The following is a 57,671-nucleotide window of genomic DNA, read 5'->3' as shown; positions in this document are numbered from 1 at the left end:
TAACGCTTTTGAATGATATCGATGGTAATCGAGTAATTGGAATCGGTGTGGGACTCCCTGGGATTGTAGACAATGATGCGGGAATTGTTGTCTTCTCTGTTCAACTTGGCTGGAAGAACGTACGTTTAGCTGAACGATTGAAGGAAATCACTGGTTATGATGTGGTTGTAGACAACGAACTCAAAGTGAAAGCGCTTGCGGAATATCTGAAGGGCGCTACTAAGGGCTCTAGTCGGACTGCGCTGCTCGGCTTTGGTAATGGGGTAGGTTCTGCATTCATCTTTGAAGGCGAAATTTACCGAGGTAAAACGAATAGCGCAGGTGAAATCGGCCATACAACGGTAGATCCTAACGGGATGATGTGTGATTGTGGTAAAGCAGGTTGTCTGCAAACCTACATTAATATCAGCTCTCTATTATCGGAAGCGAACAAAATTCGGCCGATTCGCACCATTGAGGAACTATTTGAAGCAAGGCGTGCCGGAGAAGGCTGGGCGTGTTATTTGATCGAACGTGCTTTGATGTACATCGCCATTACAGTCAATAACGTCGTTTGCATGTACAACCCTGATAGTGTGATATTGAGCGTGGAGTTGGCAGACAAGTACCCAGAAGTTTACGAGGAGATTGAAAAACTCTGTATGTCGCGATTTGTTTGGGAGCCTCTGCGTGATTCGTTTAGCATTTTTCGTTCGGAGCTACAGGAACAAGGTGTCATGATTGGCTCGGGATTGTTATCTCAACTCAAGTTATTCGAATTAGAGTAAAGACGTAATAATGTAAGGTTCGCATAGGGAGGTAATAATGATGGGATTCACAACATTGGTAAATGAATATCGTGGCGGCGTTTTAGAAAATGTACATTACGGAGCCATCAGTGTGGTAGACGAAAAGGGTACTATACTTTACTCAGCGGGGGATCCGAAGCATATGACATTCCTGCGGTCAGCTGCGAAACCATTCCAAGCCATTCCGGTCATGAAAAGAAAGATTGACAAGATCTACGGACTGACTGGCCAAGAAACTGCGCTGTTTGCGGCTTCTCACCGTGGAGAGGCCTTCCACATTGATGCACTGGAATCTATTTTACACAAAACAGGAATCCAGGAGGAAGAACTTCACTGCTGCGCCACTTACCCGCTTAACGAAGACGCCAAGGCGGAGCGCCATCGGGCACATGAATCCAAGCGAAGAATATTCCACAACTGTTCAGGTAAGCATTCTGGATTAATCGCGCTTTGCAAACATATGGGGTGGGATGAGCATAGCTACTATGCTCCTGAACATCCCGTGCAGCAAGAAATTGTGGAGACACTAGCTTACTTGGCCGAGATCCCCACAAACTCTATTCCACAAGGGATAGATGGCTGCGGTTTGCCAATCTTCGCACTTCCATTAAATAAAATTGCTTATTCCTTTTTGAAGCTGGCATGTCCTGATCTCATCGAAGACACAGATACTCGGGATGCAGCAACCCGAATAGCCGGACTGATGAATGAGTATCCTGACATGATAGCTGATACGAAATTCGTGTGCTCGGCACTGCTTAAGGATGCCAATCTGGTGGCGAAGGGCGGGGCGAAAGGTGTATATGGGATTGGGTTGAGAAAAGAAAGAATCGCTATTTCACTTAAAGTTTCCGACGGCTCTGAGCAAGTATGGCCTAGTATCATTGCCTCCATATTGGAGCGTATTGGGTATAGCAACCGAGACACGATCAACCGACTATTAGAGCTAGTTCCGAACTCCATCGTCAATGACGGCGGAACGGAAGTGGGAGAACGACGTGCAGTATTTGAACTTAAAGCTTAACAACAGGAATAACCTCCAAGCCTGATAATTAAGTTAACAGGACGATGAGAGATTCTAATAAACACTATTTAGGGGGAGCGAATTAACATGAAAGCTAAAAGTAAAACATGGTCGATGCTCATGCTGCTGCTGCTGATTGTAGCCGTTGTAACTGCAGGTTGCGGAGGAAATGCTGAGAAAACGAATGAAGGAAAAGGTGAAGACGCCAAGGCGGTTTCTAAGAACAATAAGGATGTCGTTATTGCGATCAATGCCAACTTTATTACGCTTGACCCACATAACTCAAGCGATACCCATTCAATTACTGGTGCAAGAACGATGTATGAAGGTCTGATGGGCTTTGATGAGAACATGAATGTAGTGCCTGTTCTCGCAGCCTCCCATAAAATCAGCGAAGATGGACTTGTTTACACATTTACGCTGCAAGAAAAAATCAAATTTCACGATGGCACAGACTTCAATGCTGAAGCGGTAAAAATTAATCTGGATCGCCTCCGCGATGAGAAAAATAATTTGAGATTGCGTAAAAGTTTTTCGAAAGTTACTAACGTAACAGCACCTGATGCTAAGACGGTCGTCATTACACTTAGCGAACCGTATAATGCATTATTGAACAAAATGGCTATGGCTCTTATGATCAGCCCTAAAGCGTTGGCTGAGCAAGGCGCCAATATTTCCAAGAACCCGGTAGGAACAGGTCCATACAAGTTCAAGGAATGGGTCCAAGGTGATCGTCTGACTGTCGTAAAGAACCCTGATTACTGGCAGCAAGGGATTCCGAAAGTAGACAGTATTACATTTAAGCCTGTTCCTGAGAACGGTTCACGGATTGCTATGCTGAAGACAGGTGAGGCTGACTTTATTTATCCGATGCCTACCGAGCAAGTAGCCGAAGTTGAAGGACAGAAGGATATTGTTATAGACAAGATCGATTCCACAATCGTGCGCTATATTACTTTGAATACAATGAAAAAACCGTACGATGATGTTAAAGTACGTCAAGCAATCAACTATGCAATCAATAAAGAGGCTTATATTAAAGTTGTAAAATCCGGTTTGGGTTCGAAGCTTAACTCTTCGATGTCTTCAAAAACTCAGTATTATTCCAAGCAAACGGGTTATGATTATGATCCGGAAAAAGCAAAGAAGCTGCTTGCTGAAGCAGGCCTTCCAACAGGTTTCACTGCTGAAATCTGGGGTGAGAACGACTCGGAAACCATGAAAGGCATGCAGTTTATCCAACAACAGTTAGCACTTGTTGGCATCAAGCTGGAAGTGAAATCGATGGAAGGCGGTACGTTGTCTGAACAGATTAACTCCGCAAAAACACCGGAAGAAGCTAAGATTCAAATGTGGTATGTGAGTTGGTCACCATCTTCAGGTGATGCAGATGGTGCGACAAGAGGTCTGTTCAGCAGTGAAATGTTCCCTCCTGCTGGAGCGAATACAGCTTATTACAAGAATACTAATGTAGACAAATGGATTGCTGAAGCGAATAAGGCTATCGATCCGGCACAGGCTAAAACGATCTATGCTGATATTCAGAAAACAATATGGGCGGATGCTCCATGGGCATTCCTAGGTGTCGATCAAGTTATTTCTGGTAAAAGATCATATATTAGCGGCGTTAAAGTAATGCCTGATGGCTCCATTACCGTCCGCAACGCAGAAGTGAAGTAATAAAGCAAACGGGGCCGTTTCTTATTCTGCTGAGAAACGGCCTCTATTATTTATAGTGTTGAAACTTAAGGGAGGCTCACGAGTTGGGAAAATATGCTTTGCAAAGACTCCTCGGGGTTATTCCGTTGTTGTTCGTCGTATCGGTGCTGGTCTTCATGTTCATCCACTTAATTCCCGGCGATCCAGCTCGGCTTGTCGCCGGCAAAGACGCTACACTTGAAGAGATTAACGGCATTCGCGAGCAGCTCGGACTCAACCTGCCGCTGTGGCAGCAATATATCAACTATATGGGCAAACTGTTACAAGGTAATCTGGGTCATTCACTGAGGTCTGGTCTACCGGTGTCTGATATGCTGAAAAGCAGATTTATGCCTACTATTATATTAACCTTTGTAAGTATGGGATGGGCGCTTGTTATGGGCCTGCTGGTTGGCATCATCACTGCGGTGAATAGAAATAAATGGCAGGATCGTGTAGGTATGCTAACTGCTATATCAGGTATTTCCGTTCCCGGGTTTTGGCTAGGTTTGGTGCTGATCCAAATATTTGCCGTCGAGCTGGGTTGGTTTCCAACTGGTGGGGTGGATTCCTGGAGATCCTACGTGCTTCCTTCTATTACACTTGGAGCCGGTATCATGTCTATGCTTGCCAGGTACTCCCGCTCATCCATGCTAGAGACGATGCGGGAAGATTACATCCGTACTGGACGAGCTAAGGGGCTTCATGAATTCGTTGTTGTCGGTCGTCACGCACTAAGGAATTCACTCATCCAAGTCGTAACCGTTGCGGGCCTGCAGTTCGGATTTCTGTTGGGCGGATCTGTTATGGTGGAAACGGTATTCAGTATACCAGGCCTCGGGAGATTGCTAGTTGATTCCATCGCATTCCGGGACTACACAGTCATTCAGGCGCTGCTGCTGATGTTTGCCACTCAATTTATACTCATTAATTTAATCGTCGATATGCTGTACGGAGTACTTAATCCGAAAATCCGGTATGCGTCGAAGTAGCCCATGCTTACGAAGATTGCTTTCTTACGGAAAGCTCAGTATACGCTTACGATGCAAGATTTGCTAAAGCAAATCTCTTAGGAGGAGATATTATGAACGACAAATCGGTGATAACTGGGAGTGGTTCTGCCGTTCCTGGAGGGACATTTGCTTCTAGTAGAAAAAAAAGCCCCGCAGCTGCTTTTTTTAGCAAGTTTTGTAAACAGAGAGTATCGTTTGCCTCTGGTATATTCATTGTAATACTAATCATCATTGCGCTATTTGGTCCGTATCTAACACCGTATGACTCAAACGAGCCAGATTATGATGTGTTGATGGCTGGTCCTTCTCTGGCCCATTGGGCGGGGACAGATGAATATGGCAGAGATATTCTAAGCCGCCTTATCGAGGGGACCAGACTGACCTTGGCTGTAAGCCTAAGCGCAGTTGGGATTGCGGCTGTTCTTGGAACCATTCTTGGCTTGTTAAGCGGATATTACGGCGGATGGCTGGATCGCCTTATTATGCGGAGCAGCGACGTACTATTTTCCTTTCCTGATCTCTTGCTTGCGATTGGTATCGTTGCAATTCTAGGTCCTGGCTTGATGAATGTGGTGATTGCGGTTGCCGTATTCGGCACTCCATCGTTTGCTAGGATTATCCGGAGCGTGACGTTGTCTGCAAAGGAGACGTTATTCGTCGAAGCAGCCCACTCGATGGGTGCAAAGAACAGTCGAGTTATCTGGAAGCATATCTTTCCAGAAACGGTGCCAAGCGTGATCGTGAACCTGACTATGAAAATTGGCGGTGCAATCCTGGCCGCTGCATCATTAAGCTTTCTCGGTATGGGTGCTACGCCAACCGATCCCGACTGGGGAGCTATGCTGAGCATGGGACGCGATTATTTGAGTATCGCACCCCATATTGTGTATTTTCCTGGTGCGGCTATTTTTTTGACTGTACTTGCTTTTAACCTTTTTGGGGACGGACTGCGCGATGCTCTTGATCCCAAGACGAAAAACTAAAGGGGGGATAGATTGTGACGTCAAGATTGCTTGAAGTACAAGGATTGAAAACGGAGTTTAAACGCGAAGGCGGTAACGTAATGGCGGTTGCTGGCGTTGACTTTTATATAAATAAAGGTGAAGTGCTGGGCCTAGTCGGTGAATCTGGCTGCGGCAAAAGCGTGACCTCCCTATCGATTATGAGGCTGCTCAAGGATACTCCGGGGCGGATTGCAGGCGGAGCAGTCCTCTTCGAAGGCACCGACCTGACGAAGATCAAGGAGAAGGAAATGCGTCAGTTTCGCGGCAATGAATTGGCCATGATTTTTCAAGAGCCGATGACGTCACTCAACCCGGTGCTGCGAATCGGACGGCAGTTGGAAGAGCCGATTATGCTGCATATGGGTTATGGACGTAAGCGTGCGAGAGAGCACGCAATTCATACGTTGACCCTTGTAGGTATTCCACGAGCAGATGAATTAGTATACGATTTTCCTCACCAGCTATCCGGTGGCATGAGGCAGCGGGTTATGATCGCAATGGCGATGGCGTGCAGTCCGAAACTTCTGATAGCTGATGAACCGACGACTGCACTCGATGTGACGATCCAAGCGCAAATTCTCGACTTGATGAAGCGATTGAAAGACGAGCAAGGGATGGGCATGCTGCTCATTACACATGATCTTGGTGTCGTAGCGGAGATGTGTGATCGGGTTGTTGTTATGTATGCAGGACGGGTTGTAGAAGAGGCATCTGTAAAAGATTTGTTCGCGACGCCTCAGCACCCGTATACGAAAGGGCTCATTCAATCGGTTCCGAAGCTGCGGCAGAAGGTGCGACGTCTGGATTCGATTCCAGGAAACGTACCTGATTTGACAGCTATGCCGCAAGGCTGTAAGTTTGCGCCTCGCTGCCGGGATGTTATGGAACGATGCCTGACACAAGAACCGGAGCTTCTTACGATAGAAGGACAATCCGAACGTAAAAGCCGCTGTTGGTTAACGCAGCCAGAGAAGCCGTAAGGCTATGCTTACTATGTCAGCTTTCCTTCGGAAAGCTAAGGTAATGCTTACGATGCCAGCTTTCCTTCGGAAAGCTATTAGGAGGAGAACATGCATGAAGGAGATTCAGACTCCACTGGTAGAAGTAAAAAAGTTACAAAAATCTTTTTCCATCCAAAAAGGCTGGTTCGGCGCCACTAAATATTTGAAAGCGGTCGATGGCATTTCATTTGCTATTCTTAAAGGTGAAACGTTCAGCCTTGTTGGCGAAAGCGGCTGCGGCAAGTCGACGACTGGACGCTTGGTGACTCGACTACTGAAGCCCACTGATGGAGAAGTATGGTTTAACGGACAAAATATTAGCGGACTGAGTGCCGACCAGATGCGACCGATTCGTAAAGATATGCAGATGGTGTTTCAGGACCCTTATGCTTCACTTAATCCTAGGATGAAAGTAAAGGACCTTGTTGCTGAACCACTGCTAATTCATTCGAAGATGAGTATGAAGGAACGCGACAAGCTGGCTCATGAATTGCTGGAGACAGTAGGTCTAAGCAGCTTACACGCGGAACGTTTTGCCCATGAGTTCAGCGGTGGACAGCGGCAGCGTATCGGTATTGCACGGGCTCTGTCTGTTCGGCCAAGCTTGATCGTGGCGGACGAGCCGGTGTCCGCACTGGACGTATCCATCCAGTCACAGGTGCTCAACCTGCTGCAGGATCTTCAAGAGCAGTACGGTCTGACCTACCTTTTTATATCTCACGATCTAAGCGTTGTCGAGCACATAAGCGATCGTATTGGTGTTATGTATTTAGGTACACTGGTGGAAACTGCGGATAAAGACACACTTTATGACAATCCACTTCATCCTTACACTCAGGCACTACTATCATCCGTGCCTGTCCCGGATCCGAGTCAGAAGAAGGCGCGAATTATTCTGAAGGGAGATCTGCCCAGTCCTGTAGATCCTCCAACAGGCTGCCGCTTCCATACACGCTGCCCTTCCTGTATGGAAATATGCAAGCAGCATGAACCGGTATTCCGGGAAGTCGAGCCGGGGCATCAAGTTGCATGCCATTTATATGACGAAGAAATGATGAAATTGGCCAGATAAAAGTCACTTGAAATATGCAGAGTATCACAATACTATTTGTCAAAGAAGGGATCCCCATGCGAATTACAATCGATACCGTCGAACCGGTACAGGTTCTCATTTACCCGGTGTATCACGGCGAGTCCTTTCCACATCGCTTGAGCGAAGGCCACAAGCTGGCTGGCAACGTGACATGGCTGTACGGCAGGTCTGAAGGTGAAGCCGACGTATTAGCGGCAGGACTTGGCGAGCGTAAGAAGCTGACTCTTGAGAAGGTACGTCGGGCAGGCGGGGCCTCCGCCCGTACAATGCTGCGAGAAATTCGGAGCAGTGCAACGCTCATACTTCATGCAGGAGCTGCAGGAGCCGATAGTAAGGCGGCAGCAGCCGAATGGCTGCAGGCCTGGGTAGAAGGCTGGCTGCTCGGTTTATACCGCTTCGATAAATACAGAAGTGCCACTAAAACCAGTGGTGAAGTGAATTTAAACCTGCGTCTGGAAGATTGGATGGAGTTGTCACAGGCTGAGCTGGAGGCGGTGATCGACTCCGCACGCAATCGCGCGGAGGGAACCATGTTAGCGAGGGATTGGGTCAATGAGTCTCCCGAAACCTTGAATCCGGATACCTTCGTAGATTGGCTCATTGACCATTTTAAGGACAAACCTGTAGGTGTTCATGTATATCGCGGGCAAGAATTGGTGGACCGCGGTATGAATGGCTTGATTGCAGTGGGAGCAGGCAGCAAGCATGCCCCCGCACTCGTAGAGCTCCGGTACGAAGGTCATACCGATCTACCGCTGTTAGCCTTGGTGGGTAAAGCGGTCACCTTCGACATGGGCGGCATGAATGTCAAGACAGGCAGGGACATTAGCGATGCACGTATGGATATGGGCGGCGCGGCGGCAGTCATTGGCGGGCTGGATATTCTGGTCCGGCAGCGCGCTCAAGTTCGTGTAACCGCGCTGATTGCTGTAGCTGATAATTTACCAGATGCCCGTGCGATGCTGCCATCCTCTGTTATTCGTTATCCGAACGGACTGACCGTTCAAGTCGCGAATACGGATGGGGAAGGTCGACTTCTATTAGCTGATGCGTTAATCCATGCGGCGAAGCTAGGTGCTGTTCAAACGATTGACATTGCCACGCTAACTGGCAATGTTGGTACTGCGCTTGGTCTGGGCATCGCAGGGATATGGGGCGACGAGGATATGACGCGCAGCTTGGTCGAAATCGGCGAACGGAATGGGGAGCGGCTGTGGCCGATGCCTCTGATGGAGGAGTATGAAGCAGAGCTGAGAAGCGATTATGCTGATCTGCGAAACGTGGGTACCTCTACACTGGCGGGCGCGATTACTGCAGCGCTCTTTATACGACGTTTTGTAGCTGCGCCGATGGGCTGGGTACACATTGATATGGCCGGGACCGTGCAATTCAAACAGGATACAGGTTACTCAGAAGCAGGTGCCACGGGTTACGGAGCGCGGCTGCTTGCAGACTATGCGGTACAATACGCGCGGAAGCACGAAGGTGGAGAGCAGGAGGTTTCGTTATGATTTTGGAGGTTATCGCTACGTGTATGGATGATGCCCTAAGAGCTGAAGAGAACGGGGCCGACCGACTCGAATTGATAACGGCCATTACTGAAGGCGGATTAACGCCTGGCATCGGTATGATTGAACAGGTGGCGAAATCGGTGAAAATACCGGTTCATGTGATGGTCAGGCCGCACAGTCGGTCTTTTGTCTACGATAAGCATGATCTGGAGACGATGACGGCTGAGATCAAGGCTATAACCACTACGGGTGCAGCTGGCATCGTTGTCGGTGCTTTGACAGAGGAAGGAAAGATTGACGAGAAAACGTTGGAGTCTATGCTAACTTGGGCAGGTGGACTGAACGTAACTTTTCATCGGGCTTTCGATGAACTGGAGGATCAGATTGCCGGACTGCGGATTCTCACTCGTTATTCGCAAATATCCCGCGTACTGACTTCTGGCGGACTACATCCAGCGCCTGAAGCTATACCTACCATTCGGAGGCTGGTCGAAGAATCATATGGCAGCTCGCTGCAAATTCTGGCCGGTAACGGTCTGACACCGGAAGTCATTAAGTCCTTCATTGAACAGACCGGGGTGAAGGAAGTGCACTTTGGCTCTGCAGTTCGTTACGGCAGGTCAGGACTTGCGCCAATTGATCCCATACAGCTTCGGGCTTTAGCTGACAGTCTTCATTAAAGGCTAATTATAGATTTGAAAAAAAGGTGAATGATGTTGAAAAATCTTGAAAAATATGTAGTTGGAATCGATCTGGGAGGAACGAAGATCGCAGCGGCGCTCTTCGATTCAAAGGGAACGTTATTGAAACGCGAACGCATGGAAACCGCTGGAGCGCACACTGCGAAAGAGGTTGTGCAGCGTATGCTCGCTATGATTCATACCGTCTCCGAAGGTTACCCGTTATCCGGTGTAGGACTTGCTTCCCCTGGTGCGGTTAACAGCCGGGACGGGATCGTTCTTCATGGGACTAACCTCCCAGAGTGGGAGAATGTCCCCTTGAAGAAATGGATGGAAGAAGATCTCCGAGCAGAGGTTCAGGTAGTTAACGATGCCAATGCGGCAGCATGGGGCGAGTATGTTAGAGGAGCTGGCAAAGGCTCGGAGAATATGGTCTATGTCACTTTCAGTACAGGTATCGGAGCTGGCATTGTGTTGGATGGAAAGCTGCTGCTCGGCACCTCCTCATTCGCCGGCGAGCTTGGACACAATATTATCGATCCTAATGGACCCGAATGCATCTGCGGCAATCGCGGCTGTTGGGAAGTGTTTGCTTCGGGGACTGCTATCAGGGACACGGCACTACAATTCATGCAGAACCGACCATCTATGATTTCAGATCTGATCGAATCAGATACAGAAGCCATATCGGCTAAACATGTGTTTGAGGCGGCAAAGCAAGGAGATCCTGTAGCTGTTGAGGTTATTGACAGAACCATTCATTACATGGCATTAGGTATTGCGAACGCAGTTCATACCTTCAATCCAGACCGGATTGTGATTGGAGGGGGCGTGAGTAAAGTCGGTAACGAACTCTTCGATGCTCTGCGAGCGCGGACGGAGGAACTTGTCATGAAGCCTTACCGGGGCACCTTCGACATTGTATCTGCTGAATTAAAGGACGATGTGGGTCTGATCGGCGCTGCCGCGCTGTTTCACACTTTCTGAATAGGACAACGAGTCGGCTCTAGTTGTATGGAGTACAGGTACAATGGCCGTAATTCATATATCGATAGGGGAATTGTCGAATGAGTACGAGAGAGGAAAGAACCCGTTGGTTTTTGCAGGATCGGTTTGGAATGTTCATTCATTGGGGATTGTATTCGATTCCCGCACGGGGGGAATGGATTCGTGGTAATGAGAGAATGAGCTACGAGCACTATAAAACGTATTTTGATGAATTCGATGCATCTCGTTATCAACCTAGAGAATGGGCTAAAACGGCCAAGGCTGCTGGGCAGAAGTACGCTGTATTGACGACCAAGCATCATGACGGTTTCTGCTTGTTCGACAGCAAGCTGACGGACTTTAAGGCAACCAACACACCGGCTGGTCGCGATCTTGTCCAGGAATACGTGGATGCGTTCCGTGAGGAAGGGATTAGCGTAGGCTTGTACTACTCCATCATCGACTGGCATCATGATGATTATCCTGGTTATGGGGATAAGGCTCATCCGGATCGTGACAACGAATCGGCTAAGGACAAGCCCATTGATTTTGACCGGTATTTGACCTATATGCATGGTCAAGTTAAGGAGCTTCTGACGAACTACGGTAAGATCGACATCATGTGGTTTGATTTCTCCTATGACGATATGACTGGCGAGAAGTGGAAAGCAACAGAGCTTATCCGAATGATTCGTTCCATTCAACCGGACATTATCATCGACAATCGTCTCGGTGGGAATATCCGTGCAGCAGAGCCTGAAGAATACGCAGGCGATTTCTTCTCACCAGAGCAAATTATACCGCCTGGCGGTATTCTTGATGTAAAAGGTGCACCGGTTCCCTGGGAAGCTTGCATCACGCTAAACGATAACTGGGGCTATCATTCCACAGATAAAAATTATAAGTCTGCTAAGCAGGTCATTCGCACACTGGTTGAGTGTGTCAGTAAAAACGGCAATTTACTGTTAAATGTTGCCCCCGATGCCAAAGGTGAAATCAACCGGGAATCGCTGGACGTGCTGCGTGACGTAGGTGAATGGCTGCGGTTGAACGGTGAGAGCATATACGGCTGTGGAGGCGCCATTTTACCGAAGCCAGAGTGGGGCCGTTATACGCAGAGTGGCAACAAATTGTACGCACACGTGTATGATCGTGGAATTGGACCGATTTATTTCGAGGGGCTGAAGGGCAAGATCATGAAAGCCAGACTGTTGCGGGATGGAACTGAGCTGAAGGTGGAAGCTCCTTGGATGGCCCAAGAATACTCCGACATTGAAGGCGGTGCATTCATTACATTTTCAGGTGCCATGCTGCCGGACGAGATAGATACGGTAGTTGAACTGCAGCTTTGGTGAAATCAAGATTCGGCTGTCCGTTGTCAAAGAAGTGGGGCTGCCATGGGATGAGGAAAATTCCGTGGCAGCTTAGCTACTCCACCTCTACGTTCTTTCCGCACATACGCGATTAACCTTCATCAATCAATGATTTTCGTTTTCTTGGCATTTTCCATCGATTTCTTGATAATACCACTGAGCGGACGCTTCAGAACCAGAGCCACGAACAGGCTGAGACCAATAATAACGATCAGACAAACGATATCCTTGAGCGCCGTTGCCCATAGAATCCCGCCAACCCCTTCTCGCAGCAGGCTGATCGCATAAGTGAAGGGCATGAATGGATTCAGAGCCTGGAAAAAAGGCGTCGTCATACTGATGGGAAACGTTCCGCCCGAGCTGGAGAATTGGAATACCATGAAGATGATCGCAATGCCTTTCCCTACATTGCCAAAGACGGACAAGAGTGTAAAGGTTATCGTCACAAATACGGTGCTGACCAGCATAGCGAACAGAACGAACCAAATTTTATCTGCCACATAGGCGTGTAGAATAAAGAAATCGCCGAGTGTGATACATAACGCCTGGAACAGCCCAATCGTCACGAAGGTTGCCAATCGGCCCAAATATAGTTGGTAGGGCTTAAAGCGCCCTTCCGGATTACTGGCTTCCGACTTCAATAATGAAATCAACAAAGTCGCACCCACCCATAAGGATAATACACAATAAAAGGGTGACATCGCCGATCCATAGTTCGGTATCGGGTATTTCCGATTCTCTTTGATCTGTACGGGACTGGCCAGGAACTCACTTTCCTTCTTGATGTCCCCACGCAGCAGCTTGGCCAGATCAGCGAAGTGATTGTTAGCTTCGACCTCTCTAAGCTTGTCCGCTGCTTGACTGATTGCACGCTCAAGTTGAGGCAGATCATCACGAACCAAGCCCGCGACTTTATGGATGCCGGACTCCACCTCGGGCAGCTTGTTACGCACAAAATCGGCCAGCTTGACGAGCTCCTCCTCCGTCTGAGGCAGATCGTTATTGATGAAAGCTGCTGCCTTGTCCAGCTTCTCCCCGATTTCAGGGAGCTTATCCTGAACAAACGGTGCGGCGATATTAATCGCCTTCTCAAAAGCTTCTGCCTTGCTCTGCAGCGCTTGCGCCATTTCATGAACCTTCGCGCGGATCTGAGGCAGCTGCTCCTGGATCTTAATCAATTCTGCCTGCCCGAATTCAAGTCCACTCTTCACGTCCTCAAGAATTGCCTTAATATCGGGGAGCTTGCCTTTGGCCGTCTGAAGAATATCGGAGGCCGTAACGTTAACGGTTTTCAGTATTTCGATCCCCTTGGTCAGGTTGGGAACAATCTCGCTATCGTACTTGGAGAGAATAATCCCTAATGCAGCACTCGTATTTTGGGATAGCTCGTTCAAGCGTTTAACCGCATCCTTAAGGGGAGTTTTCCCATTCACCAGATCGGTTGCAATCGCGCCCAAAATTGCGATTTGCAGATTCATATTATTCTCAATTGTTTGCAGCCGTACTATATGATCATTCAATGGCTGACCCGGAATATAGCTATTGATTCGGCTAAGCAACGACGAGGTATGTCCCAGCAATCGTACAACTGTAGAGAGCCTGTCCTTCACCGCTGTTACCTCCGCTGCAGTAGGCATCAAAGCCGGATTAATATTCAACAATCTCTCTGTGAGCAGCGAGGTTGCATCCGCAGCTTGCTGTGCCAACGTTAAATTCTGCTTAACCAGCGGAGCAATCAGCTTGAACGTCTCCTCGTTTGCTGTCAGGAACTTGTTCAATTCATTGGCGATTGCGGTGCCTTCATCAGCGATTTCAGCAATTCGCGGCAATGCATTCTGGGCAGCCGTCACGATTTCGATAGCCTTACTCGCTTTATCTGAGGCAAGAGCAATCGTATTGGCTACCTTGTCAAAGTTATCATCCAGCTCCTGAATTCGGGCGACGGCCTGTTTGATCTCAGGTAGTTTATTCTGAATGACTACAATTTCCGAGAGCGCCTCATTGATTTTCGGCCAATTTTGCTGGATTTTTAGAACATATTGAGCGGCTTGATTGATCTCGGGAATTTTTTGCTCCACTTCAAGAACGATTTGTGCCTTGTCATGAATTTCGGGCAGCTTCTGTTCCAGCTCCAGCACCTTTTGTCCTGCAGCCTGAATCTCGGGCAGCTTGCCTTCCAGTTCAAAGATGCCGGTCTCGATCTTACGAATTGTGGGCAGTTGCTCCTCGATCTGAATGCCGATCTCTGTAAGCTTCGTAAGTAAAGCTTCACTGACGGCTTCCGTGAAGTTCTCGTTAATCTGCTTGGTAATCGCTGAAACACCTGATGAAGTGATCTTGGGTGCGACTGCATTCACTTTTTCGTTAACGCTATAGATCACTTCAGGCCGCTCCAGATTGCCGTTGACAATCCCCGTGATTTTGGAGGAAAAGTCGGATGGTATCAAGATGCTGGCATAATAGGTGCCACGATCCAGACCTTTCTCCGCCTCTTCCTTGGTGACGAAGGTCCAGCCAAGCTTCTTGTTATTGTGTAAGCTGTCCAGCAGCTCCTTACCGATATTAATGCTCTTCCCGGCAACAGTTGTTCCGAGGTCCTCGCTCGTGACCGCTACTTTGACCCCTTCCGTGTTGGCGTACGGATCCCAAACCGATTTAATATTTACCCAATCATATAAGCATGGAAGCAAAATAATGGCTATGATCAGAAAAATCCCGGTAGGCACCTTGAAAATATTTAACCAATCTGTTTTGTATATTTGCCATATGGAACGCATGTATGGACCACCTGTACTGTTGGAATGAAATAAATTGCTAATCGATCTCAACACTTAAGTGACATCTTATCATGAAAGGAAATGATTGAGAAGAAACCCTATGAGTTATAGATTGGCTTTATTCGTCGTAAATTACCCGCTCTAGCACGAAATTAACAAATTTAAAAGCCTCTAGACTTTGACCCAATCTGTAACCGTGTAATGATCAGCATCAACTATCCAACAGATCGTAGGTGTGACGCGTTCCTTACAGCGCATAAAAAGCCAAGAGCTATGAGCTCAAGGCTTTTAAAGAACGATCATAATGGAAATATCAGCGGCGGTTGTATTCAGGTATGGCTTATCCTTATACGCTGCTTGCTAACTCGTTTTTCAAACGGTCCTTCTGTCTTAAATGGTGACGGTAGTGCATCTCGACGAGCATAAACCATTCCTTGGCATTTAACATACCGAAACGTGGATGGGCGACGGTGTGCTGCATGGATTCCTGTTCAAGCATCGGCCCAATCTCTTTCATTCGACGCAAGACCGCTTGCAGCCCTTGAACAAGCTGCTCCTTACTATCGGGCTGTCCTGGTGTGTATTGCGGTGAAGCAGGAACCTGAATACGGATTGGCGGCAAGCTTCCTTGGTTAAATATCGCTTCTCCTGTTTCTGTTTTTCCTTCTGTAGAAATAATCGCATCTTCGCTTCGCGTCATGCAATCATCCGCATTGCGGAGCTGCATATACAGAGCAGAATTAATCAGATGCACATACATTTGTCCCAGCGACCATTCGCTCTCACTCGGTTGTCTTCTTAGCTGCTCCATAGTAAATTCATTTAATTCCTGAATATAATGTTCGGTGATTTCTCCAAAATGCTGTAAGGTTTCGGTTGTATGCATAGCTTGAAACAGCTCCTTCTTCTTGATCTGCTCTTACTATACAACAAGGCTACTGACACCATTATGTCAGTAGCCTTTCAGCATCTTTGCAGCTTCTTCACGGACCCGATTTCGCAGCGATTCTGGCTCAAGCACCACGACATCTGCCCCCCAGCCCAGCACCCAATGCAGCAGCTCCTCAGGCTGACGAACGTGAAAGGTCGCCATTAAACCTTCCTCATGATCCTCCATTTGTGTCATGAAAAAGCTGCCTGCCCCCTTAACTTTATCCGCAATATCTGGATGTACTTGAACACGCACAAGGACACGCCGGTCATCTGCAGGCTTGTGGTCCTGCAAATTAAAGTCAGTTGGAAACGTGAATGAGTCTTCCAATAAGGTCAAATCACTCATTCGAGATAAGCGAAAATGGCGAAGCTCCTGACGTAAATCACAATACGCTACCAATATCCATGAACCTTGAGCAAACACAAGTCCATATGGGGCAACATCACGAACACTATGACGATTTCCATCCGCTCCAGGTATGTTCTTCGAATAATGAAATCTTACCTTGCGCTTGTCCAGTATGGCCCGGCGCAAAGCTTCCAAGCCTTCTTTTTCTCGTCCACTATTATAGGTTTCACCCGTAACGAGCAATCTGATCGTCGTTCGAACCCGGTTTGTCTCCTGGCTTACACTTTCCGGTAAGATCGCTTCGATTTTTTCGCGAGCGCTTTGTGCCTTTGTACGGTAATCCGAATCAAATTTATGCTCGACAAAGTCCGTACCAATCATTAGCGCCACGGCTTCTCCCGCTGTAAAGCTCACCGGAGGTAAAAAATACCCTTCCATCAAGGAATATCCTAATCCCGGAGCACCGACAATCGGAACGCCTGCCTCACTAAGCGCTTGAATATCACGATATATGGTCCTTGTACTTGTTTCAAACTTGGCCGCCATATCCTCTGCTCTTAAAACACCCTTGCGCTGCAGCTCGAGTACGATGGCTAACAGACGGTCTGTTTTGTTCATACCGATGTATCCCCTCCGGAATATACAACCCTACTATCTTCATTTGTAAAGCTTACCATAAAAATCGATACGCAGCGCGCTCTGAAGGCAAAAGGGAACCGTCGGGCTGCTCTTCGCCGTTATTAGCCTTGACCCCCCAGGCGCTGCTTCAATTTTGCCACATTCGAATAGTCAGATATATCAAACAACATGATATAATAATCGTATATACAATCCATACTCCATAAACAACGTAGCCATGAATTCAACAGGATATGGGCAAACTAGCGTTATCTCATTCAGGGTATGGGGCTTGGAAATTAGGAATTCAATATATCCAAAAGGATCGTGTTAAACATGATGGTTGCTATCATCTTTGGGTCGGTTATTTCTTTGATTATCGTTTTGGGTTTAACTTTTTGGATTACCAAGAAAGCTTACTCACGTAAATGGGAAGAAGACGAATAACATCTTCACGGCAAAAAAGCTATCCATGACCGCTCAGGCGGAAGGGTAGCTTTTTTTATTGTTAACAATTCGCCATAATAGTCGAAAGCAGCAATTTAGTATCAAAAAACTCTTTTTCCCCATTTGTCGTGCAAGCGATGCGAGTTTCGGAAGCTGGTGAATGAATTCTCAATTTTATGTATATACCATTAACATTGAAACTTGGGTTCGAGTGGAATTTGTCGATGGAGGTCACTATGCATATTGTTGAAGTTATCAATTTGACGAAGGTATTTGGACAAGACCCCAAAAAGGCCCTCTTGCTTCTGGATAAGGGATGGTCCAAAAAGAAAATATACGAAGAAACCAAGCATACCATTGGCGTCAACAAAGTCAATTTGACCATACAGGCTGGTGAAATCTTTGTCATTATGGGCTTGTCCGGAAGCGGAAAGTCGACTCTGATCCGTCTATTGAATCGTCTTATTGAACCGACCGCAGGAACAATTCTCATTAATGGAGAGAACATCGTAACGATGAACCAAGAACAGCTTCGTCAAGTCAGGCGCAGCAAGATCAGTATGGTTTTTCAAAAGTTCGCCTTGTTTCCACATAAAACAGTCATTGAGAATGTCGAGTTTGGCTTGGAGATTCAAGGCGGCTCCAAGCAGGCCAATCGGCAGAAAGCGCTGGAGTCCTTGGAGCTTGTCGGTTTGCATGGACTCGGGGACAGTAATCCCGACCAGCTAAGTGGTGGCATGCAGCAGCGGGTTGGACTGGCTCGCGCTTTAGCGAATGATCCGGACGTTCTCCTCATGGATGAGGCATTCAGCGCTTTGGACCCTTTAATTCGTAAAGATATGCAGGACGAGCTGCTGGAGCTTCAGGATAAAATGAAAAAAACGATTATTTTCATCACGCATGACTTGGATGAAGCACTGCGAATCGGCGATAAGATCGCTCTTATGCGGGACGGCTCCATTGTCCAGATTGGGACACCTGAGGAAATATTAATGAATCCGGCGAACAAATATGTGGAACGTTTCGTGGAGGATGTCGATCTGTCCAAAGTATTAACAGCTGCCTACGTAATGCGTAGACCGGAAACCATTACTATGGAACGCGGACCCCGAGTCGCTCTGCAGCTGATGCAGGAAAGCGGGATTTCGAACCTGTATGTCGTGGACAGAGCCAAGAGGCTGATAGGCGCCATTACGGCAGAAGACGCAGCGATGGCTGTACAAGCTCGTCAAACCATTGAGGATATCGTCATTCGGGATGTGCCTACGGTTCCACCTGACATCCATCTGAATGAGTGCTTTGAGCTGATTAGCAGTGCCAAAATTCCGGTTACAGTGGTCGATGAAAAAGGACGTCTATTAGGTATTATCGTCCGCGGCGCAGTTCTGGCTGCCATTGCAGGCGCCCCTGAACCTACTGACAAGAAGGTGAACCCCTGATGCTCCCAAAAATTCCTTTGGACCGCTGGGTAGAATCCGTCATCACCTGGCTAAATACGAATCTGGCATTTCTGTTTCATTTTTTCTCTTCGATTATTGGCGGGATTGTAGGTGGATTTACATTCCTTTTCCATGCTTTCCCCGCTCTTGTCGTTATCGTAATCCTGACGCTTCTTGCCTACTACTTCGGTAAATGGCGGCTGGCGTTGTTTGCAGTACTCGGATTGCTGCTTATTCTTAATCTCGGTTATTGGGAACCCACCATGGACACTTTGGCGCTGGTATTAACCTCCGCTCTTATTTCCATTATTCTTGGTCTGCCTCTCGGGATCTGGTGCGCCAGAAACCGCTCGGTGAGGAGTACGCTGACCCCGATACTGGACTTTATGCAGACGATGCCAGCGTTTGTGTACCTGATCCCTGCGGTTACCTTTTTTGGTCTTGGCGTCGTTCCAGGTGTTATCGCCTCGGTTATTTTCTCAATCCCGCCAACTATTCGTTTAACGAATCTCGGCATTTTACAGGTACCAGATGATTTAGTGGAGGCTGCGGATTCATTCGGGTCGACTCCGGCTCAGAAGCTTTTTAAAGTTCAGTTTCCACTTGCGCTGCCAACTATATTAGCCGGGGTCAATCAGACCATTATGCTGTCTTTGTCGATGGTAGTTATTGCTTCCATGATCGGAGCGCAGGGTGTCGGAGCCGATGTATACCGGGCGGTCACCCAATTGAAAACAGGACAGGGGTTTGAGGCAGGCCTTGCCGTTGTTGTATTGGCTATCTTACTGGACCGACTGACACAGAGCGTAATCGGTAAGAAAAGAACAGCGAAACCGTCTTTCGCCTTAAAAAAGCCTTTGATCATCGCGGCTGTAGTCGCTTTCTGCATCGCTGCTATCTTTATCGGAATAAGGAACAAGGCTCCTGTTGCGACAGGTTCTTCTGTGGGAGATCAGGTGGGCTACAGCATAATTGGTATTGATCCCGGTTCAGGCCTCATGAATGCTGCGGACAAAGCACTTAAAGCCTATGACCTTACCTCTTGGAAGCTCATCGAAGGGTCCAGTACGGCTATGACCATAGCCCTGGACAGAGCCTACAAGGAAAGCAAGCCCATTATCGTGACTGGCTGGACACCGCACTGGATGTTTGCCAAGTACGAGCTCAAATATTTGGCCGATCCGAAAAACGTATTCGGTGGTGATGAGGAGATTCACACGATTGTACGTCTGCATTTGCAAGCGGATCAGCCTGCCGCTTACCAATTCCTAGATCGTTTTCAGTGGAAGCCTGCCGATATGGAGCAGGTGATGGCCAACATTCAGGAGGGGTACAAACCGGAAGAAGCGGCTTCACAGTGGGTGGAGGCTAACCCAGATAAAGTGAATGCCTGGATTAGCGGGATTCCCAAAGTGGGAGGAAAGAAGATAAAGCTTGCCTATGTAGCTTGGGATTCTGAAATCTCCAGTACGAACGTTGTTAAATACGTGCTGGAAAGCAAATTAGGCTACCAAGTGGATATGCTGCAGGTGGAAGCCGGACCGATGTGGGCAGGGATCGCTAGCGGAGATGCTGACGCCATGGTGGCAGGCTGGCTGCCCACAACACATCAAGACTATTATGAGAAATTTCAAGGTAAATTCGAAGACCTCGGACCCAACCTGGTTGGAACCAAGCTCGGACTGGTCGTTCCTGCCTATATGAGCGTTACCTCTATTGAAGACTTGGCTGTCAAATAGCTGCAAGCTTATCTAAAATAAAGGCTTCAACGACCTTGGCAACGCCATCGTTCATATTGGTATCCGTAACAAAATCGGCAATTTGTTTAATATCGTCATGGGCGTTGCCCATCGCCACGCCCAGTCCTGCAAATGTAATCATGGCAAGGTCGTTGTAACTGTCTCCGATGGCGATGACCTCTTCTTGTTGAATGCCAAGCTGCTGAATAAGATGATGCAAGCTTGTCCCTTTATCTACGCCAGCTTCCGTGAACTCCAGGAAAAACGGCTTCGAGCGCATTACACTCAGCTTGCCTTTGAGCTGCTCTTGAAGTTTCTTTTCGACCATTACCAGCTTTTCAGGGTCTTCCATCATTAATACCTTTACAACGGGTTGTTGGATCGCATCGACAAAGCTATCTACCTTGACGATTTTCATTCCCGTAATAACGGATTCGATATCGGTATACTCATTATGGGCTTCCGTTACGATCTCATCACCTGTATAGGTGTGAATCCATGCTTTCTCTTGTTTACTTATGTGGTATAGCTCATGTACAGTTTCTGGCGTTAAGGTACTGCTGAATATCGGTTCGTTGGTTGCGCAGTTAACAATTGTGGCACCGTTGAAGGATAATATATAACTTCCGTATTTTTCGAGCTCCAGCTCCTTGGCAATATGGGTCATCGCAAACGTAGGACGGCCGGAAGCAAGTACTACCTTAACCCCTGCTTCCTGTGCGTTGATTAATGCTTTCAGGGTACGCGGAGAGATGGTATGGTCATCACGAAGCAGCGTGTCATCTAAATCAAGTACGATCATTTTGTAGTTCATCCTATTACGCCCTTTCCAGTCTGCTCTTTCGTATGAAGAATCTGCTTTTCATTGTCCCAGAACTCTTTTATGAAAGCAAGAGATTGATGACTTTACCAAAGAAAAGGACCATGGCTCTGCAACGGCAGAACACACAGTCCTTGATCCCACACTCGAACACGAGCGAGATAGCTATTTATATCCACATTTTCATGTGTGATGTTTACGAAACTGTGCGCTGCAGCTTGCGGTATCTCAGCAGCATGGCAGCCCGCCAAGGTACGAGCATGCCAAAAGCGAGTAGAAAGAAAAGCGCTCCTGTTTGCGGGATCGATATATATTGTTCGATGTAGCTATGAAGCGCTACCCTTAGTGCCAACAGACCGAGCATGACGAAAGCAAATGACTTGGATCGCTTGACGAACACTTGACCATCATGCAGCTCCAATTGCGAGCTTCGGATTAATGGATAAGAAAATAACAGCAGTCCCACCAAAAAAGCAAGCAAACCCCACATCCCTGGCACCCGGAAGGCAGGCGCGACAAACATCAAAAAACCAGTGCTCATACCGATCGGTGGCATGATGATTTTTACGGTTGAGATCGGTTTGTTGGTTCCTCTCATACGGACGAAGATGGCTAGCAGTGCCATCGCCACCATTCCAATGCTCGAAACAACTTGCATATGAACTGCACCGAATTGGACCATAACTGTATCCCTCCTATATTAGGCTTCCCATCATAATCTCAGAAAAATCATTGTTCAATCCTATAAGAAAGTACACAGTCCAAGACTGACATTCAATTAGTCATTCGTGACTAATATAATTATGATTATATATCGTTAATCTGTAGTAGTCAACCGTGACTATTACCCATATGTCGTAAATATCTCCGGTCTCACTGTTTGCCTAGATTGCCATGAATACACAAAAAAGCGAATTCTGCGCTGCAACGCATAACACGCTTTCTTTAATCCGTATACATACCGGTCTGACCCCCAATATGATGAAAAAGATGGAATGCTTTACAGCTTATCTTAATATCCGCAGTTCCCTCGCCCGTTTAATAGCCTGCGCCCGCCTTTTCACACTAAGCTTGCTGTACAGATTGTACAAATGGTTTTTGACGGTACCTTCCGTTAATAAAAATCGATCGGCTATTTCCTTATTGGATAAGCCTTCTGCCAGAGCCAGTAATATTTCCGTTTCACGGTTCGTCAAGGGATCCACAAGGACCTGTAAGGCATCCCCGGTATCCTTCGCAAGATGAAACTCCATATGTTCAGGGCTGTTCATCAGCTGATTTGCATCATTCAATTTCTGGTATCCAGGCTTATTCGTCAAATCCCCGCCCTCTATCCAATCAGGCCAATTCTCCATCAAGTCGGTGCGCAGCTCCTGCTGGGCCAAGTTAGTTCTCTCAAAATCATACTTCGTTTCTACAGGCCCCGCGGCAAGGGTAACCGACCTGCGATCCATCTGAGTCCCCTCATTCGATTGCTCGGTAAGTGCTCTCTGAATCGTTCGAAGAAGTCGATCCTGTGTAAGCGGCTTGACGATATAATCGTACGCATAGACGTCGAATGCCGATAGTGCATATTCCTTATGTGAAGTCACAAACACAATTTTCATATGTTCGCCACGCTCTCTTAATCTTTGCGCAAATTCAATCCCGCTTTCTCTTGGCATACTAATATCGACCAGCACCAGATCGACTTCATGGTTCTCCACAAACGAATACGCCGACATCGTCTCCAGAAAACTGCCTACAACTTCGACTTCCTCGATCTTGCCAAGCATTCGTCTCATGATCAAATGCATAGCCTTTTCGTCATCGACAATGACGATCTTCATATCATCCCCCCTCCCTTTAGTCCGGTAATTACTCAAGCTTCCTCGTGAAGCGTAGGAATGGAAAAGTAAAAGATGCTCCCTTGATCAAGCTTACTATCGAACCAGATATCTCCACCGTTCATTCGAACAAACTCTCTGCATAAAGTGAGCCCCAGCCCCACACCCCGCTCGCCAGCCGTTCCCACTGAAGAAACCGGATTATCGTCCTGAAATAAGGTACTGGCCTGATCCGGCGTTATACCAGACCCGGTATCTTTGATCGATACAATAATTTCATTATCTACCTGATGGGCTTCAATTTGAATGCTTCCTTCGTTATCTGTAAATTTAATCGCATTAGACAGGAGGTTGCGAATGACCAGATCCAACATTTCTTTGTCAGCATATATCCGGGTCCCTTTTGGTATCAGAGACGTTATTTGTATGCGCTTGCCTTTACTTCGCACCTGCAGCGGCCGGATATTAGCCTGAACAGTGTGGGACAGATCAGCGATAACCGGGTTAAACACCATTCCACCTTTTTGGCTGCGAAACCATTCCAGCAAACTTTCCACCAACATAAAGGTATTCTGGATTTGCTGTCCCATTTCGTTGACTACCTCATCATGTTCCCCATCACAAGACTGCATTTCCTCCTCCATGAGCTCCATCAAACTGACAAGCACCGCAAGCGGGTCGCGAATATCGTGAGCGATAACATTGAACAGCTTGTCCTTGAACGAATTGAGCTCGCCAAGCTGCCTGGTACTCGTTAACAACTTCTCCTGATTATGTACATCCTCTGTAACATCGCTTAACAGCAGCATAATACCCAGCGCAACCTGTTTGTTGTCACTGACCTGTGAGATATGGACATTATAAAATTTGGAGGTTTCTGCCTCTGTAATCATCAGCCTGCTATCCTTGAAGGGCTCCTGTCTGATCCTGTCTATTAGCTCCGGATACACAGAGAAGACATCGGCAGCCAGCATACCATTCGCTTTTTTATGATTCAAGCCTGCCATCACCCGTCTGGCTGACTGATTGAAGCTGGTGACCCTATAGTCCAGATCTAATACAATAACTGCGTCCCGCATCGATTCAAACACTTTTTGTAAAGCCAGAGGAGCCAACTTCAGCAGGTTAAATTGATAGATTCCCCACATATAAAAAATTCCCGAAAAAACAAATCCGAAAGGGGAAAAATCAACGGAAGTAGGGATAATACCGCTCAAATATACAGCCGTCACGCCGTAAGGCCCGCAGGACCCAATCACCACAAAAATAATTTGCTTCCTGACCGTAGTGGCCGCATCCCGATACATATGAAACAGTAGACCCATGCCGATAATGCAAAAGAAATAGGCATACCCCACATGAACCTTGTATAAAGGGCCCGTGACCATGGAAGCTAGTGGAAATCCCTCAGAATCGTCAATCGTTATACTTTTGTAAAACAAATGATGCCAGTCGTTCGTATAATGTGCTACGAACGTAACAACAGGAACGACCATCAGCAAAGCGATTCTCCCTCTGTTCAGAAAAGCTTGGTGACCCGTAAACTGCAGCACCATCATAAACCAGAGTACCGTGCCAAAAGGAATTCCGATATATTCAAACCTCAACCAGAAGCGGATTTGCTCAAGGTTGGAGCTGACAATTTCAAAGGCATATCCGAAGGAATAAAAGGAACCCGCCAGCAAGCCCAAGCCCAAGCTGACCGCGATCGGCAGCTCCCTCCTTTTCCAGCAAAGGTAGGTCATGAACAAGGAGCAGCAAGTAGCGGCCATCAGCAGTGCAGAAAAGTACAGTACATAGCTCATAATCGGCTGCTATCCTCCAGGTAGAATTTGATCCAAACCTATCGTAAAAATTGTATGAAAGAAAGGATCTCGCTTCTGCGGATCCATTCAGATTGATAAATTTACAGTTTTGTGTAAAATTCAGCTGTTCCTTCACCTATCCAAGCTGCTGCATCTAATTAGCTATCCGGATTTTATTATAGCTTATCTACCCATGGTTAGGGATTATTTTTTAATGAATTCGTTGAAGTCAGGGATACACCGTCACAATGACTCCATCCATGTTGTTGCCTGATATTTCATAGCGGCGGTTGGCGGGTACTTTAATCGTCGTGTTATTGGAAACCGGGTAATAAGAAATCTCATACTTCTCACCATCAACCTGAAACGTAACGCTCTTTTCTTTTTTAACGTAATCCAAATATTGCTCCAAAACCAAATGCTGTTTTTGCATAATGGCGCTGTGAGGCAAACCAACATAACGATAATGCCATGGCTCATATTGAATGCCTGTGATCGCTGTCTGGTCCTTCGGGTAGCGTAAAATAAAACCGTATTTCCACGCATTTTGATTAAGCCACTTTCCTTCAGGCGCTTGATTCATCTCCATCAAAGTGGATCCAATATCCAGAGATAAACCTAGATTGTGTTCGCTATACCCCGCGGGCAATGCATAGTCCGAGCCCATTTCTTCATACAGCTTCTCTTGCTCCTTCAGGCCCCGATAGCCGCTTGTTATGGAAAAGTTGCGTACTTTATCTTTATCAGCAGCACCAACCAGCTTCTGGAATGCTTGAACTACACTTTTGGATAGTTGGATATTGTTATCGTACAAGCCATAGCCCTTAACCAATTCCTTATGCTGAGACAGCTTGATCACATCGGATTTCACACCTTGTTGATGAAGGGGATATACCTTATTGACCAATATCAGATTCCCTTGGTAGACCTGATCCTTTGCCACCTTTATCGTTTGGTTCTTCACCTGAGAAGACACCTCTTGTGCTTGATTGGGTTTGTTACTTGGATACAGCAGTGAGACCTCCGCCTTTTGTTGAAAGACTCCATAACCGAGCAGTAAAAGAACAACAAACAAAAAAAACCACTTCTTCATCCTCAATTCCCTCCTGTCCTTCACACCTTCAGGATAGGGGAAAATCTTTAAAAAGAAGTGGGGTAAATATAAAGTTTTTCTTAAATTATGGGAGCACGGAAACTTGGGATGGGATTGTATGATCTGGTTATGTCGTGGTGTGCTCTCGGGGTAAACGCACTTCAAAGACCGTACGTATCAAGCTGCTTTGAACAGTAACGGTGCCATGATGCTGCGACACAATATTTTTCGTAATGAACAAACCGAGACCTGTACTTCCCCCTTGATGAGATCGTGCTTGATCGCCGATATAAAACATTTCAAAAATATGGGGCAGTTCCTCAGGATCAATACAATCACCATAATTGACTACTTGAACGACTACTTCTCCGGCATCCAGATAGCCATTAATATCTACAAACTGGCCGTCACTTCCATAACGGATGGCATTGGTCAAAAGATTTTGAAATCCACGTGCCAATAGCTCGCCGTCACCCCACATATTCAGATGCGGAGCCACATTCAATCGGGCAATAAGTTGATTTTTCTCCAAAACCGGATATAGCTCTTCATTTACTTGTATAAGCAGCTCACTAAGATCAATTTCTTCCTTTACAATGGGAAGCATGCCGTAGTTCATTCTGGCGATTTCAAATAGCTCATCAATCAGCTTTTCTAATCGTTGAGACTTGGTAAAAGCGATGCTCGTATAATGTTTGATTTGTTCCTCTGTTAATTGATCGTCCTTAAGAATGAAATCCAAATAACCCAAAACTGAGGTCAAAGGCGTACGCAAATCATGAGCCAAATTCAAGACCAGTTGATCCTTACTGCTTTCTGCAAAATCACCTCTCTCTACAGCCGCTTGCAATTTTTCACTAGCCAGATTAATATCCTTCGCAATATCGCCAAATTCATCGCCCGCTGAGATATGAACCCGGTTTTTAAAATCGCCATTGGCGAGATGATGTATCCCGTTGGAAATCTTATGAAAATAAGCAGCATAAGGCTTCGTTAAGAAAAAGAAAAACATGATCGCGAGCGGGACAAAAATAAGCAGGAAAAAGTTAACGTCTCCGATCCTATTCACAAACAAGCGAATATAAGCCAGTGAATCTCCATATCGGACTTGAGAATGATAATACAGCTGGAGAGCTTTATAGACAACATAGGTAATGATGCCGGATAGAATCATACTTAAACCGAGTAGCAGGATCATTTTGGACCGGAAGCTGCGCAGCTTTTTATCCATTAAATGTGTACCCGACTCCCCAAATGGTTTTGATCAGCTTGTTTTTATGCATATCTTCTCCAAGCTTTTTCCGTAAGGTACGAATATGCACCATGACCGTGTTCCCACCCTCATAGTAGGCTTCGCCCCACACCTGCTGAAAAATATGTTCCGCACTATAGACTTTCTTGGGAGAACGGGCCAGCAAGTACAAGATATCAAATTCCTTTGGCGTCAGCTCGACAGTCTGGCCATACAGGGTAACGGTACGTTGATCCGGATAAATGGCCAATCCCCCTGCCTCCAACACAGGTTTATTCGCTGCTGCCGGTTGATTCAACTGCATCGAACGCCGCAGCTGAGCATTCACACGAGCAACCAATTCCATCGGGTTGAACGGTTTGGTCATATAATCGTCCGCTCCCCTTACCAGTCCTGCGATCTTATCCAGATCAGAGGTTTTGGCACTCAAAAAAATGATGGGCATAGCATGCTGTTCCCGAATTTGTCGGGTGACTTCATAACCGTCCAGCTTGGGCATCATAATATCTAGAATCGCCAAATCAACGGCATGTGTCTGAACAGCCTGAACAGCCTCCAACCCATCCGAAGCTTTAATAACGTGATAACCCTCTTTGTGCAGATGTAACGCAACCAGCTCCGCAATCTCTATCTCATCGTCAGCTATTAAAATCGTGATTCGTTTCATAGGATCCATCCCTTGTGTATTACTTTGAAATATCAACAAACCCGTTTCCGAATACATCACGCACATCATGAACGGTGATAAACGCATTTTTATCTATCGACTTCACAATTTTTTTGAGCAAACTGACTTCCTGCTTGCTGACTACAATATAGAGGATCTCTCTGGGCTTTTTGGAATAGTAACCATGACCGTACATAACGGTAACGCCTCTGTCCAACCGTACATTCACTTGCTCAGCGATCTTATTCTGTTCTTCCGATATGATCGTAACCGCCTTTTTGGGATTAACGCCTTCAATAATAAAATCCATCACCTTGGTGCCTACATAAAGCATAATAATCGTAAGCATCAAGCTCTGGGCCCCAATAATAAAATAGGAAGAAGCTGCGACGATTAAATCCAACAACAGCAAGGAGTAGCTGATATTCCAGTCCAAATACTTATTAGCAATCCTGGCCAATATCGTCGAACCCGCCGTAGTGCCACCTACCCGAATAATCAAGCCTAGCCCGATACCAGCAAATACCCCGCCAAATATGGCGTTTACCAACAGTTCATTAGAGGAAATGCGCCAGCCCTCTGTGACATACAGAAAAAAAGAATTGAAGACCACAGCAATGATCGTATAAATAATCGTCGTCTTATCCAAAAATTTATAGCCGATCATCAGTAAAAAAGCATTCAATATCAAGTTGACCAGTCCCGGAGACCATTGGAACAAGTAATATAAAATAATCGTTAAGCCCGTAACCCCGCCCTCACCAAAGGTATTGGGAATAATGAATAGATTAACAGCCAGTGCGAACATCAACGAACCTGCAATAAGAAAAATCATATCTATGCCTTTTTGTTTCATGACAATGCCACCTTTTATATACACGATCCATTATGCAAGCGTCTTATACGCGAGAATAGTATACCATATTACGCAATTACTCATAAAATCGATGATTTTAGGCTGGCTGTCCGACGGTGGAACCCATTATCTCCACATCATTTCGATGGAAGCATGGGTTGACTAAACATTCTTAACATGATATCTTTAATTTAAGATTATTTATATAAAGATATTATCGATGAGGTGATGCACCATGACGAAGCAGTCTGCGGATGATGATCAAGCTCTTTCACTCAAGCTCTTGGTCGTGTTATCCAAAACCTACAAGAGCCTTATGGATAAGGCTGCCAAGGATATTAAAAACTATGAGTTAACTCCTTCCGAGTTCGGAATTCTGGAGGTATTATCGACCAAAGGCAAAATACCCATTCAACAAATTGGCGAGAAAATTCTAATCACAAGCGGCACGATGACTTATAACCTGGATAAGCTGGAGAAAAAGGGGCTCGTTGAACGGATCCCTTGCCTTGAAGACCGAAGAGTTGTTTATGCGGACTTGACGGTTGCAGGTAAAGAAATGATTAATCGTATTTTCCCACAGCATGCAGAAAGTATACAGCAAATTATGAACGGCCTTTCGCAAGCGCAAAAGCAAGAAACCATTGAGCTGCTCAAACTATTAGGTAAAGGAGTGCATGAATATGACAACAACATTCAGAACTATTGAGGGAACCTATCAGGGTGCACCATTCCATATGGTAGGGGATGGATTTCGTGTATCCAACTACTTTCCGTCGGGTAATAACTTCGGACAACGATTCAGCCCGTTTATTCTCATGGACTATAACGCACCGTTTGTTTTTCCACCCAGCAGTAAAACCAAAGGAGTCGGCGCTCATCCTCACAGAGGCTTCGAAACGGTATCTATTGCTTATGACGGTTATGTCGAGCATCATGACAATCATGGCAATCACGGGATCATTGGACCCGGGGATGTTCAGTGGATGACAGCGGGCTCTGGACTGCTGCATAAGGAATATCATGAGAAGGAATTTTCGCAACGCGGCGGCAGCTTTCATTTTATTCAACTGTGGGTTAATCTCCCTCGTGCGAATAAGATGCACCCGCCCCAATATCAGGAATTACTGAAATCAAATATGGGTAGAGTAGCGCTGCCTAATGATGGCGGAGAAGTCCGTATCATCGCTGGTGAGTACAACGGCGTTCGTGGGCCTGCCAGCACCTTCACGCCGATCCATTTGTTTGATATTGATTTCAAAGCTAATGGGAGAGCGCAATTCGAGCTTCCCTCCTCGTTCAACACTGCCGCTTTGGTGCTTAGAGGGGAAGCCAAAATCAACGAAACCACCATCGCGAGCGAAGGAACATTTGTTCTATTTGGCAATACTTCCGGTGAAATCGTCATTGAAGGACAAAGCGATGATACACTGGTCATTATCCTAAGCGGGGAACCCATTAATGAGCCCATCTTTCAACAAGGTCCCTTTGTCATGAACAGCCGCGAAGAGATTACTGAAGCTTATCAAGACTTTCAATCAGGCAAAATGGGTAACGCAAATTTCTAACACATCAGGAAAAGCACAGCTCAGCAGCCATGAGATGACTTCTGGATTTATCGGGAGTCATTTCTTTTTTTGAAAGTCCAATAGTGTTACGCTTTTCATGCGGTCGACGTCCCTCGTATCCATATCATTGAGCCTTAGGCAAGGAACAACCACTTTATGTGATTTGGTTTGTGATCGCGGCTAGTACCTGTTCCCAATGAAGCTTCATCTGTTCTCTTGTGTTGGAACTATCCAGCTTTTCCTGGTGAAAGCTAATCGTTGTTTTGTCAGGCTTATCGGATAGCAAACGGATTTGCAGAGTGGATGGCTGTTCCCAGTCCTTGGTCCCCCATGTCATACGGAGTTGTTGAAACGGCTTAACCACTCGCAGCTGACCTGTAATGCCTTCTTTGGATCGAAAAGATTCCCCCACGTTTAGATTAAGGGATGGCAGGTCGCCGAGCCATAATTTCAAGCCCTCAGAAGAGATCAGAAATACCCAGGCCTGCTCCTGGGAGATAGGAAGCGTTCTTCGAACTCCAACTTGGAAACCTACTGAAGCCGTTTGACCAATAACCTTATGCGGCCCGGAAAACGTCTTGCTGTCCATTACAACACCTCATTCCTTATAGTAGGTTCAGTAACCCCCAAGCAGCGTCATAGCGCACGCTTGGGTTGGTTAACTAACTGTTAACTAACACCCTCTTCTTCTTCATCATAATGCCACCCTTTCCCATTGTAAAATATAGGATGACACCATGCGTCATATCTATTGTTATTATAGAAACAATAGCATTGATCGATCATTATTAAGGGTATTATAATGGGAGGGTATTCAACTACCACTGAGGAGGCCCTTTTTATGTTGAAATCCATTGCTGATATTCGTATTCCTGATAGTAAGCTAGCGGTTGGAGCGGCTGAATTACTTCGCGAGCATGGTAACACCCTACTATGGAACCATTCCCACCGCGTCTATCTTTTCGGAGCTCTTCAAGGCCAGCATGCAGGAGTCAAATTCGATCCCGAGCTTCTTTATATTAGCGCACTGTTTCATGACTTGGGGCTTACTCCGAAATATAGCAGCCCCGACAAACGCTTTGAAGTCGATGGGGCCAATGCAGCCAGAAGCTATCTTCAGCAGCACGGAGTTCCTGATGAGTCTATTCGACTTGTATGGGATGCTATCGCCCTGCACACGACCATCGGGGTCGCCCAGTATAAAGAGCCCGAAGTGGCGTTAATCTATTCAGGAGTAGGCTATGATGTTATGGGTGAAAACTTTGACAGCATCTCGGAGGACATACGTGAGAAGGTTGTCGTTGCGTTCCCGCGTGATAATTTCAAAACGAAGATCTTGCCAGCTTTCCTTGAAGGCTTTAAACATAAGCCGGAAACTACGTTTGGGAATATCAAAGCCGATGTATGCGGGCTTTTACTTCCGGGTTTTAAGCATACCAATTTTTGTGACTGTGTGCTGCAATCGCCGTGGAGGGAGTAGTGGTATAATAGGGACATTGTGATCAGTCTATATAATGTCTTGCGGAGGTCAATATGGAAATCAGGCAGTTAGAATATTTTATGGCAGTATGCAAGACGCTTCATTTCACACGTGCTTCGGAGGAACTAGGAGTAACACAGCCTACTTTAAGCCATCAAATCAAAGCATTAGAAGATGAAATGGGCACCTTGTTATTTGACCGAATAGGAAAAAAAACAGCGATAACCGAAGCTGGATTCATCTTATTAAAGCATTGCCACACGATATTTAACAGCATGGTAAGTGCTCGGGAAGAGATTCAGGAGCTGCAAACTATGAAACAAGGCAGCTTGACAGTAGGAGCTCTAACGGGTGAGCTTAATCAATTGGTTTCCCAATTGCTTTTGGAATTTCACGACAATTATCCCAACATCAAGATTACGATTGTTAGTTCCGATGATATTGTAGAACGGGCCCTGCAGAATGAAATTGACTTTGCTTTAACGATTGTTCCGGTGCATGATGAACGAATGACCACAGTGCCCTTATACGAGGAGGAGCTGTATTTGGCTATTTCCAAACATCATCCTTTGGCTCACAATGCTGCCGTCCATTTAGATGAAATAGCCCATTTGCCCTTCATTTTGTTCCCCAAGTACTACAAGTGCCGCCAGCAAATTGATGCTGCTTGTTCATTACAAGGAATAAGCATCGCGCCGTTAATTGAAACAGATTCTCCCGAAGCGATCATTTGCTTGATAGAAAATCAGGCGGGCGTATCCATTCTCTCCAGAACGCTGTTGAATATATGGAATAATGAACACATTAACATTATCAAAATCGAAAACCCCTCTTTCCACAGACAAATCGGAGTGGTCCATCACAAGGAAAAATATATGGGGTACGCTGCTCGTGAATTCATCGATTTATTAAAGAAAACGACAGAAGCTTATCATTTGCTACTTCCATCGACATGACTCCGCAGTAGGCTTCCTCCAGCTTAAAATAGCAAAAGCCCAGTACCTTAATAGATACCGGGCTTGCTTTTGCCTCGACTTTCGGTCAGCTTGCCTTCGCACATAACCAATCGAATCGAATTTATGATTTAAACAAATCCACATGAATTTTCACTACGGCCTTCTTGATTTTCGTTTGCTGCCCCATGCCGGGTCTATGAATATCGTTCGGGAAAAAGACCGCATACATCCCAGGTTTGAGCTGGAGCATTAGCTCGTCCGCCGTAGGCTCATACAGCGCGTAATCCTGTTCACTGTCATAAGGCTTCGCAGTTACAGCATCGTCCCGAAGTGCAAACCAGCCGATAGTCTCTTCGCCTTCAATCAGGTAATGGACATCGATATACAATTCATGTTTCTCGGCAAGCTGATCTTGAATGGGTTTGGTTTCGAATTCCATAATTGTAGCGTATATCTGGTCGCCATTGATTTCAATTCGCCCTGCAGCAGGATTTTGTTTGAGGATTGTATTCAGTTCCTCTATGGCCGATACGATAATCTTATGCTCGAATGTAGATTGGCTTTCCCATAATGACATCGAACCTATAATCATAACCGATTCCCCCAATTGCGTATTTCAGAAGTCATTCAACATTTGCACAATATCAAAGTAATTTAACAGTCACGGACGCAGCCGTGCTTTCCTTATTTCTAATGGACTCCTCATAATCCCTTTTGAAATATTCAACATATAGGAGGTCCAGCAAATAGAGCTGTGATATTTTCGCAGATAAGGAACCGCCCTGCAAAGGGCCCTCGTTCGCACCGCACAGCAGCGTAAGATCCGAATAGGAAGTGAGCGGGGACTTCTCGAATCTGGTAATGGAAATGATCGTCGCGCCGCGTTCTTTTACCTTCTTGGCCACCTCGATGGTATCCTTGGTAGAGCCGGAATAAGAAATAATCACGGCAACATCCCGTTTGGTCATCAATGCCGCCGACATCATCTGAAGATGCGAATCGATCGTACATTCCGTTTTGTTGGTGATGCGCATAAACTTGATTTTCGCTTCCATGGCCGTCATTAACGAAGAACCGACGCCAAAAAAGATGACCCGTTCCGCTTTAAGCAGATGGTCTATGGCTTGATCCATTTTGGCGATATCGATTAAATTAAACGTTTCGTTCAATGCGCTGATATTGGTTGCCAACACCTTGGAAGCCACCTGATCGATCGTATCATTCATCAGAACCTTGTCCGTGAGCTGCGGTATTTCATTTTCCACCGTGATGCTATGTGCCAGTGCAATCTTGAAATCCTGATACCCTTTATAGCTCAAGGACCTGCAAAACCTGAATATACTGGATTCACCCACTCCGCAAACATCTGCCAGATCGGTAATGGACATGTATACCACACTTTTCGCATTTTCCAGGACATGATCCGCTACTTTTTTTTCCGTATTCGTCAGGTTATTGTACTTGGAATGTATCGTTGTAAAAATATTGACTGCGCGCAACCTATCACCTCTTTTAATCCTCAGGATTCAGACGCTCGGGGCTTCAGGGATTATAGCTGCGCGACATTCATCGTAAAAATAGTGATGCCGCACCTAATAAACCAGCCTTGTTCCCAAGTGATGCCTTAACTATTTTCACGTCCGAGAAACTTTCCATAATCAAATCCTTGGTTTGTACCTCGACTAGACGAACCAGCTCATCCTGCTCCATCACTCCGCCACCAACAATAATAGCCGATGGATTAAAAATATGAATGAGTGACGCTAAACCAACGGCTACCTCGGCCGTCCAGGCGTGTACAATTTGCTGCAGCTTATCGTTGCCTGTTCTTATTTTATCAAATAAAACTTTCCCGTCCACACATTCCGGATCTGCTTGCTTGGCCATTCGGACCAAGGCTGTCGTTGAAGCATAGGTTTCATAGTAAGGCTTGCCTGCACTGCTGCTCATTTCCGACAACGGACGCGTAAGCATATGCCCAAACTCCGCGGCCACACCGTTCGCTCCACGGTATATCTGATGATGAATAACAATAGCTCCGCCGATCCCTGTACCGAAAGTAAGACATAAGAAATCTTGAAACGATTGGGCTGCACCAAAGTAAGCTTCTCCGAGCGCGGCCGCATTGACATCATTTTCTACCTTAACCGGCTTGTGAAATCGATTTTCTACAAGCTCCCTAATCTTCATGCCCGTGTAATCCGGAATATTGGGATTTGCATAAACAATATATCCTTCTTCGACATTGACTTGACCGGCTGTACTGATAGCAATCGCATCGTATTCCTCATACGCGGCCATCTGGTCAAGTAATCTTTCCACGACATGAGGGCCTCCCCTGTCGCTTTCCGTCGGGTACTCCTTAAATTGATCGATATGTCCTCGTTCATCGCAAATGCCCATCTTCGTGTTGGTTCCACCGATATCCGCCGCTAAAATTTTCATGACCATACGTTATTCGACAGCCTTCATAAATTTTTTGGTGATTTCCATCGGTCTCGTAATGGCAGACCCCACTACAGCCGAGTAAATACCCAGATCGAATAATTTTTTTAATTCCTCGGGTGTCGAAATACCGCCCTCTGCAATGACGGGAACAGATAGCGTATTCACAAGTGTCTCGATCAAATCAAAATCAGGCAAGGATTTGTCTTTGGTCGCTTCTGTATAACCGCTTAACGTAGTTCCGATACTATCGAAACCAAGCTCAACAGCTGTGAGGGCCTCCTCATAGGTCGAGCAATCCGCCATAAAGAGCTGATTCTTGTACTTTTCTCTTATGTGAGGAAACAGCTCCGTTATGGTTAAGCCATCCGGTCTTCTGCGGTCGGTTGCATCCATCGCGATCATATCTACACCTTCGCGGTAAAGCTCATCGACTTCCTTCATCGTAGGGGTGATAAATACTTCCGATCCTTCATAAACACTTTTGATAATCCCGATGATCGGTAAATCCACATGCTTTTTGATTTCCTTAATATCGTCCACGCTGTTAGCTCGAATTCCCGAAGCGCCACCCAAGTAAGCCGCATATGCCATTCTTCCCATAATAAATGGGCTGTGCAGCGGTTCTTCAGGCAAGGCTTGGCAAGAAACGACCAGCTTTCTTTGTATCATATCGAGTATATTTCTGTTTGTATACATCTGCTTCCAACTCCACACCTATAATATTTACTCTTTGACAGCTCCAGCTGTCATACCTTGGGTAAAGTACCGTTGGAATAAAATAAAGATCAATAACATCGGTATCGCAGCCACCGTGGCCCCCGCCATTTTATAAGCGAAGTTCGGATTCAGATCCTGCATCAAGGTAGCGGTACCTACCATTAATGTTTTCATGTTCTTCTCTTGCCCTACGACGGATTGCCATAGGTAGTCGTTCCAGACTTGAACGAAGTTTAGGATAAATAACGCACCGATGCCAGGCTTGACTATAGGCAGCATAATTTGCAGGAAGGTTCTCCATTCCCCTGCCCCATCAATTCTGGAGGCTTCTCTTAAAGCATTCGGAGTCGCATCAAAAAAACCTTTTAACAAAAACACCCCAAATGCGGTAGCAACGTTCGGCCATATCATCCCGTTGAAGCTGTTGACCATTCCAAATTGCTGCGTAATCCGAAATAAAGGCACAATCATGATTTCCTTGGGAATCATCAGGCTGGAAATAAAAATGATAAATATGATATCCTTACCTTTGAATTTAAGCTTCGAGAAGGCATACGCGGCCATCGCCCCTACGATGATGACAAGGACGGTGGAGGCACCCGATACAAATATACTGTTGAATGCCCATCTTAAAGCCGGTTGGCTTTGAAACACATCTGCATAGTTCGAGAAGGTGATCGTGCTCGGCCACCAGTCGGGCGGCATCTTCACAACATCCGAGCTGTTTTTCAGCGAGCTTGTAAACAACCAATATAAAGGAAACAAGTTAAACAGCGCGAGGAGAAAGATAATGATATTGGATATAATATCAGATCGTTCCATCTTCTTCTTGTTATTTTTCTGCGACATACGGAGTACCCCCTTACTTATCCTTAATCAAGCTTCTTAGCTGAGGCATCGACAACAACAACGTAATCACGAACATAATAACCCCTACTGCCGAAGCCGTACCGAGCTGATTATATTTGAAGGCATTATTATAGAGATAGTACATGAGCGTCACAGAGGAATTATTCGGCCCCCCGCCTGTTAAGAGCTGAATCACAACAAATATTTTCAAAACAGCAATGATGTTGATAATAACAATATAAACCGTGGTCGATTGGACGGAAGGAATCAGTATTTTAAAAATAACCTGCCATCTGCTGGCTCCATCCACTTCCGCAGCCTCGAACAAATCTTTGGAAACGCCGAGCATCGCGGCGATATACAGGATGATCGCTTGACCCACATTTGTTACGAACGTTACGAATATAATAACCGGCATAACCGTCTGTGTTTTCCCAAGGAGATTAACCGTGCCCAGACCCATTTCTTTAGAAAAATAAGAAATAAGTCCATTAGCAGGATTCAGCAAAAAGCTCCACACCATGCTCATCACGACCATAGATACCATTACGGGTATATAGTAGCTGCCTCTAATGAAGGAGACATACTTCGCATTCTTATCGAATACAGCGGAAGCTACGAACAGTGCAAATCCAACCGTTAAAATGACGATACAAACAACGAACACAATCGTATTAAAAAGCGCCTTAAAAAATACATCATCACTAAACAGCGACACGTAATTGCTCAGTCCAACAAACTTCTCGGTTTGATAATTGATCTGATACAAACTAAGCCTAATGCCTTCTATGATCGGATATACCAGAAAAATTAAGAAAATCAGCATCTGCGGCAAAATAAACAAATAACCGGTCATACTTTCTTTGGTGGATTGATTACGTAGTCTCATGTCGTATACCTTTCTAATTAGCCGGCCTCAGGAGCTCGTCGCTCCCAAGACTGCTAATCGTGAATTGTTTATTTACGGGATTACTTTTTTTGGTAAATGATCGAATTTTCTTTGTTGGTTTGAATCACCTTGTTACCGCCAGTCTGATACTCCTTAACGAACTGCTCTGGTGTCTTGGCTCCTGTATACAGAGCTTGAAGTCCCGGATAAAGAACTTCTCTTAGTTGGCTGTATCCAGGGACGTTGCCGGTGAAATTAAACAAATATTTGGAATTGGCATTGTAAGCGGCAAATAAAGGCTTTTCGTTCTTGAACTCATCCGAGACAGAGCTTCTTACAGGAATACCGTTTTTGGACGATTTCACCAGCTCTGGGTCCGTAGAGAAGAATTTTACGAAATCTTTCGCCACTTCGACTCTTTTCTCATCTTTATTCTGGAATACGCTGGCTCCAACCACATACGTAAAGGACAGCGGCTCTCCAGTTGCGGACGGAATGTTGGCCAGTCTAATATCGAACTTGGTAGATTTGCCTGTATCCATGCCAACTTTCATGTTGTTGAACAAGATTGGATTCGTAAAGCTGATCGCAAGCTGCTGATTCTGGAACATTCCGTTAGCATCATTGGATGATACCGATTCAGGTCCTGGATTCGTATAACCCGCATCTTTGATTTTTTTCAACCAAGCTGCAGCCTTGACGCCTTTTTCATCATCCAGAGCCACATTGCCCTTGTCATCAAAAAATTTGTTGCCAAACATTCTCAGATAGGCAAGATTCCATGTATCTCCTTGATTATTGACAGCAAATAAGGACATCGGGTACGCATTGGAATATTTGTCTTTGGGCAGATTGTCTTTAAGCCCTTTCAGGATTTGCTCGTATTCATCCAGAGTCCACGTTTTAATTTCGTTTTCTCCGCCGATGAACTTATCCAAGCCTGCGGCTTTCAGCATATCTGCGTTATACACCAGGGTGCCGGGATTATGCTGGAACGGGTAGAAATAAATATCTTTTCCGAAAGTTACCGCATCCCAATAGCTTTGGGGAATATCGCTTTTGGCTTGGTCATCGACAATATCGTTTAACGGTGCCAATGCACCGCGGTGCACATAATCTCCCATTGCAAAAACGCTCTCAAAAAATACATCTGGAGCCGTGCCGCTGCTTAAGTTTACGTTGAGCAGTTGGTCCCGCTGGTCGCCGGCAATAACCTCGACGTTTACTTTTGCATCATATTTCTTGTATTGGGCTGTAAATTTCTCGGCTGCATACTTCAGGAAGCTGTCATAGTCGGCACCTTTTTCCGATGCATCCAAAACACCTTTCCACTGAGGCGTCAGCCATACCTTGATCTCAACCTTTTTACCGGCAGAAGCTTGCCCTGCACTGGCCCCACTATTAGCTTCGTTATTGCCGCCTGAACAGCCAGCAATAACCGAAGTCAACATCATCAAAGCGCCAGTAGCAGCAAGTAGGCGTTTTCTTTTCATGTATACATCTACCTCTCATTTAAAATACTTGTGATTTGACCCCGCACAAATTTCGCCATTTGACGATGCCCATCCTTATCCAGATGCATATAATCAATTTCATTCATGACAACCTCTGCTTTGGAATCGGCAAAATGAATGTCCGTTCCCTTCAGCAGATCGTTCAGATGTTCCACGAGCTCCAACGATTTCTCGCTGCACTGAGTTCCCATCGATTTGCATATTGAGGTGTCCACATACTTCTCACCTATCGGAGGCGGGGCAATTACCAGAACTTCAGGAGAGTGACCATCTATACCTGTTGTTGTTGCTCTGGCTTTCTTCGCCAGTCGAACAATGCCTTGAGCAATATTATAAGAAGTTAAATGAAAGCGAGCTTTCGTGTCGTTGGTTCCGAGCATGATGACAACCAAATCCAAGGGTGAATGCGACATCAGACATGGATACAGATAGGATAGTCCGGACAAGCCTTCGAACAAGGGATCTTCTTTTACACTCGTTCTACCACTGAGACCCTCTTCGATAATACGGTACGAGCTGTCCAGCTCAGCAGCCAGAAGCCCCGTCCATCTCGTCGCTTCATCGAATCTTGCGTCCGTTTCGGCATTGTAGCCCCAAGTGTTCGAGTCCCCAAAGCATACAATCGTCTTTTTCGTTAATGGCCTCATTGGCAATAGCGTTGAATAGCCTGATCGATCATCACAATAATCTCATCAATTGGACCTGAATCCTCACTGGAAATGCCTTCAAGTGGCGCTCTTACACTACCTACATTTACGCCTCTTCTATTGAGTATTTCTTTGATCACGGCGTACATCGACCCATTCTGTGAGCACAGTGCAATAATGATGTCGTTGATATCGCTCTGGATGTGCTTGGCTTCCTCAAACTTACCTTGCAGGATGAATTGATTAGCCTGCAGGAATAGCTCCGGCATAGCTGCATAGGTGCCACCGATCCCGCCATCAGCGCCCATGATTCTTCCAGCCACATACTGTTCATCCGGGCCGTTAAATACGATAACATCGTCTCCGCCTGTTTTTTTGAACCGTTCAATATCCATGGTCGGCATCGAGGAATTTTTGACGCCGATCACCTTTTTGTTGGCGAGCAGCTTCTCGAACAAGGATGTCGTTAACGTGTAGCCCGTAGTTTGCGGAATGTTGTAAATAATGAAGTCCAAAGGCGTTGCTTCGATAATATCCGTCCAATATTTGAATACAGAACGATCGGGAAGCTTGAAATAAATCGGAGGAATGGCTGATAAAGCATCGTATCCCAATGCTGCGGCATGCTTGGCCAATTCAATACTGTCTCTCGTAGAAGGTGCTCCTACATGGGCGATGAGCGTCATTTTCCCTTTCAAATGATTCGCTACATAGCTAAGTACCGCCTTACGTTCGTCCAGGCTTTGGTAAATACACTCGCCGGAGCTTCCTCCGACATAGACCCCCTGGACCTTTTTTTCGTACAAATAATCACACAGAGCTTGGGTTCTGGCTTCTGAGATATCTCCTTGATCGTCATAGCATGCATAAAAGGCTGGTATGATTCCATGGAACTTTTCTAATTTCAATGAATTCCCCTCCTGTTGTTTTTATAATGTGAGCATAAATAACATATCACAATTTTTTAGGTCTGTAAATTAATTTCACCAATAAATATATTATGAAAATTATTTCCTCCTAATTAAAACCTCCTGATGTAAATTCTCGGTAATGGATTCCCGGGAGAGGCATTATTTCGCCTGATTATCCCTTATTATGGATTATTAATTCCATCCCTATGCAGCTTTTCAAATACGAAAAAGCCCTTCAAATTAAAGGGCCACCAATACTTACCTGTTCTGTTGGGTTCAGCTGATTTTATATCTTTTTGACAAATTCGGATTTTAATTTCATAGCTCCAAAGCTATCAATTTTGCAATCAATATCGTGATCCCCGTCAACTAGACGTATGTTTTTTACTCGGGTACCTATTTTGATGACGGATGAGCTTCCTTTTACTTTCAAATCCTTGATGACCGTTACCGAATCACCATCGTTCAAGACATTACCATTTGCATCTTTAACAATCCTTTTATCTTCACTATGTTCGGACTCCGATTCTAAATTCCATTCATGCGCACATTCCGGGCAAATCAACAAACTTCCATCCTCGTATGTATATTCGGACTGACATGCTGGACAATTTGGTAAACTAGACATGATTTCGTTTGCTCCATTCCTTATTTTGATAGATTTAATATCCCCGTTCCCAATTATACACGAGTATGTTGGGCAGCCTGCTCAAGTTGATTCCTCCATGATGAATTGATGTCTGTTCATGATAGCATACTTTTATGGTTCACATGGATAACCATGCGACTGGGGGAAATGCCCTTTGTGGCATACCCTAAGATTTTACTATACAATTACCATAAATCAATCTAACTGTGTGGTGAAACCATTTGTTCAAACTCTTATTAATCGAAGATGACACAACGTTATTTACTGAGATCAAGGATCGATTGTCGCAGTGGTCCTATGATGTATATGGGATTACTGATTTCAGTAAGGTCATTCAGGAATTCACAGAGATCAAACCCGATCTGGTCATTATTGATATTCAACTGCCAAAATTCGACGGCTTTCATTGGTGTAGAATGATTCGATCCCATTCGACTATTCCGATTATATTCCTGTCCTCTCGCGATCACCCAACGGATATTGTGATGTCCATGCAGCTGGGTGCAGACGATTATATGCAAAAGCCCTTTCATTTCGATGTGCTTATTGCCAAAATACAAGCGATACTTCGACGTGTATACAACTACAATACAGACCCCGTCGAACTCAAATCGTGGTGCGGCGCAGCTGTAGATTATGAGAAAAATGTAGTATCCAATGAGGCAGGCTCGATTGAGCTAACCAAAAACGAAATTTTCATATTAAAGCTGCTTATCGAGAAGAAGAATAAGATCGTAAGCCGGGATGAGCTCATCAACAGCTTGTGGGAGGACAAGCGTTTTATAAGCGATAACACCCTTACTGTCAATGTAAATCGTCTGCGTAAAAGGCTGGATGAGCTTGAACTGGGACGCTTTATTGAGACGAAGGTCGGGCAAGGTTATATGGCTGCTGAAGAGGCGAATTCGTTTGATTAAAACCTATCTCATCGAAAGACGCAGCTGGATTCTGCTTTTTATATGCCAGCAGCTGCTGATCCTCTTCGTCGCTTATATGGATCCGACCATCCCGCTCCAATCCATCCTCTATATGGTGTTTTTATCGATGATCGTGTTTACAGTCTTTTTGATGATTCGTTACCATACTGAGACCCGTTTCTATAAAAGCCTGGAAGAACGGGACAACAATCTGGATTTAACGAGTATCGCCAGTCCGGAAAGTCCATTCGAGAAAATTATTGATACCAGTATGACGAACCAAATCGAGCTCCTGAAAAGGACCGCTTCGCGAAACCAGATCGCTCTGGAAGAAGAGAAGGATGACTTGTTATCCTGGATTCATGAGGTTAAAACGCCGCTGACAGCTATGCACCTAATGATTGATCGTTTGGACGACGACATGATGAAAACACATTTAACTTATGAATGGCTGCGCATTCATCTTCTGCTCGACCAGCAGCTCCATCAAAGACGCATTCCGTTTATAGAAAATGATTTGTATATCGAGCACACCGATCTGGAAACGATTATTTTCAACGAAATCAGAACGCTGCAGTCCTGGTGTATTCAAAAAGGGATCGGCTTTGACATTCAGTTAGAAGCAGCAGAGGTGCTTAGTGATGCCAAATGGCTGGCCTTTATCCTCAGACAGCTCTTAACCAATGCCGTGAAATACAGCCCAGCATCCGACATCATCGTCAGAAGCTATCAGCGTGCGGATCAAACCCTCGTCGAGGTGCAAGATAGTGGACGTGGCATTGACCCCAAGGATCTGCCACGCATATTCGATAAAGGGTTTACCTCCACAGCCATGCATCAAGACCATGCCGCAACAGGCATGGGGTTATATTTGGCCCACAAGGCAGCACAGTCGCTGCTCATCCATATCCAGGTACAATCTGTGGTGGGAGAAGGAACAACGTTCACCTTAACGTTTCCACAAAAAAATGAATTTGTTCGGATCACAGGCGTGTGACAACAATGTCACATGCTTTGTTGTTTTGTTCGGTCAATCGGAGGATAAGAAAGGCGGACTCTCTTATAATAAGACCAATGAGACAAGGGAGTGTATCGATATGATTATTTTGGAAGCTAATAAAATTCACAAAAGCTATGGCAATAAATCGAATCAGCAATCCGTATTAAGCGGTCTGGATTTACGGATTGAGAAAGGTGAATTCGTCAGTATCATGGGCGCATCCGGCTCAGGTAAAACGACATTGCTCAACGTTCTCTCGTCGATTGATAAGATCAGCAGCGGCACCATTAAGATTGAAGGCATCGAAATTTCGGGCATGAAGGAAAAGCAGTTAGCCGAATTTCGCAAAAATCATTTGGGCTTTATTTTTCAGGAATACAACTTATTAGATACGCTGACCGTCAAGGAAAATATCCTTCTGCCGTTATCCATCACCAAAACATCCAAAAAAGCAGCCGAGCAACGATTTCAAGCCCTTGCGACAGAACTGGGGATTGTTGATCTGCACAATAAGTATCCGAACGAAATTTCCGGTGGGCAAAAACAGCGCACCTCGGCTGCACGGGCTTTTATACATGAGCCCAGCCTTATTTTTGCTGACGAACCGACAGGTGCACTGGATTCCAAATCCGCTTCGGATTTATTAAATAAGCTGAGCGAATTAAACCAGAAAAGAAAGGCTACCATTATTATGGTAACTCACGATCCGGTAGCAGCCAGTTATTGCAGTCGAGTCATCTTTATCAAGGATGGGCAAATTTATACGCAGCTCAATAAAGGGGAAGAAACGAGACAAACGTTCTTTAAAGATATCATGAAAACCCAGGGTGTATTAGGCGGGGTGCAGAATGAGTATTAATCAGCTCATGCTTCGCAATCTAAAAAAGAATTTGAAAAATTATTACCTGTATGTATTTGCCTTAATCTTCAGTGCCGCGCTTTACTTCGCCTTTGTCACCTTACAATATGACCCCTCGATGGAGCAATTAGAAGGGTCTATTAAAGGGGCCGCGGCCATTAAAGCAGCATCTATCTTACTTGTCGCCATTGTTTTCATCTTTCTTTTATATGCCAACAACATCTTTATCAAACGACGCAGTAAAGAAATTGGCTTGTTTCAACTTATAGGGATGACCAAAAACAGGATATTCCGAATCTTGACGGCTGAGAACTTTATCCTTTATTTTGGCTCCTTACTATTAGGGATTTTTGTAGGATTCTCCGTATCCAAATTAATTATTATGATTCTCTTTAAAACGATAGGTGTCGATGCTATTGCAGCCCTACATTTTTCTTACCAGGCACTTATTCAGACACTGATTGTGTTTTTTATCATTTATCTCTTCATCATGCTAATGAATTATACGTTCATCCAAAGACAAACTATTTTATCCTTATTTAGAGTGACTTCACTGACAGAGGGTAAATTAAAAAAAGTGTCCCTCCTTGAAATGATTATCGGAATGCTTGGGATCATTCTGATCCTTGTTGGCTATTATCTTTCTTCCAAATTATTTGGTGGAGACTTCACCACGATGAATCAGCTCTTCTCGGCGATGATTGTTATTCTCGGGTCCGTTATATTCGGGACTTATCTTTTTTATAAAGGCTCTGTCAGCTTTATATTTAATATCATTCGAAAAAAGAAACAAGGTTACTTAAACATTAATGAGGTATTGTCGCTTTCCTCTATTATGTTCAGAATGAAATCGAATGCAGTTTTACTAACTATCATTACAACTGTATCCGGGCTTGCCATCGGTTTATTGTCGTTAAGCTACATCTCGTACTACTCCGCCGAAAAGTCAGCCGAATTGTATGTTCCTGCAGATTTCTCAATCACCAATATCCAGGATGCAGAGAAATTTAAAAAAGCATTAACTGCCAATCATATTGGATACACAGACAAAACCGTTGATGTCCTACAGGTAGCCGTTAATACAGAGAAAATCATGGACACCAATCTAAAAGAAATGAATGCAAAGTTTGATCCGAAAGTCATGACCCTGCCTGTTATTAGTGAGCGGGCCGTCGACAATATCCAGCTGTCCGCTGATGAGACGCTGTTCACAGACTCCAGTGGCATGCTGCAGAAATTCATGCCCATGAAAGACGCTGGAGCTATTGAATTGAAGGGTCAGCATGAGGTCATTCCACAGCAATATAAACGGCTCCATATCGATGCTCCTATATCGGGTTATTTCACGAGCGGCGGCTTGCCCGTTGCCATTGTAGACGAAGCCATATTTGAGCGCTTGAAAAAAGATCTCAATCCAGCCATTCAAATAGCCTCTTCCGTATATATCGGTATTGAGATCCAAGATAAGGCCATGGTTAAAGCAGCCAACAAACTGTTTAACGAGATGAGCTTTGACGATAACAATGCCTTCGATTCGCAACTCGGAATGAGCAACCGCCAAAAACAAAATATGGGACTCATCATGTTTATTGTTGCCTTCCTCGGACTGACCTTTTTGATTACATCCGGCTGTATTCTATATTTTAAACAAATGGATGAAAGTGAAGATGAAAGGTCCAGTTATACGATTCTAAGAAAGCTCGGCTTCACGCAGGGCGATTTATTACAGGGCATTCGGGCCAAGCAAGTCTTTAATTTTGGAATCCCCTTGGTCGTAGGGCTGCTCCACAGTTATTTTGCCGTCCAATCCGGCTGGTTCTTTTTTGGATCTGAGCTCTGGACACCGATGATTATAGTCATGATCCTCTATGCAGCGCTGTACTCGATTTTTGGGATACTATCCGTCTTTTATTACAAAAAGGTGATTAAAGAGGCACTTTAATAAGGATGAAACACACGCTCCAGACCCTAAGGCTCTGGGGTTTTGTGTCGTTCAATCCGTGTATCTTAATAATGGAAATAGAGGAACGCACACTAATTATGTCGAATTTCTTTGTATGATGATGCAAATACAAAATAAATCCACCCTAAAATATATAGCCGCGATTGTCATATTTCTTAGTGTACTCTTTGCCTTGCGATGGACTTGGTCCGAAACCTTCTCTACATCGGAGCCCCCTCCTATTGTCCAAGGTGTACTCGACATGCGCGGCATGGACTTAACGAATTCCACTACAATCCCATTAAATGGTGAATGGGCGTTTTACCCTGCTAAACTGGTTTCTCATCAGGATGTGCGGTTGGCCGAGAACGAATCGCGTTATATTCAGGTTCCGGGAGATTGGAGCAGCGCGCTGACGAATGGCTCCGGTTCATCGTATGGGTACGGAACGTATCGGCTGCGTATTTTAATCAATCCACTGGACCAGCCTGTCGCTTTTTGGCTTCAAGGAATCCAAGCCGCATCAGCCGTTGAGATCAACGGGCTGGTTGCGGCCAATTTTGGAAAGCCTGCGGACAACGCTCGGGACTACAAACCGAGAAAAGTCTCTTACACAGCCTCCTACTTTGTGGAAGACACTCAAGAGATTGAACTGCTCATTCGAGTAGCTAACTTCGACGATCCTTACAACGGCGGTATCCTGCGGACCATTCGCTTTGGCTCTCAGGCAGCGATTGACTACGTACGTTGGTATTCCATCGGATTTCAGCTGGTTGCGTTTATTGTTTTGCTGCTTCACGGTTTGTATGCGAGTCTTCTCTATGTATTTAATCCTCAAGAGCGGGCTTTGTTGTTTGTTGGTCTGTTAACGCTGGCGGTCAGTGTTTCGGTTGTGGTCGGGCATGATAACCTGCTCTTATTATGGCTGCCGATTAATTATACGTGGGCACTGAAAATCAAGCTGCTCTCCCTCATGTGGCAAACCTATTTTATTCTTCTTGTGTTCAGAAGATTCTCTTCGGTACCTCCACACAACAGATGGTTGCGAGTATACACGGTAGTGCTCATTTCTTATACAGGATTCTTACTGGCCGCATCGGCTCCGCTGGTGAATGCAATGGTTGAGCTCAAGATATTTGCTTTTTTCTATCTATTGCCCTTTGTCTGGTTTGTCTATATAACAGGAACCATGATCTTCAGGAAGCAATCCGACAACGACACCGTCTACCTGCTGTTATCCGCATCTGGCATTGTGTCTAATTTTCTGTGGAGCTTATGGGATTCTATCCGAGAGTTTACGATCGTCTACTATCCGATTGATATCATAGCAGCCATTATTGGTTTTTCTACTTATTGGTTTAAAAAATACTTCCGTCAATCCAAGGAAAATACCAAGCTTAACGAGCAGTTGCAAAAGGCGGATAAGCTGAAGGATCAGTTCCTCGCCAATACATCGCATGAGCTAAGAACACCGCTGCACGGCATTATGAATATCGCTCAAACCGTTGTAACTAAAGAGAAAGCTACCATGAATGAACGCAGCCTTAAAGACATGGAACTGCTCATCACCATAAGCCGCCGCATGTCGCATATGCTCGGTGATCTTCTTGATGTCGCTCGGCTCCAGGAACACCGCATCGTCCTGCAGCAGGAGCCTCTGCAGATTCAAGCGATCGTTCCCGGTATTGTCGGTATGCTCAGATTTATGATAGAGGGGAAGCCTATCCAACTGCATATAGGTATTGCAGAAACGATGCCTCCGGTTATGGCCGATGAGAAAAGACTCGTGCAAATTTTGTATAATTTATTGCACAACGCCCTCAAATATACGGAGGAAGGACAAGTCTCCGTATATGCCGAGATGCGGGATGAACATGCCTTCATCCATATCTCCGACACCGGCGTTGGCATGGATGAGGAAACACAGGTGCGAGCGTTTCTTCCTTATGAACAAGGTTCCTATGGAATAAGCGATGGGAGGGGTATCGGACTCGGTTTAAGCATATGCAAGCAGCTGGTGGAATTGCACGGCGGTGCCTTGACTGTTCGCTCGAAGCTGGGAAAGGGCTCCGTATTCAGCTTTGATCTGCCGTTAGTGAACATATCGAATCTCCATTTATCGCAGCAACCTCCACCTCTCCGCCAAACAGCAGATCGAATTGAAGCCGGGCCCGCAGGATTTGTTTTTCCAGACACCGCAATCAGTGAATTGGCAGCTTCCGTGCTTATCCCTCCGCTATTGAATGACGGAAAGATGAATATACTTGCTGTTGATGATGACCCCGTTAACCTGAGTGTGCTTGCAGGTATTCTTTCCGCAGAGCCCTATACCATTACGACAGCAACATCAGCTCGCGAGGTGTTGGAATTACTCGGTACTGCACAATGGGATCTTCTGATTGCCGATGTCATGATGCCCCATATGTCCGGCTACGAGTTGACGCAGAGAGTCCGGGAGCATTACTCCGTATCGGAGCTTCCTGTATTGCTGTTGACCGCACGCAGTCAGCCTGCTGACATCTATACCGGATTTTTGTCGGGAGCCAACGATTATGTGACCAAGCCTGTGGATGCGCTGGAACTCCAATACCGAATCCGGGCATTGATCACGCTGAAGCAATCCATCCATGAACGTTCACGCATGGAAGCCGCCTACCTACAGGCACAAATTCATCCTCATTTTTTATTCAATACACTGAATTCCATTATGGCGCTTAGTGAGATAGACACGGAAAAGATGCGAGATCTAAGTGATGCTTTTGCCTCCTTTTTACGGATCAGCTTTGATTTTCTAAGTACGGGGGAACAGGTCGAGCTTTCCCGTGAGCTGGAGCTTGCCGAAGCCTATCTGTATATTGAAAAAGTACGATTTGAGGACAGGCTGTCTGTCGTATGGGAGGTGGAGCCCTTCATCAACTTGCTTCTTCCCCCGCTTTCCATACAGCCGCTGATTGAAAATGCGGTCAAGCACGGCCTCCTGAGTCAAAACAAAGGCGGTACAGTTCATATTCGGATTACCCGCCAAGACAGCTTCACGCTGATTGAAGTACAAGATGATGGCAAGGGTATGGAACAAGAACTGGCTAATCAACTGTTGAGTCCAACAATGAAGGGAAAAAGCGGAATTGGACTTTCCAATACGAATCGACGATTGACACAATTATACGGTAAGGGCTTGTCTATTAGCAGTAAGCCCTATGAAGGAACTACCGTTTCCTTTGCCATTCCGAATAACCATAGTAAGACGAGAAATTAAAACCGCTCAGAATATCCAAAAGGCTTTTTGTCGTGCTCATATAACCGGATATTAAAACTATTTGTGTCAAAATAAACAACTGAATGATTATATGGAAGGTCCACATCCATTGATCGTAGTGTTGCCTGTGGCATCAAATCAAATGCATTCATAATCGTGCTTTTGTAGGATTGATTTTCGAGGAGCGTGTCCAGCAGTTCCCTTGTGAACGACCGCGCATCATCCGAAATGGTCATGTTGATATGCGAAAACTGATTTTGCTCCGCGTTAACTGTAATTCTGAAGGAAAATTTGGGGTTGTTTTCTGAATTTACTCTAATCATTTGGCTGATGTTCCCCTCTTCTCTCACCCACCTGTTTAAAGCCGCTGGTTGCTTTACTTGGTACCCTTTGGCATAAGCCAGCTGCTGGATTGCGGAAGAGATTCTCGATATCGACAAAACCCGATTAGCTTCAACTGTTTGAGTGACGGGTAGCAGCTCATTATTGGGGTTGTTTTCTTTAAATTTCCAAAGCAGGGATACTGCTTCCGCGCGGGTTAACAAATCGTTTATTTGATATCCATAGACGCTTTTGTCCGTTTTTCCCTCGGAAAAATGCCAGTTGTACATTTCCCAAATCAGTTCATCTGGAGCGTCTGCTTCTTTACCGACTGCGTTCAATAAAAGCATTGCGGCTTCCAAACGAATAAGCGGCTTTTCGGATGGAAGAGGACCCGTATAATCAACCGAATTGGCCTTTAAATAGGGTAACCCCGATACATCCCATTTATGTTCCTTCGCAAATCTGTAGTACCCATCATACCAATGCAAATCATTTTTTTTCGACAAATCCCCGAGATATAACGATATTAGCATTTTTAAAAATTCGGCTTCAGTAATCTTCGCATCTGGGACAAAAGTTCCGTCATCATATCCGGCGATCATCCCTTTCCCTGCAGCCCATTGAATGTCTTCGTAAAACCAATCACTTGGATTGACATCTCTAAACCGTATGGGTTTGGCTGAGAGTTGAGGAGGATTCGGTTTATCCAATTTGGGCTGATTGGTATTGAGATTTATCGGATTAGGGTTAGTGTGTTTGGTTAGTTCTTTCAACGCTTCATCCGGAACAAAATTACCATAAAGGTCGGCATTCTTTAAACTTTTCAATTTCAACAATGGAGATATATCTTGAATTTTGTTATTAGATAGGGTAACGAACTCCAGGTTTTTTAAATTTTGAAGCGCGGAGATATCTTGGATGTTATTCTTGTAAGCATGTAATTCTTTAAGGCTTTCTAAGCCTGCTAAGCTAGAGATGTCTGTAAGCCCATCTTCCGTGATCCATAATACTTTAAGATGAATGAGCCCGTTTAAAGGGGATAGATCGGATATGTTTTTATTGCTACCGATGGCGAGACGCTCCAATGATTGAAGATTGGCTAATGGACTAAGATCTGAGAATTTATTACTCATCAGTTCCAATGTTTTAAGGTTGGGCAGATTGGAGAGAGCACTCAAGTCTATTACATTTGTAATACTAAAATCCGCATATTCCAGATGCTGCAAGTTTTTTATAGGGGTCAGGTCGGAGATCTTCCTATTAGCTGTAAAAGAAACTCTCGATAAATTGATTAATTCTGAAATTGGTGTAAGATCTGCGATCCCGTTTGACTCGCAATAAATCTCTTGTAAATTTATCAAGTTTTTTATTGGACTTATATCGGTGATTTGATTATAAGACAACCAAATCTCCGTAAGTTGAGTCGCGAATTGAAGTCCCTCGAGACTTTCTATTTTTTGGTGGTCGCCTTTTAACTGCTTGATTTGTTTAAGGTCTAAAGGCGTAAGATCCCCTTGAGGTTTATTTATTGTATCTCTAATGATTTGTTCAAGTTGGGGATCTTTGATAATTCGATCTCCTGCCACCCCATCCGCCTTTGCGATGTTCAGAGAACCTATTTGCATGACAAGCAAAATTATCAGGATGAGGGTCCTCTTTCTAAAAGAATTTAAGAGCATCATACATTCCCCCTGTATTGTTATATAGACTTCACTTCGTGTTACAGTTTATATCGGAAATGTATACCTTTTCCATTAAGTATAGTGCAACCTGAACTAATCTATTAGTAATCTGCTGTTCCCCGTGGAACAGGTGCTTTCAAAGCCTGATTAAACGCACCGGTACTACACCATAAATATCCGCTTGCTATTTTATCAATTGAGTAGTAAAGTGATAACCAAGCCAACAATGAGGGGGTAATCAAAATACGCAACAATACCATCGGTTCTTTAATCTGGCTGCGATTATCGCGTTTTGTGAATCAAAGCAACCAAATGTCGAACGAATTTCTCAAACGGTTTGGTTTAACGATTGCCCAATTTGATGTGCTCATGCAGATCCGAATATATCAACCGATTAGCCAAATGGAGTTAGCAGATAAAGTGACAGTAACGCAGGGCGGTATTTCGCGTATGCTTGCACGTCTGGAAAAGGAAGGCTTTATTACACGAAGGCAGGATTGGAAAACGAAAACGATTAGCCTCACAGCAAACGCTGAATCTATTCTAGAAATAGCCTTCCCTGAACAGGCCGCTTTTCAATCGTCATTTTTTGACGAAGTTTTAACTGAAGACGAACAGGCGTTGCTGCACAATCTGATGGCGCGTGTCCATAAGCACAGCTTAAAAAAAGAAGTTCCACCCGAATAATTTTTTTGATTATCAATTGACTAGTCAAGTTATATTTAAAAATACAACTTACAAATAAGGAGAGATTCTGATGGAACAATATCTCATCGATCCAACGAAGGGAATTGAATTTGGATTATATTCGATCGGAGATCATTTGCCGAACCCACATACAGGCTCAATCATTAGTGCTGAACAGCGTATTCGAGAATTAATCGAAGCAAGCAAGCTGGCCGAAGAGGCCGGAATTGACGTATTTGCCTTAGGCGAAAGTCATCAAACGCATTTTACAACTCAAGCGCATTCGGTTATTCTGGGAGCCATTGCGCAAGCAACCAGGAATATAAAAATTTCGAGCTCGGTAACCGTGTTAAGCACATCCGATCCTGTTCGCGTGTATGAAGATTTTGCTACGCTGGATCTGATCTCCACAGGCCGTGCCGAAATTGTCGCCGGGCGCGGTTCACGCGTAGGGGTATATCACTTACTTGGTTATGATGTGCGCGATTATGAAGAATTATTTGAAGAAAAAATGGAACTTCTTATGAAGTTAAATAAAGAAACCATCGTAACTTGGGAAGGTCAATTCCGGGCGCCGTTGAATAACGCATCCATTTTGCCTCAGCCTCTAAATGGCCAACTACCGATTTGGCGTGCAGTGGGCGGTACGCCTGCCAGTGCAATCAAAGCGGGATATGCGGGTGTACCGATCATGCTGGCACAGCTTGGCGGCTCGGCAACCCACTCTAAAGCCACCATTGACGCTTATCGCGAGACAGCTTCACAAAGCGGTTATGATCCAGCTGCTTTACCCATTGCGGTCACGACGTTATTCTACGCGGCGGAAAATTCACAGGATGCAGTTCGCGAATTTTACCCGCATATGAATGCCGGTATGCAGGCTTTGCAAGGTGTCGGCTATCCCAAGCAGCAATTCGCGCGGTCAACGGATCACAGGGATGTTCTATTACTGGGCAGCCCGCAGCAAATTATCGAGAAGCTGCTGTACCAATATGAATTATTCGGACATCAACGTATTATGGCGCAAATTGATTTCAGTGGTGTGCCCTTCGATAAAATCATGAAAAATATCGAGCTGATCGCGACAGAAATTATGCCGGCAATAAAGAAACACACAGCTCAAAAGGGAGGCGTGTTACTATGAAAATTGTAGCAATTTCCGGTTCTATCGTCGGCTCTAAAACAAGAACAGCCATGGATTATACACTGAGCGCTGCACGTGAGAAATATGCAGATGCAGACATTGTCTTGCTTGATCTTGCGGAATACAATTTGGTCTTCAGTGATGGACGCAATTATCGGGAGTATGTGGGTGACACCAAGTTTGTAACAGAAACAATTATGAACGCTGACGCCATTATTATCGGAACGCCAACATTTCAAGCATCGATTCCAGCAACACTCAAAAATATTTTCGATTTGCTGCCGGTTAACGCTTTGCGAGATAAAGTCGTGAGTATTCTGGTTACGGCCGGGACAGCGAAGCATTATTTAATGGCAGAGCTGCAGTTGAAGCCGATTTTAGCTTATATGAAGGCGCATATTGTACCTGCCTATGTGTTCATCGAGGAAAAGGATTTCAATAGAAAAGAAATCGTCAATGACGATGTTCTGTTCCGCATTGGGCGATTGGTTGAGGATACCGTTATGCTGGTCGATGCTTTCGCCAACGTAAGGCAATTGAAAGAAGCGGAATATGATTTCTAAAAGGTTTTGGCACTTAACCCTTCTGCCTCTTAGGTAAGAAGGGTTTCTTGCAATTCAATAGTGAGAGAAACGTTGTTGCTTCCGATACCAAAGCCAAATTATTATGGTATACAATATCAATAACGCACTGGTTATCAAGCTGCCTTCTGCACCAAATTGACCTCCTGAAATCAAACTATTACCTGAAATCTCAATGTGAATTATGGATTCCTTAGTATTGATTCCAGAGACGAAAAAACCAAATAAGTTTCCTTGAAGTAGATTCCAGGTGAAATGAATGCCGATCGGCAACCACAATCCACCCGTTACTTCCCTGGCAACCCCAAACATCACACCCGCCAAAAATAAGTTAATCAGTGGAACAAAGCCTTCTAACACATTCGCATTCATCAAGTGCATAGCGGCAAACAAAAGAGAAGTTACTACAATACCAGCGGCTACTCCAAAGTAATGTCGAATGAGACCTTGCAAATATCCTCTGGATAGTAGCTCCTCACTTATTGCGACCAATAGGAAAAAGAATATCCAATACACCAAGCTTTGCATAATTTTTAGATCAAAGCTGACACCAATTATTTTTAATCCACCAAACAACCAGATGGCCATAAAAGTGCTGGTCATCATAATAATTCCCCATAAGGCACCTGCAAACCATGATTTACATTTATGATTTTGAGTCCAACCCAGATCCCACCCACGTTTTCGTTCAAACCAGACATACATAAGCACCACAGACAAGATAAAGCAGATACTTTGTATAAAGAGAAGCGACTTAGTTACCCATATCTTATCGTGAAACAACCAATTAAACGCTATCGAAGACATTCCTATTAAAAGAAAACTAATAACTATAGCTAACAATATCTTTCCAATAATCGCTAATATATTTTTGAATAATTTCATTTTACACCTCATGAGTTGTTTCGATCTAGAAGTTGGTTTGATAGCCTCCAATAGCATTAAAAATACCCATCGGTTTACGAGGGGCGATTACACATGTTGTTTATAAAGCTCGCGAAATTTCTCCGAAGGCTGTAGGCCGAGTTCTTGAAGCAGCAATTGTGTATAGCGCTCATAATAGTGTTGAAGGGATTGACGATCCCCCATAGCCCCTACGATATTCAGCAGAAGGAGATTGGACTCTTCTTCAAATTCATTGTGAGATACCATTTTTCTCGCAATGTGCGCTGCTTCTCGATATCGCCGCTGATCTAGCAGCCAGCTTGCGAGACGCTTGGCAAAGGCATCGTACAATATCATCAATCGTTCTCGCTCCACAGCAGCCCACACAAACGATTTATCCTCGAACAACTCGCCTGCAAACTGTTTCTCCAAAGTGATTGCCTCTGCTTCATTTGCTGCATGAATTTCCGATAATGCCCCCACGGCCTGCTCAAATCGAATGAAATCAACATCTGCCTGATCCAAATCTACACGATACTGTTCTTGCGCTGACGTGACCATCTCCTTGAACCCATGCAGCGACAACGCTTTCCGAAGCTGATAAACCGCCGTATGGAGGTACACTTCCGCATTTTTAAGAGGCATCTCAGGGAAAATATCCTCCAAAACTCTGATTTTGGCTACACTTCGGCCTCGATTAACGAGCAAATATGCGAATAATTCCATGCTTTTCTTGGAAATCCATTTCACTGCACCCAATTGCTTGCTACTGGCCTCGAAGCAACCCAGTCCCCGAACCGTCAGTCGATTAAGCAAGAGGTCGCCACCATCAGAAGAAGAAGAAGCATTGCGTCTGCTAGACGCTCTATTAATAGTCTGGGCTAGTCGCATTCTGGAAATAGGCTTAACCATATAGTCGAGTGGATAAACGTCGTAAGCCTGAATCGCAAATTCCGCATGGGAGGTTGTAAACACGATCTCAAGTTCAGCACGAACCGAACGCAAGCTGCGGGCCAGCTCTAATCCGTTGTCCGCAGCGATCTGGATGTCCAGAAATGCGAGATCCACCTCGCTGTCCCGAATGAAGTCTAGCGCATCTTCCGCATTCTGGAAGCTTCCAACCAGCTCCACGCCTTCCATATTCGACAGCAGTCGCTTCATAGCCAACAGCATCGCAGGCTCATCGTCAACAATGAGAACTTTCATCAATCTGTTCCGCCTCTCATAGTGAAGTGAAATACGCTTCCTTGCCCTACTTGGCTTTCCACCCATAGATTTCCTCCGCTTAGTTGTACGAACTGTCGGCTTACGAGCAGTCCAAGTCCCGCCCCCTTCTCGCCCAAGGTGCCTGCCACTGAGTTAAGCTGCTTTTCGCCAAATAACTGATGAACCTGTTCCTCTTCCATACCTACCCCGTTATCGCGGACGGAAATGGTCACCATTTCCCCCGATAACTGGGCATACACATGGACTGAACCCCCCAGTCCGGTAAATTTAATGGCGTTCGATAACAAATTACGAATAATTAATCCAAGTGCTTCCCGGTCAGCGTACACACGAGTGCCTGAATCAATCGTATGATTCACACTGATATGTTTGGCCTCACTTTTAATATGCAGCATATGGCAGCATTCCTCCACAACCTCAGACAAATCCAATGACTGTGGACGAAGAGATAAATCTTCCCTCTGGCTGCGAAACCACTCTAACAAATTGTTAGCCATTCCGAGTGTATTACGAATCTGGTCACCTAGCATCTCGATGATTTCCCGATGTTCCGTATCGAAACGGTATCTATCTTCTTCTAGCAATTCCACTAGTTGAAACTGCAGCGCCAGTGGACTGCGAATATCGTGTGATACGATCGTAAACAGTTGATCCTTCAACTGGTTGAGCTGTGCAATCTGCTCCAGATGCCTTTGCTTCTCCGTAATATCAAAGATGAGAGAAATGCTGCCCTGTCCCTGCTTGCCCAGTATATGTAACGGATATATGTTCACATTGTAGATTTTTCTTTCTCCATCCAGCCAAGCGTCAATCTCGACACGGCCCTGTTCCATTGACATGCACAGCTGATGCCATTCCGGCCAAGACGCCAATAATTCCGTCATATTCCGACCATAAATAGAGGCATATCCCATCTCTGAAAACCATTCGGAGGCCTGTTTATTGCTGTCGATAATCTTTCCTGAAGCATTCGCGATCACAATACTTTCTTGAAGTGTATCGAGCACAATATTCCTGGCAATGGGAACGGTAGAGAAAAATTTAAGTCGCAGTGTAATGACTAGCATTAACATGCCTGTAAATCCACAGTAAACCGACAACGGAAGCAGCCAGGATGACCATGCAGGCTTCACCGATTTCACAACCTCAAGAACAAGCGGAAATGAGGACAGAAACAGCACCCACATTCCCGGCTTACGAAAATCGTTACGGATATTCCGAATATACTGAAATATAAAATAAATACATACAGCCAGAGTACTATAACAAATAATAATGAACGCGATTGAATAGGCGGTTCTTGTCGTGACTAAATGACCGTCATAGAGCTGGATGGTGCGATATGTCAAATGAAGTTCAGGGTCGAACCACATAAGGAGCGACCAGAGCGCGAACCCTACGAACAACATGATCTTCCATCGTATCCTTAGTATCTTTTCATGACCAGTCAATTCATGTACGAACAAAATCATAAAAGGTATTATAAAATTAAGCGCCGTATACTGAACGTTGCGAAAAATTAGCTTCTCCATTAATAAATAGCTGCTTTTCTCCATAATGACGCCACTTGAGTAAATAAACCTGCAGACAATCACACCGATAAAATAACTGACTCCGCGTGCTTTTCTAAACCTGTATGCAAAAGACAAAATGATGCCCGTCATGATCACTGAGGCAATCATAAAGACAAGCTCTACTGTGGAATTCATGAGGTAGGCCCTTTTAGGTATGACGTAAAAAGAATTT

51 protein-coding genes (1 of these 51 only partly in view) are annotated in these 57,671 nt (G+C 45.2%); 25 read left to right on the top strand and 26 right to left on the bottom strand.

The genetic code is table 11. From position 1 onward, the window contains the following. The 11 genes from OB236_RS07730 to OB236_RS07680 form a co-directional block, all read left to right on the top strand. Positions 1-767, top strand: partial view of an ROK family transcriptional regulator gene (locus tag OB236_RS07730; RefSeq protein ID WP_262683423.1) — the 3' portion only. It extends 391 nt beyond the left edge of the window; the window shows 767 of its 1,158 coding nt (coding positions 392-1,158); its start codon lies beyond the left edge, outside the window; its stop codon occupies positions 765-767. 40 nt (positions 768-807) lie between these two features. Then, entirely contained in the window at positions 808-1,812 is a 1,005-nt protein-coding gene (locus OB236_RS07725; protein WP_262683503.1) for an asparaginase, read from the top strand. 87 nt (positions 1,813-1,899) lie between these two features. Beyond that, positions 1,900-3,492 (top strand): glutathione ABC transporter substrate-binding protein, encoded by a 1,593-nt coding sequence (locus tag OB236_RS07720; protein WP_262683422.1) that lies wholly within the window; start codon positions 1,900-1,902, stop codon positions 3,490-3,492. Between the two features lie 83 nt (positions 3,493-3,575). Next, positions 3,576-4,502, top strand: coding sequence for an ABC transporter permease subunit (locus OB236_RS07715; protein WP_262683420.1), 927 nt, complete (start codon positions 3,576-3,578; stop codon positions 4,500-4,502). A 92-nt stretch (positions 4,503-4,594) separates the two neighbouring features. Continuing rightward, positions 4,595-5,506 (top strand): ABC transporter permease, encoded by a 912-nt coding sequence (locus OB236_RS07710; RefSeq protein WP_262683419.1) that lies wholly within the window; start codon positions 4,595-4,597, stop codon positions 5,504-5,506. A 14-nt stretch (positions 5,507-5,520) separates the two neighbouring features. Then, positions 5,521-6,507, top strand: a complete 987-nt coding sequence (locus OB236_RS07705) for an ABC transporter ATP-binding protein (RefSeq protein WP_262683418.1) — start codon at positions 5,521-5,523, stop codon at positions 6,505-6,507. 94 nt (positions 6,508-6,601) lie between these two features. Then, positions 6,602-7,600 (top strand): ABC transporter ATP-binding protein, encoded by a 999-nt coding sequence (locus OB236_RS07700; RefSeq protein WP_262683417.1) that lies wholly within the window; start codon positions 6,602-6,604, stop codon positions 7,598-7,600. Between the two features lie 56 nt (positions 7,601-7,656). Next, a complete protein-coding gene (locus OB236_RS07695) occupies positions 7,657-9,132 on the top strand; it encodes a leucyl aminopeptidase family protein (protein WP_262683416.1) in 1,476 nt (491 codons plus the stop codon). Next, positions 9,129-9,812: a copper homeostasis protein CutC gene (locus tag OB236_RS07690; protein WP_262683415.1), complete on the top strand. Its 684-nt coding sequence runs from the start codon at positions 9,129-9,131 to the stop codon at positions 9,810-9,812. Before OB236_RS07695 ends, OB236_RS07690 begins: the two co-directional genes overlap by 4 nt. A gap of 36 nt (positions 9,813-9,848) precedes the next feature. Beyond that, positions 9,849-10,799 carry an ROK family protein gene (locus tag OB236_RS07685; protein ID WP_408638424.1) on the top strand — a complete coding sequence of 317 codons (951 nt, stop codon included), beginning with the start codon at positions 9,849-9,851 and terminating at the stop codon, positions 10,797-10,799. Positions 10,800-10,879: 80 nt separating this feature from the next. Continuing rightward, the gene (locus OB236_RS07680; protein WP_262683413.1) at positions 10,880-12,154 is read left to right on the top strand and encodes an alpha-L-fucosidase; all 1,275 of its coding nucleotides are present in this window, start codon (positions 10,880-10,882) and stop codon (positions 12,152-12,154) included. Between the two features lie 119 nt (positions 12,155-12,273). Here the strand turns inward: OB236_RS07680 and OB236_RS07675 are convergent, their stop codons facing one another. The 3 genes from OB236_RS07675 to OB236_RS07665 all read right to left on the bottom strand — a co-directional run bounded on the left by OB236_RS07675 (position 12,274) and on the right by OB236_RS07665 (position 16,849). Beyond that, positions 12,274-14,949: a YhgE/Pip domain-containing protein gene (locus OB236_RS07675; RefSeq protein ID WP_262683411.1), complete on the bottom strand. Its 2,676-nt coding sequence runs from the start codon at positions 14,947-14,949 to the stop codon at positions 12,274-12,276. A 346-nt stretch (positions 14,950-15,295) separates the two neighbouring features. Next, complete coding sequence (locus OB236_RS07670) at positions 15,296-15,835, bottom strand: DinB family protein (protein WP_262683410.1); 540 nt, start codon at positions 15,833-15,835, stop codon at positions 15,296-15,298. Between the two features lie 66 nt (positions 15,836-15,901). Further along, positions 15,902-16,849, bottom strand: a complete 948-nt coding sequence (locus OB236_RS07665; protein ID WP_262683409.1) for a helix-turn-helix transcriptional regulator — start codon at positions 16,847-16,849, stop codon at positions 15,902-15,904. A gap of 683 nt (positions 16,850-17,532) precedes the next feature. Between OB236_RS07665 and OB236_RS07660 the strand changes: the two genes are divergently transcribed. Continuing rightward, positions 17,533-18,735: a quaternary amine ABC transporter ATP-binding protein gene (locus OB236_RS07660; protein WP_262683408.1), complete on the top strand. Its 1,203-nt coding sequence runs from the start codon at positions 17,533-17,535 to the stop codon at positions 18,733-18,735. Further along, the gene (locus tag OB236_RS07655; protein WP_262683407.1) at positions 18,735-20,474 is read left to right on the top strand and encodes a glycine betaine ABC transporter substrate-binding protein; all 1,740 of its coding nucleotides are present in this window, start codon (positions 18,735-18,737) and stop codon (positions 20,472-20,474) included. Before OB236_RS07660 ends, OB236_RS07655 begins: the two co-directional genes overlap by 1 nt. Here the strand turns inward: OB236_RS07655 and OB236_RS07650 are convergent. The 8 genes from OB236_RS07650 to OB236_RS07615 form a co-directional block, all read right to left on the bottom strand. Continuing rightward, positions 20,467-21,288, bottom strand: a complete 822-nt coding sequence (locus tag OB236_RS07650; RefSeq protein ID WP_262683406.1) for a Cof-type HAD-IIB family hydrolase — start codon at positions 21,286-21,288, stop codon at positions 20,467-20,469. The genes OB236_RS07655 and OB236_RS07650 overlap by 8 nt on opposite strands. A 202-nt stretch (positions 21,289-21,490) precedes the next feature. Then, positions 21,491-21,976, bottom strand: a complete 486-nt coding sequence (locus OB236_RS07645) for a CcdC family protein (protein ID WP_262683405.1) — start codon at positions 21,974-21,976, stop codon at positions 21,491-21,493. A 325-nt stretch (positions 21,977-22,301) separates the two neighbouring features. After that, on the bottom strand, positions 22,302-23,123 hold the full coding sequence (locus OB236_RS07640) for a response regulator transcription factor (protein WP_262683404.1): 822 nt from the start codon (positions 23,121-23,123) through the stop codon (positions 22,302-22,304). A gap of 32 nt (positions 23,124-23,155) precedes the next feature. After that, the gene (locus OB236_RS07635; protein ID WP_262683403.1) at positions 23,156-24,925 is read right to left on the bottom strand and encodes a sensor histidine kinase; all 1,770 of its coding nucleotides are present in this window, start codon (positions 24,923-24,925) and stop codon (positions 23,156-23,158) included. Positions 24,926-25,154: 229 nt separating this feature from the next. Continuing rightward, positions 25,155-26,018: a VanY-A/VanY-F/VanY-M family D-Ala-D-Ala carboxypeptidase gene (gene vanY, locus OB236_RS07630; RefSeq protein ID WP_262683402.1), complete on the bottom strand. Its 864-nt coding sequence runs from the start codon at positions 26,016-26,018 to the stop codon at positions 25,155-25,157. 127 nt (positions 26,019-26,145) lie between these two features. Continuing rightward, positions 26,146-27,249: a HAMP domain-containing sensor histidine kinase gene (locus OB236_RS07625; protein WP_262683401.1), complete on the bottom strand. Its 1,104-nt coding sequence runs from the start codon at positions 27,247-27,249 to the stop codon at positions 26,146-26,148. Then, on the bottom strand, positions 27,242-27,937 hold the full coding sequence (locus OB236_RS07620) for a response regulator transcription factor (protein ID WP_262683400.1): 696 nt from the start codon (positions 27,935-27,937) through the stop codon (positions 27,242-27,244). The genes OB236_RS07625 and OB236_RS07620 overlap by 8 nt, the downstream gene beginning before the upstream one ends. A 19-nt stretch (positions 27,938-27,956) precedes the next feature. Beyond that, positions 27,957-28,793 carry a YitT family protein gene (locus OB236_RS07615; protein WP_076233798.1) on the bottom strand — a complete coding sequence of 279 codons (837 nt, stop codon included), beginning with the start codon at positions 28,791-28,793 and terminating at the stop codon, positions 27,957-27,959. A 235-nt stretch (positions 28,794-29,028) separates the two neighbouring features. On the opposite strand from OB236_RS07615, the gene OB236_RS07610 reads away from it, so the two are divergent. Further along, positions 29,029-29,502 (top strand): MarR family winged helix-turn-helix transcriptional regulator, encoded by a 474-nt coding sequence (locus tag OB236_RS07610; protein WP_262683399.1) that lies wholly within the window; start codon positions 29,029-29,031, stop codon positions 29,500-29,502. Continuing rightward, the gene (locus OB236_RS07605; RefSeq protein ID WP_262683398.1) at positions 29,477-30,361 is read left to right on the top strand and encodes a pirin family protein; all 885 of its coding nucleotides are present in this window, start codon (positions 29,477-29,479) and stop codon (positions 30,359-30,361) included. The genes OB236_RS07610 and OB236_RS07605 overlap by 26 nt, the downstream gene beginning before the upstream one ends. 154 nt (positions 30,362-30,515) lie before the next feature. Here OB236_RS07605 and OB236_RS07600 read toward each other — a convergent pair whose 3' ends face one another. Then, a complete protein-coding gene (locus OB236_RS07600) occupies positions 30,516-30,950 on the bottom strand; it encodes an SRPBCC domain-containing protein (RefSeq protein ID WP_262683397.1) in 435 nt (144 codons plus the stop codon). Positions 30,951-31,202: 252 nt separating this feature from the next. Here OB236_RS07600 and OB236_RS07595 point away from each other — a divergent pair, with 252 nt between their 5' ends. Both OB236_RS07595 and OB236_RS07590 read left to right on the top strand, forming a co-directional pair. Further along, complete coding sequence (locus OB236_RS07595) at positions 31,203-31,841, top strand: HD domain-containing protein (protein WP_262683396.1); 639 nt, start codon at positions 31,203-31,205, stop codon at positions 31,839-31,841. 53 nt (positions 31,842-31,894) lie between these two features. After that, entirely contained in the window at positions 31,895-32,797 is a 903-nt protein-coding gene (locus OB236_RS07590) for a LysR family transcriptional regulator (protein WP_262683395.1), read from the top strand. Positions 32,798-32,918: 121 nt separating this feature from the next. Here OB236_RS07590 and OB236_RS07585 read toward each other — a convergent pair whose 3' ends face one another. From OB236_RS07585 to OB236_RS07540, 10 genes are all read right to left on the bottom strand, one after another. Continuing rightward, complete coding sequence (locus OB236_RS07585) at positions 32,919-33,389, bottom strand: YhcH/YjgK/YiaL family protein (RefSeq protein WP_262683394.1); 471 nt, start codon at positions 33,387-33,389, stop codon at positions 32,919-32,921. Between the two features lie 52 nt (positions 33,390-33,441). Continuing rightward, positions 33,442-34,296, bottom strand: coding sequence for a MurR/RpiR family transcriptional regulator (locus OB236_RS07580; RefSeq protein WP_076233791.1), 855 nt, complete (start codon positions 34,294-34,296; stop codon positions 33,442-33,444). Positions 34,297-34,363: 67 nt separating this feature from the next. After that, entirely contained in the window at positions 34,364-35,248 is an 885-nt protein-coding gene (locus tag OB236_RS07575) for an ROK family protein (protein ID WP_317259324.1), read from the bottom strand. Between the two features lie 3 nt (positions 35,249-35,251). Beyond that, a complete protein-coding gene (locus OB236_RS07570; protein ID WP_262683393.1) occupies positions 35,252-35,941 on the bottom strand; it encodes an N-acetylmannosamine-6-phosphate 2-epimerase in 690 nt (229 codons plus the stop codon). Between the two features lie 27 nt (positions 35,942-35,968). Next, on the bottom strand, positions 35,969-36,811 hold the full coding sequence (locus OB236_RS07565) for a carbohydrate ABC transporter permease (RefSeq protein WP_262683392.1): 843 nt from the start codon (positions 36,809-36,811) through the stop codon (positions 35,969-35,971). Between the two features lie 13 nt (positions 36,812-36,824). Beyond that, on the bottom strand, positions 36,825-37,700 hold the full coding sequence (locus tag OB236_RS07560) for a carbohydrate ABC transporter permease (RefSeq protein ID WP_076233788.1): 876 nt from the start codon (positions 37,698-37,700) through the stop codon (positions 36,825-36,827). Between the two features lie 80 nt (positions 37,701-37,780). After that, on the bottom strand, positions 37,781-39,193 hold the full coding sequence (locus tag OB236_RS07555) for an ABC transporter substrate-binding protein (RefSeq protein WP_262683391.1): 1,413 nt from the start codon (positions 39,191-39,193) through the stop codon (positions 37,781-37,783). 8 nt (positions 39,194-39,201) lie between these two features. After that, positions 39,202-39,861 carry an SGNH/GDSL hydrolase family protein gene (locus OB236_RS07550; RefSeq protein WP_262683501.1) on the bottom strand — a complete coding sequence of 220 codons (660 nt, stop codon included), beginning with the start codon at positions 39,859-39,861 and terminating at the stop codon, positions 39,202-39,204. Beyond that, positions 39,858-40,769: a dihydrodipicolinate synthase family protein gene (locus tag OB236_RS07545; protein WP_262683390.1), complete on the bottom strand. Its 912-nt coding sequence runs from the start codon at positions 40,767-40,769 to the stop codon at positions 39,858-39,860. The genes OB236_RS07550 and OB236_RS07545 overlap by 4 nt, the downstream gene beginning before the upstream one ends. Before the next feature lie 289 nt (positions 40,770-41,058). Then, positions 41,059-41,400, bottom strand: coding sequence for a zinc ribbon domain-containing protein YjdM (locus tag OB236_RS07540; RefSeq protein ID WP_076233785.1), 342 nt, complete (start codon positions 41,398-41,400; stop codon positions 41,059-41,061). A 242-nt stretch (positions 41,401-41,642) separates the two neighbouring features. Here OB236_RS07540 and OB236_RS07535 point away from each other — a divergent pair, with 242 nt between their 5' ends. The 5 genes from OB236_RS07535 (at position 41,643) to OB236_RS07515 (ending at position 49,395) form a co-directional block, all read left to right on the top strand. Further along, positions 41,643-42,338 (top strand): response regulator transcription factor, encoded by a 696-nt coding sequence (locus OB236_RS07535; protein WP_262683389.1) that lies wholly within the window; start codon positions 41,643-41,645, stop codon positions 42,336-42,338. Continuing rightward, on the top strand, positions 42,331-43,335 hold the full coding sequence (locus OB236_RS07530) for a sensor histidine kinase (RefSeq protein WP_262683388.1): 1,005 nt from the start codon (positions 42,331-42,333) through the stop codon (positions 43,333-43,335). The genes OB236_RS07535 and OB236_RS07530 overlap by 8 nt, the downstream gene beginning before the upstream one ends. 100 nt (positions 43,336-43,435) lie before the next feature. Beyond that, the gene (locus OB236_RS07525) at positions 43,436-44,197 is read left to right on the top strand and encodes an ABC transporter ATP-binding protein (protein WP_262683387.1); all 762 of its coding nucleotides are present in this window, start codon (positions 43,436-43,438) and stop codon (positions 44,195-44,197) included. After that, the gene (locus OB236_RS07520) at positions 44,187-46,139 is read left to right on the top strand and encodes an FtsX-like permease family protein (RefSeq protein ID WP_262683386.1); all 1,953 of its coding nucleotides are present in this window, start codon (positions 44,187-44,189) and stop codon (positions 46,137-46,139) included. Before OB236_RS07525 ends, OB236_RS07520 begins: the two co-directional genes overlap by 11 nt. Before the next feature lie 118 nt (positions 46,140-46,257). Next, positions 46,258-49,395, top strand: a complete 3,138-nt coding sequence (locus OB236_RS07515; RefSeq protein ID WP_408638426.1) for a hybrid sensor histidine kinase/response regulator — start codon at positions 46,258-46,260, stop codon at positions 49,393-49,395. Here the strand turns inward: OB236_RS07515 and OB236_RS07510 are convergent. Beyond that, on the bottom strand, positions 49,392-51,401 hold the full coding sequence (locus OB236_RS07510; RefSeq protein WP_262683385.1) for a leucine-rich repeat domain-containing protein: 2,010 nt from the start codon (positions 51,399-51,401) through the stop codon (positions 49,392-49,394). The two genes, OB236_RS07515 and OB236_RS07510, sit on opposite strands and share 4 nt — an antisense overlap. Positions 51,402-51,644: 243 nt before the next feature. On the opposite strand from OB236_RS07510, the gene OB236_RS07505 reads away from it, so the two are divergent. The 3 genes from OB236_RS07505 to OB236_RS07495 all read left to right on the top strand — a co-directional run bounded on the left by OB236_RS07505 (position 51,645) and on the right by OB236_RS07495 (position 53,795). Further along, positions 51,645-52,088, top strand: a complete 444-nt coding sequence (locus tag OB236_RS07505) for a MarR family winged helix-turn-helix transcriptional regulator (RefSeq protein ID WP_262683499.1) — start codon at positions 51,645-51,647, stop codon at positions 52,086-52,088. Positions 52,089-52,158: 70 nt separating this feature from the next. Then, a complete protein-coding gene (locus OB236_RS07500) occupies positions 52,159-53,232 on the top strand; it encodes an LLM class flavin-dependent oxidoreductase (protein ID WP_262683384.1) in 1,074 nt (357 codons plus the stop codon). Next, positions 53,229-53,795, top strand: coding sequence for an NADPH-dependent FMN reductase (locus OB236_RS07495; RefSeq protein WP_262683383.1), 567 nt, complete (start codon positions 53,229-53,231; stop codon positions 53,793-53,795). The genes OB236_RS07500 and OB236_RS07495 overlap by 4 nt, the downstream gene beginning before the upstream one ends. A 54-nt stretch (positions 53,796-53,849) precedes the next feature. On the opposite strand, the gene OB236_RS07490 is transcribed toward OB236_RS07495, so the two are convergent. From OB236_RS07490 to OB236_RS07480, 3 genes are all read right to left on the bottom strand, one after another. After that, the gene (locus OB236_RS07490; RefSeq protein WP_262683382.1) at positions 53,850-54,698 is read right to left on the bottom strand and encodes a CPBP family intramembrane glutamic endopeptidase; all 849 of its coding nucleotides are present in this window, start codon (positions 54,696-54,698) and stop codon (positions 53,850-53,852) included. Between the two features lie 87 nt (positions 54,699-54,785). After that, complete coding sequence (locus OB236_RS07485; protein ID WP_262683381.1) at positions 54,786-55,904, bottom strand: response regulator; 1,119 nt, start codon at positions 55,902-55,904, stop codon at positions 54,786-54,788. Beyond that, entirely contained in the window at positions 55,904-57,634 is a 1,731-nt protein-coding gene (locus OB236_RS07480; protein ID WP_262683380.1) for a sensor histidine kinase, read from the bottom strand. The genes OB236_RS07485 and OB236_RS07480 overlap by 1 nt, the downstream gene beginning before the upstream one ends. Between the last annotated feature and the right edge of the window lie 37 nt (positions 57,635-57,671).

This window comes from Paenibacillus baimaensis (genome assembly GCF_025567575.1).
This window is presented reverse-complemented; position numbering and strand designations above follow the sequence as displayed.

Excerpts from the sequence above, each read along its gene's own strand:
- OB236_RS07725 (WP_262683503.1), top strand. The coding sequence starts at position 808 with ATGGGATTCACAACATTGGTAAATGAATATCGTGGCGGCGTTTTAGAA.
- OB236_RS07720 (WP_262683422.1), top strand. The coding sequence starts at position 1,900 with ATGAAAGCTAAAAGTAAAACATGGTCGATGCTCATGCTGCTGCTGCTG.
- OB236_RS07710 (WP_262683419.1), top strand. The coding sequence starts at position 4,595 with ATGAACGACAAATCGGTGATAACTGGGAGTGGTTCTGCCGTTCCTGGA.
- OB236_RS07700 (WP_262683417.1), top strand. The coding sequence starts at position 6,602 with ATGAAGGAGATTCAGACTCCACTGGTAGAAGTAAAAAAGTTACAAAAA.
- OB236_RS07695 (WP_262683416.1), top strand. The coding sequence starts at position 7,657 with ATGCGAATTACAATCGATACCGTCGAACCGGTACAGGTTCTCATTTAC.
- OB236_RS07690 (WP_262683415.1), top strand. The coding sequence starts at position 9,129 with ATGATTTTGGAGGTTATCGCTACGTGTATGGATGATGCCCTAAGAGCT.
- OB236_RS07680 (WP_262683413.1), top strand. The coding sequence starts at position 10,880 with ATGAGTACGAGAGAGGAAAGAACCCGTTGGTTTTTGCAGGATCGGTTT.
- OB236_RS07675 (WP_262683411.1), bottom strand. The coding sequence starts at position 14,949 with ATGCGTTCCATATGGCAAATATACAAAACAGATTGGTTAAATATTTTC.
- OB236_RS07670 (WP_262683410.1), bottom strand. The coding sequence starts at position 15,835 with ATGCATACAACCGAAACCTTACAGCATTTTGGAGAAATCACCGAACAT.
- OB236_RS07665 (WP_262683409.1), bottom strand. The coding sequence starts at position 16,849 with ATGAACAAAACAGACCGTCTGTTAGCCATCGTACTCGAGCTGCAGCGC.
- OB236_RS07660 (WP_262683408.1), top strand. The coding sequence starts at position 17,533 with ATGCATATTGTTGAAGTTATCAATTTGACGAAGGTATTTGGACAAGAC.
- OB236_RS07655 (WP_262683407.1), top strand. The coding sequence starts at position 18,735 with ATGCTCCCAAAAATTCCTTTGGACCGCTGGGTAGAATCCGTCATCACC.
- OB236_RS07650 (WP_262683406.1), bottom strand. The coding sequence starts at position 21,288 with ATGAACTACAAAATGATCGTACTTGATTTAGATGACACGCTGCTTCGT.
- OB236_RS07645 (WP_262683405.1), bottom strand. The coding sequence starts at position 21,976 with ATGGTCCAATTCGGTGCAGTTCATATGCAAGTTGTTTCGAGCATTGGA.
- OB236_RS07640 (WP_262683404.1), bottom strand. The coding sequence starts at position 23,123 with ATGAAGATCGTCATTGTCGATGACGAAAAGGCTATGCATTTGATCATG.
- OB236_RS07635 (WP_262683403.1), bottom strand. The coding sequence starts at position 24,925 with ATGAGCTATGTACTGTACTTTTCTGCACTGCTGATGGCCGCTACTTGC.
- vanY (WP_262683402.1), bottom strand. The coding sequence starts at position 26,018 with ATGAAGAAGTGGTTTTTTTTGTTTGTTGTTCTTTTACTGCTCGGTTAT.
- OB236_RS07625 (WP_262683401.1), bottom strand. The coding sequence starts at position 27,249 with ATGGATAAAAAGCTGCGCAGCTTCCGGTCCAAAATGATCCTGCTACTC.
- OB236_RS07620 (WP_262683400.1), bottom strand. The coding sequence starts at position 27,937 with ATGAAACGAATCACGATTTTAATAGCTGACGATGAGATAGAGATTGCG.
- OB236_RS07615 (WP_076233798.1), bottom strand. The coding sequence starts at position 28,793 with ATGAAACAAAAAGGCATAGATATGATTTTTCTTATTGCAGGTTCGTTG.
- OB236_RS07610 (WP_262683399.1), top strand. The coding sequence starts at position 29,029 with ATGACGAAGCAGTCTGCGGATGATGATCAAGCTCTTTCACTCAAGCTC.
- OB236_RS07605 (WP_262683398.1), top strand. The coding sequence starts at position 29,477 with ATGACAACAACATTCAGAACTATTGAGGGAACCTATCAGGGTGCACCA.
- OB236_RS07600 (WP_262683397.1), bottom strand. The coding sequence starts at position 30,950 with ATGGACAGCAAGACGTTTTCCGGGCCGCATAAGGTTATTGGTCAAACG.
- OB236_RS07595 (WP_262683396.1), top strand. The coding sequence starts at position 31,203 with ATGTTGAAATCCATTGCTGATATTCGTATTCCTGATAGTAAGCTAGCG.
- OB236_RS07590 (WP_262683395.1), top strand. The coding sequence starts at position 31,895 with ATGGAAATCAGGCAGTTAGAATATTTTATGGCAGTATGCAAGACGCTT.
- OB236_RS07585 (WP_262683394.1), bottom strand. The coding sequence starts at position 33,389 with ATGATTATAGGTTCGATGTCATTATGGGAAAGCCAATCTACATTCGAG.
- OB236_RS07575 (WP_317259324.1), bottom strand. The coding sequence starts at position 35,248 with ATGGTCATGAAAATTTTAGCGGCGGATATCGGTGGAACCAACACGAAG.
- OB236_RS07570 (WP_262683393.1), bottom strand. The coding sequence starts at position 35,941 with ATGTATACAAACAGAAATATACTCGATATGATACAAAGAAAGCTGGTC.
- OB236_RS07565 (WP_262683392.1), bottom strand. The coding sequence starts at position 36,811 with ATGTCGCAGAAAAATAACAAGAAGAAGATGGAACGATCTGATATTATA.
- OB236_RS07560 (WP_076233788.1), bottom strand. The coding sequence starts at position 37,700 with ATGAGACTACGTAATCAATCCACCAAAGAAAGTATGACCGGTTATTTG.
- OB236_RS07555 (WP_262683391.1), bottom strand. The coding sequence starts at position 39,193 with ATGAAAAGAAAACGCCTACTTGCTGCTACTGGCGCTTTGATGATGTTG.
- OB236_RS07550 (WP_262683501.1), bottom strand. The coding sequence starts at position 39,861 with ATGAGGCCATTAACGAAAAAGACGATTGTATGCTTTGGGGACTCGAAC.
- OB236_RS07540 (WP_076233785.1), bottom strand. The coding sequence starts at position 41,400 with ATGTCTAGTTTACCAAATTGTCCAGCATGTCAGTCCGAATATACATAC.
- OB236_RS07525 (WP_262683387.1), top strand. The coding sequence starts at position 43,436 with ATGATTATTTTGGAAGCTAATAAAATTCACAAAAGCTATGGCAATAAA.
- OB236_RS07520 (WP_262683386.1), top strand. The coding sequence starts at position 44,187 with ATGAGTATTAATCAGCTCATGCTTCGCAATCTAAAAAAGAATTTGAAA.
- OB236_RS07515 (WP_408638426.1), top strand. The coding sequence starts at position 46,258 with ATGATGCAAATACAAAATAAATCCACCCTAAAATATATAGCCGCGATT.
- OB236_RS07510 (WP_262683385.1), bottom strand. The coding sequence starts at position 51,401 with ATGATGCTCTTAAATTCTTTTAGAAAGAGGACCCTCATCCTGATAATT.
- OB236_RS07500 (WP_262683384.1), top strand. The coding sequence starts at position 52,159 with ATGGAACAATATCTCATCGATCCAACGAAGGGAATTGAATTTGGATTA.
- OB236_RS07495 (WP_262683383.1), top strand. The coding sequence starts at position 53,229 with ATGAAAATTGTAGCAATTTCCGGTTCTATCGTCGGCTCTAAAACAAGA.
- OB236_RS07490 (WP_262683382.1), bottom strand. The coding sequence starts at position 54,698 with ATGAAATTATTCAAAAATATATTAGCGATTATTGGAAAGATATTGTTA.
- OB236_RS07485 (WP_262683381.1), bottom strand. The coding sequence starts at position 55,904 with ATGAAAGTTCTCATTGTTGACGATGAGCCTGCGATGCTGTTGGCTATG.
- OB236_RS07480 (WP_262683380.1), bottom strand. The coding sequence starts at position 57,634 with ATGAATTCCACAGTAGAGCTTGTCTTTATGATTGCCTCAGTGATCATG.